This window comes from Nonomuraea sp. NPDC050451 (assembly GCF_044458585.1).
Map to the genome: position 1 here is coordinate 281,271 of NZ_JBITHZ010000005.1, position 57,671 is coordinate 338,941.

Below are 57,671 nucleotides of genomic sequence, written 5' to 3' on the forward strand. Positions count from 1 at the left end.
CATCGCGGCCACCTCCACCATCGAGAAGCCCTCGAAGTAGACCAGCGTGAGCAGCCGGCGCTGCTGCTCGGGCAGCCGCTCCAGCGCGTCGCGCACGTCCAGCGATTCCACGTGAAGCGGCGGCACGCCCAGTTCGTCGGGGTTCGGGAGGGCCAGGTCGAGGCGGCTCCTGCGTACGTGATCCGCCAGGGCGTTGCGCGCGATCGTGAGCAGCCACGCCGCCGCGTTCTCCCCCCGCCAGCCGAGCAGTGCCCTGGTCGCCTTGATGAACGTCTCCTGCGCCAGGTCCTCGGCGAGATGCGGATCGCGGGTCCTGCGCAGGAGGAACCCGCACACGAGCGGCCAGTGCTCGCGGTACAGCTCCTCGATGATGTCGCCCCCCGAACGGTTTCGATTGTCACGTCACATACAGACGCCACCGCGGCGGGAATGGTCACACGGCCGGCCGGTAAATGTGCCGAAAGCATGACATCGCAGCCTCCTGCCGCCATCGGCGCGGGGTGAAGGGGTAGCGGCCCAGCAGGGCGGTAAACGAAGTTAGCGACTTTGGTCGCTACCAGGACCTGCCTTGGACCGATGCCCCACTGGGCAAGGCGTCTCTAGCGTCGTGGCCATGACACAGACGCTGGGATCCAGGCGAGTGCACGAGATCGACGCGGTCCGAGGGTTCGCGCTGGCGGGCATTCTGGTGGCCAACATCGGATTCTTCTCCGACCCGGGCTACGCCGTGAGCATCGGCACGATGCCGATCACGGACGGGCCGGTCGCATGGTTCGTCAGCACGCTGGTGCTGACGAAGTTCTACATCCTGTTCTCGTTCCTGTTCGGCTACTCCTTCACGCTCATGTCGCGTGACGGCGTGAGCGTGAAAGCCAGGATGGCACGGCGGTGCCTGGGGCTGTTCGCGATCGGGGTGGCCCACGGGTTTCTGCTGTGGGTCGGCGACATCCTCACCCTGTACGCCACGCTGGGGCTGATCCTGCTGGCCATGCGCGGCATCTCGGCCAGGAGGGCCGTTGTCGTCGGCTGCTGGATCATCGGGGTCATGTCGGTGCTCTGGCTGGTGCTGGCCGGGCTCACCCTGCTGGACCCGGCGGGCGGCACGGCGCCGGTGGTGGACGCGGCGGCCGGGGCGCGGGCGGAGGAGCTGGTCAGGAGCGGGCCGCTGGGCGTGCTGACGTTCCAGGCCCAGACGTATCCCTGGCTGGCCGCGATGGTGTGGATCGGGCAGGGGCCGATGGCGATGGCGCTGTTCCTGTTCGGCATGGCGGCGGGCAAGTCGCGGGTGTTCGAGAGTCCGGAGCGCTGGGCCCACCTTGTGCCGCGGATCCAGTGGGTCGGCTTCGGCGCCGGGCTGCCCACCGCGGGCTTCTTCACCTGGGCGCAGACCCGGGGGGACGCGCTCGAACTGGTCTCGCTGGCCGTGAACAACGTGACCTCGGTGCTGCTGACCGCCGCCTACGTGGTCACCTTCCTTCAGGTGATCAGGCGCTTCCCCGCCGTCGGCCGCGCGCTGGCCCCGGCGGGACGGGCGGCGGCCTCGAATTACATCGGGCAGTCGGTGCTGTGCTGCCTGGTGTTCACCGGCTACGGGCTGGCGCTGGCAGGCAGGCTGTCGCCGCTCGCCGTGATGGGCGTCGCGGCAGTGATCTACGCGGTGCTGCTCGCCCTCAGCGCGTGGTGGCTACGCGGCCACCGGTACGGCCCGGTCGAGTATGTGCTGCGCTGGCTCACTCGATGGACCAGGCCACGGGATGACGCGGCTCGTACAGCGACAGATCCGATCCGCTCGGCAACCTGACCGACACCGGCATCCCCCACCAACCTCCATCAACTTCATAAGGGGATCGCCCGCTTCCACTCCCGGGCCGAGCCTGTGAACCTGCCCGGCCTGAGACACCACGGAGGACACCATGACGACCACGCCGAGTGACCCGGCCACCGCGCTGCCCGGCCGCCCGCCCATCGTCGACCTGGCCACCTGGCAGGCTGCCCGTGACGAGCTTCTGGTCCGCGAGAAGGCCCACACCCGCGAGGGCGACGCCATCGCCGCGGCCCGCCGCCGGCTGCCGATGGTGGAGTTCGACGGGACGGTCGAGGTCGTCGGACCCGATGGCCTGGTCCCGTTCCTGGACCTGTTCCAGGGCCGCGACGAGCTCGTGGTCTACAAGCACATGTGGTACGACGGCGCGCCGCACCAGGGGCAATGCGAGGGCTGCACCACCGCGGCCTGGCACCTCAAGGACGCCGTCTACCTCAACGCCCGCGGCGTCTCGTTCGCCATCCTGACCACGGGCCGGTGGGACGAGGTGGCCTCCTACGTCGAGTTCATGGGGTACACCCAACCCTGGTACTCGGTACGCGACGTGGAGGAGCCGGTCGGCGGCAGCATGGGTTACCTCACCTGCTTCCTGCGCGACGGCGACCGCGTGTTCCTCACCTACTCCACGACGGGCCGGGGCAACGAAACGGTCAACGTGGCCCTCGGCCTGCTCGACATGACGCCCTACGGCCGCGGCGAGGCATGGGAGGACAAGCCCGAGGGCCGGCCCGAAGGGCGCCACGCGTGCTGGTACTGGCGCTCGGACGCGGACGGGAACGCCATGTGGGGCCCGACCAGCCGCCCCGTGCCGCAGTGGACCCGCCCCGGCGCGACCCCCGTGCAGACCCTCGGCCGGCACGGCCACCACCACTGACCGGTGCCGGGCGGAACCTCCGGACGATGCGAGGTTCCGCCCGCGCGCTCGGTCGGTGGGCGGTTCACCCGAAGGGGATGGACGCCTGGTAGTGGGCCGACGCCGGGTACGCAGGCCGGTTCGTCCGTGACGCGCGCAGGATCTGGGACCTGGCCGTGGCGATCGTCAAGCGCCACGACCAGGCCGAGGGCTTTGTCCTGCTCCACCGCTGGGTGGTGCAACGGTCCTGCACCGAGTTCCGGCGCCTCGTCCTACGGGACCCTCCCAGCCACGATCTGAACCGCCGCCCCCTGGCAGCTCAGCAACCGCCTCACCTGCTGACCCTCTGCACGCCTCCCGACCCTATACAGCGGGCATGACGACGAACGAGAAACCCGTGCTCGTTGTGCGGTTGAGGGGGAGGTCGCACTTGATCCGGCGCTCGACCTCCCCCCTGCTGATCCCGAGCCCCCGGGCGATCAGCCGCTCCGGGCGGACGGGCACCGGATCGAGGAAACTGACGTCCACCCGGTACGACCACGCCGCCTCGACGGCCGATGACTCCAGCCGCCAGGCGCCACGCCAATCGAGGGTGAACCGGTTGCGGCGTGCGACCGCGGGGTCCAAGAGCGCGTGAGCGACGAGCGCCTGATCGTTGTTCTCGAAGGCGCGGAGCCTGGCCGGATCCAGTGATCGGACCGGCACCCGCTCATGGACTGCGATCTTCGAAGTCCGATCGCAGCCGACACAACGGACGAGCAGCCACACATCAAGCAGCTTGCCGTTGGCGTTGATCCGGAACCTGCCCTCGCCGACGGTGGCCGCTTCCGCCCGGCAGTCCATGCAACGCATGGCGAGCAGCGGCAGCCGAGTCCTCCGCACGGTCCAGGGCAGCACGAAATGATCTCTATGGGATTGTGAAGACATGATCTCTCTAAGACCTGACACAAAACGCTGATCAGCCAGGGCGGCTCAGAGATTGAGAGCAGCCCGGCGAGACCGACCACGAGGTCGGTGAGAAAGCGCAGAAGAAGATGTCAGGCAGCGAGAGCAGGCGGCGTCACGCGACAGTCCCCACGACGAATCCGATAGTGCTGGCGGCACACTATTGGTTCACCGGCCGGCGCTGCAATCGAATTTGCCTCCTGCCGATCATAGGCGCCGAGGATGGCGGCGCGACGGCACCGGCCGGGGCGGAGCGGGCGGCAGCCACCATCTTGGCGGGGTCGGCGGAAGGCGAACACCGCGGCCTCACCACCGTCGGGCGCCAGATACTGCACGGTCGGCAACTCGGCGGCAGGAAGCCGTACCGCCGGCCGTGCTGGCGATCGGACGGATCCGCTTGTACGCGGCGACGAGACGACAACGTGCGCGGGCTCGTGTTCGTAGCCGGGTTCGGCTGAGGCGGCGGTGCTCGCCGCGACCCAGCGGCATGGCTCTGCGCCCGAACCGGGCAGAGGAGGATCACAAGGGGCGGTCAGAGCGGCGGCGGGCCGCTGCTCTCCCGCACGATGAGCTCGGGCTCGTTCCAGGTCGGCAGGGACAGGACGGCCTCCGGCTGCAGCCTGCGGAGCAGCAGGCCGAAACACGCGCGGCCGAGGCCCTCGAAGTCGAGCCGTACGGTGGTGAGCGCGGGGTGGAGGTAGGCCGACGCCGGGGAGTCGTCGAAGCCGACCACGCTGAGGTCACCGGGAATGTCCCGTCCGGCCTCGCGCGCGGCCCGCATGACGCCCAGTGCGAGGTCGTCGTTGCCGCAGAGGATGGCCGTCACCGAGCGGTCCGCCAGCAGCGAGCGCACCGCGAGGTATCCGGAGCGTGGAGTCCAGCCGCCCTGCAGGGGATCGGGCAAAGGTCGTCCGGTCGCCCGCAGCGCGTCCTGCCATCCACGGGTCCGCTGCGGAAGCGAACTGGTGGAGGACGGGATGGCCACGTAGTGGACGGTCTTGTGCCCCAGGCTCAGCAGGTGGCGTGTCGCGTGCGCCGCCGCGGCCCGGTCGTCCAGCCAGACCTGCCACGGGTCGCCGCCCGAGCCGTTGTCGGGGCGTTCGACGGCGGCTGTCACCGGCACGTCCGGCGGCAGCTCGCGCAGCGCCCGCACGCCGGGGTCGTCGTAGGCGATCACCATGACGGGCTCCTGGGGCCGGTTGAGGCGCAGGGCGATGTCCGCCGTGCTCGCGCCCGGCTCCAGCACGCTGATGCCCACCGAGAAGCCGGCCGCCCTTGCCGCCTCCTCCATGCCGCGCAGCGTGGCGGCCGCGCCGAACAGGGCGGTGTCCGAGGTCAGCACGGTGACCCAGCTCACCGGGCCGCCGGCCAACGTCCGGGCGAGGCGGTTGGGGCGGTAGCCGAGCTCGGCGATGACCTGCATCACCTTGGCCCGGGTCGACTCGCTCACGCGGGTCTTGCCGTTGATGACGCGGGAGACGGTCTGCTGGGATACGCCGGCCACCCGGGCGACGTCCCAGATGCTCGCAGAGCGGCCGGGAGGAGTGTCGTTCGGTGGCATGTGACCGGTAACCCCCATGGTCCAGAGCCTACTTGATCGCGGCGTTCCCCTCATCGTTGATTCTCTTCGCCGTCACTCCCCTGGCCTTACCTCGCCGCCATGAAGACGTCGTTGAGCGCGGTGATGCCGGGCCAGACGGCGCCCGCCCGTGCGACGGCCTTGTGATGGCGTCCCCAGGGCAGCCACTTCACCAGTTCCCATGCCTCCTTGGGGTGTTTCGTGTCTGCATAGATCGGCTTCCCTTGCCGGCAGGTCGGCGCTGCCGAGCCTGGCGTTCGGCAGCGCCGTGTCGAACGCGCGCCGCATCGTGCTATCAGTACGAGCGGGACGAGGTCGGCGAGGCCTCCCGGGGCCGACATGGTGTTCGAGTGAACCCGTTCCACGCCCCGCCGGCCGGGCCGATGAAGTACGACAGCTGTTTTGCCGCCTGGCTGAGCAGGCCGGGTTACGGGCACGGCCGCACATGCGGCGGGCTGCGGTGGACCGCAGGGTGGTCCAAGAGCGACATATACATGGAATATCCAATGATTGGAGTTTCCATGTAAATTGGGCGCCATGGATGACACGCGGCTGACCCGCGACCTCATCGCCTATCTGTTCGCCCTGCGTGACCAGGTGCAGGCCGAGCTGAAGGTCCTGCTTCGCGAACTGGAGCTCACCGACACCCAGGCCTACGCGTTGTGGCAGCTCAGCGACGAAGACGAGCCGATGACCGCGCGCCGCCTCGCTGACCGGCTGAACTGCGACGCCTCGACCGCCACCTCTTTGATCGACCGGCTGGAGAGGCACGGCCTGGTCCGGCGGACGCCACATCCCGGCGACCGCCGCGCGAAGATCCTCCAGCTCACGCCCCGGGGATGCGAGCTACGTGACCGCGTCGTGCAGTACACCGAAAAGCGGTCGCCGTTCGCCCGGCTCGATCACGACAGCCAGCTCCGCCTGCACGCGCTGCTCGGCGAGGCGGCCGGGACGCGGGCCGTCGGGACCGCTCCATGAGGACGGCCGTCATCACCGGAGGCGCGGGCGGCCTGGGCCTGGTGACCGCGCGCCACCTCTCCCGCGCCGGCATGGACGTGGTCCTTGTCGGCAGGAACGCCGCCCGCACCGCCGCCGCGGCCGCAGACTTGGCCGCCCGCTCCTACACAGCCGACCTGTCGCAATGGACACAGGTCCGCGACTTGGCCGGCACGCTGGCCAAGTCCGAGGGTCCGATCTCCGTGCTGGTCAACAACGCCGGAGCGGCGTTCCCCCGCTACCAGGAGACGATCGACGGCGTCGAGCGCACGTACGCCATCAACCACCATGCGCCGTTCCTGCTGACGCACGCGCTCCTCACGGCGGGCACGCTCGCCGGCGACGCCCGGATCATCAATGTGTCCAGCTTCGTAGAGAAACGCGGCCGGCTGGACACGGCCGACCCGGACGTCTCCGGCGCGTCGTGGCGCGACCGTTTCTACTCGCAGATCCACGTGTACGCGACGGCCAAGCTGCTCGGCCTCCTGGCGACCGCCGACCTCGCCCGCCGCCTGCCCGCAGGCATGCGGGTCTACAACGCCAACCCGGGCATGGTGAAGGGCACCCGCATGAACGCCGATGCCGGTGGGTTGATGCGGCTGACGGCCCCGCTGTTCAGGCCGTTCTCCATCACGCCGGAGGAGGGCGTGCGGACCGGGGTGTGGCTGGCCACCGCCGACCCGGCGCCGGAGCCGAGCGGGGGCTTCTTCACCGACTCCGCCCCGGCGACGCCTTCACGCTCGGCCACGGACACCGCCCTCGCCCGTGTCATCTACGACCGGACCGCCGCCCTGCTGGGTATTTGATCTCAGCGCTGCGTCAATCGACTAGGGCCTGTAAGGAGTTGAGATCAGGGGGATCTGCCTGCATGGCGGTCCGCAGCCCTGCTTCGCTATGGCGCGTGGAGAACCGACAAGGAATGGTCCTCGATCGAGCCTCGCTTGCCTCTGGGTGAGCAAGGCCATGGTGATGTGGCGGTTTCGTACCGGCAGCCCTGTGGCGGGACCTGCCCACCGCCGAGTACGAGCCGTCTATGGCGGGTTCCGGTCGTGGGCGGGGAGCGGCGTGTTCGAGCGGCTGATGCAGGCGACGGTCGCCGAGACGTGTCCCGGGGGCATGCCGAGCTCGACCTGGTCAACGTGGACTCCACCACGGCCCGCACCCACCACCACTCGCCGGGATGATCCTGGACGGCGAGCTGGCCGCAGCGATGGAAGGGGCCACCGAGCAGAAGGGGGCTGAGCCAAAACCTCCATGACGGTGACCCCGGCTAAGACGGAGACGGGGACGGACGCCTGCGGATACGACGCCGGTATAGGTTCCGGCTGACAGCGGCCAGGCTGGGCCGCTCGCGAGGCGGGCTGACCAGCAAGGGGGATCGCAACCATCACCAGTACGATCACGACGATCGACGAAGGCTTCACCGCCACACGCGTCGCCTGGCCCAGGGCTCCACCATGAAGCCGACCCGACGCACCCCCAGGAGGGTGTCATCCGCATCGAGGATCGCGCAGTTACGCGAATCGGACGGAGACGACGGCGGACAGGAGATGGCCGCTGCGGCGAGCACGCCAACCCCCCGTCCGCCGCCGCCGCCGCCGCCGCCGCCGCCGCCGCCGACCAGCTTCGCGCCCAGGGCGTGCTTGTCAAGGGCGAGGATGTCGCCCGGCTCAGTTTTAGGCCTACCGCGGCGGCCGCCAGCTCCCCGCGTGGCGGGTCGGGCGCCGCCCCGACGACCTGCTGGACGGACCCGAGGCGGCCGACGTCCTGGAGATCGAATACGCGACCACCCGCCGGAGCCGTCCCCGGGTCGTGTCACGCGGGGCGCGAGGTCCGCCCTCCCAGCGGGCGCTCGCCGCTTGAGCGCCACCGGCCGCCGCCGGACCGAGCGCGAGGAGCTCGCCCGCGCCCGGCATCACCGTGTCTCGTGAGGCACTACGCAGTCGAAGGACGGCTGCCCGCGACGGATGCGGTTTGCGGAGTGCCACACTGGCGGCGGAGCGTGCTCGGCGCCCGGCGCGCCAACTCCAGCAAGCACCAAGGAAGGTAAATAGCTGGCGCGAGCTCGTGGCGGAGGCGCTGAGTGAGAGCCGACGGCTGAGCCGCCGGCTCGCTGGGCGAGTGGTTATCAGTACCAGTCGTCGTCGTACCAGTGATGACGGCGACGCCAGCGGTAGCGATAGCGGTAGCGACGGCGGCGCCGTCGGCGCCAGGGCGGCTGATGGCTCTGGAAGCCAGTCATCGAGAGCTCTGTGAAAGCCATAACTCCTCCCCCGTTGGACTGGCCGACAGTTACATAATTCAGACGCTAGCATCCGAATCCCGACAAATCACCACACATCCCGGACACTCAAAGAAATTTGACGGATAAAAGCAGTCGAGAAAGGCATTGCCGCACGCCTGTTAAATAGGCCGGAAAATCAGTAAACCCCCTAGAGGAGGCAACACAGCCGCCAAAGGTGCTCCTTGGGACTGGTTCCAAGGAGACTGTTGCATAGGCATGGCCTGCCGTTCCCTCACCTCCGCCAACAAGACCCCGGCACCAAACCCATTTGCCGGTAAGCAGCAGCGGCATTTGACGGTCAGTTTGGACAGCGCTTAGGGACCGGAAATATCGGTGAGAAATAGCAGCGCCAAGCCGCCATCATCATTACCTCTGTGATCAAGCCGGCCGGCCGTCAGGCCGCGCCAGGGGTCGGGGTCGTCGAGGGCGTCGTCGACGATCCGAGCCAGCTCCGGTCGAGTTCGGCGAGCGGCTGGACGCGGCGCTGGCCGCCCGCACCATCGACGCACTGCCCCGCTCATCACCGATCTGGTCGCGGTCCCGTCAATCAACTGCCGCTTGCTGAACAACGACGGCCGCCCCGCCCGCTTCGGCGCCGGCAGCAGCGGCTCCAGCGCCACCCACTGCGCATCGGTCAGGTCGAACCGCCTCGTCACCGCTGAAGTGGCCACGAGGTCTCCGGCTATTCGGTTTGTCTTGGTCGACCAACCACCTACCGGAGACCTCTCTCGTTGTCGATCTACGACACGCTCCGCCCCGCCGGGTCAACACCGACCCACGGCGGACTTTGATACACACCCTAGAGCCCTACCTCGGCCATGCCTCTACCAGGACCGCCCAGCTCTACACCCTGCTCGCCGACGTCGATGTCCGCGCCGCCTGACGCCGCCGCGACCGCGCCGGCCATCGCCGGCACGAGGGCGGCGATGGCACAGGACTTGGATCATGCCCGCCCGGCGTCGCTTGCGACCGGCTCGGCGGCGGCTGCGTTGGGCAGGAACAGCGTCCCGAGCGCCAGGCCGATCAGCACGGCGACGATCGGCGCGCCGGTCCACAGCTCGGGCACGGCAGGCAGGCCACCCCCTGTGGCCGAGGCGACCCCGATGTACAGCGACCAGGTGGCGAAGGCCGACAGCCCGGCGAAGGCCCAGTAGGCGGCGCGCCGCTCACCCGACGGCCGCAGCCGGCGGATCAGCAGGTCGCTCACGAGCCCGGCGACCACGAGCGACAGCAGGATCGGCAGGTTGCGGAAGCCCGTCTGGGCTGCCGGCATGAGCGCCATGACCGTGTACATGACGGTCACCGAGCCGAACGGCAACCGCCAGCGGCGCAGCAGGAACAGCACCGGGCTGAGTATGACGACGTTGGTGACGACCATCGCGACGGCCACTCGATCGGCGGGCGGGGCGACAGGTCTGGGACCGGCGCCCTGCGGCGCGGCGCCGGAGTCCTGCGCCATGGACAACGCCTGGACGATTGCCTGGGGCCGGTACTTCAAGGCGTCGCCGTACGACAGGAACAGCAACACCAGCGTGGTGGCGAACGCGAGCCCGAGCAGCGCAGGCAGCAGGCGGCCGAGCGAGGGCCGGGCGCCGACATCGGGGGCGCTCCACGCCGAGCGCAGCGGTGTCGTGATGATGAGCATCATCGTCACGACGAGGCCGAGGTGTGACGGGCTGAAAAAGATGTCGATGGTCGTCTCGATGCCGAGGACAGTGCGCCACATCATGTCGACGAATCCGAAGGCGGCGAATGCGGGAATCGCTACCAGCCCGGCGAGATAGCCGGTGGGGACGGCCGCCAGTCCCTGCCGGCCGGCGCGCACGTTGCTCCACACCTGCCAGATGATCCAGCCGGAGACCACGACGAAGCCGGAATAGAACACCGCGTGCCACGGGGTGAAGAACGTCTCCAGCTCCGCCAGGTTGCCGTGCGCCCAGGCGTCGATCATCAGCCCGATCCCGAACCAGATCCCGAGCAGCGCCGTCACCAGGTCTGTCCTGGGGGACACCCATCCGCGGTGCTCCCCCGTGTCCGCCATGAAACGCCGGATGCCGGCGGCGTCAGATGCCACTTCGTGATCCCTTTCCGTCGATCAAATCGATTCATTCAGCCGCTGGTGAGGCGGATGAGGTCTCTGCGGGTTGTGCGGGCCTCGGTCCGCTGAGCGCAGCCCTGAGCTGCGCCGATCAGGCTGTTTCTGCGCTGAGGGTCTGTGCCACGGGCCGTCGGGCCGCCAGGCGTGCGGGCAGGGCGGTGAGTGCCGCTGTTGCCAGGAGAGTCGCGAGTACGGCGCCGAGCACCCAGGAGGAGGGGGGTGCCGCCGAATTCCTGGCGGCGAAGAGCGAGAGCAGGCCGCTGCCCAGAGGGACGCCGGCGAGGGCGCCGGGCAGGCTGGGCAGGAGCTGGGCGGCGGACAGGCCCGCGGAGATCTGTCCGGGGGTGGCGCCGAGGGTGCGGGCGATGGCCATGTTCGCCTGGGCCTCTATGGCTGTGGTCCAGGTGAAGGTGATGGTGTTCACGATGGCGAGTGCGATCAGCAGGATGGTGACGGCGAGCATCAGTTGGCGGTCGTGTTCGCCTCGCAGGTTGGGCAGGGCGGAGGAGCCGTTCAGGCCGTAGCCTCTCTCCGGCTGGGCGTAGAGGGTCAGCAGGGCGACCATCGTGATCACTGTGGTGGCGGTGGAGCACGCCTGCAGCACGGCGCGGCCCGGCCTGCGGGCGGTCAGGCGCAGCCCGAGCAGCAGCGGGGTGGGCAGCAGCGCGGACAACGCGGTCAGCCAGGGTCGGTGACGGGGCTGGTGGGCGGTGGCGGACAAGGCCGTGACGGTCGCGGTGCGCAGGGCCCGCAGTGTGGGGCGCAGGGTGGACAGCGCCGCCACCGCGACGGCGAGGACGGTCGTCGCGGCGATGGTGGCGCCGGTCGGTCCGGCGACGTCGCCGATCCGGCTGGCGGTGGGGCTGGCGATGGCCGGCTCGGCCAGGCGGGCGAGCGCCAGCCCCACCGCGTCGCCGACCAGCGCCAGCGCCAGGTACTCGGTGAGCAGGACGGCGGCGATCAGCCCCGGGGTGGCGCCGACCGCCTTGAGCAGCCCCGCCCGGCGCGTCTGCTCGACGGCGCGTCCCGCGGCCAGCGCCGCCACTCCCGTGATGGCCAGGAAGCTGAGCAGCCAGCTGCCGACGACCAGGATCGGCTGGCTGTTCCTGAGGATGACCAGGTCCTGTTGCGCAGTGAACTGCCAGGAGTGGAGGTTGACCCTGAAGGTGGGCACGCGGCGGGCATCGATGAAGGCCTCGGTGGCGGCGGGGTCGCGCAGCTTGAGATCCGTGGCCAAGGTCACCGGGAGATCGTGGGACGAAGCCAGTGCCCGGGCATCGGATCGGGTCATCCAGGCCAGGCCGCTGTAGTCGCTGGGGCCGCCGCCCGGGCCGATCTGCGCCGCCCACGGGTAGATGGAGGTGGCCGCGGTGACGGCGATCCCGACGACGGGATAGGACCGGCCGGCGATGGTGACGCGGTCGCCGACGCCGACGCCCAGCGCGGTGGCGAAACCGCGTTCGAGGACCGTGCCGCCGGAGCGTACCCAATGGCCCGAGGTCACCAGCGGCCGGTTGACCGCGCCGGGCGTCTCGGCGAAGCCCTGCACCACCACAGGGGACGAGAGGGAATCGCGCGTGGCCAGGTTGGCGTAGACGATGCGATAGGGGCCGTGGTGGGCCGCCACTTCGGGCTCGTTCGCCAGCGAGGCCAGGGCGGAGGTCGCGGCGGGGCCCGTCTCGCCGGACAGTGCCACCACGTCCGGCCCGGCGGTGGCCGCGCGGGTCTGCTCATACAGCGCGTCGCTCACGCCGGGCAGGGACAGCCCCAGCGCCAGGGTGGCGGTCGCGGCGGTCACCGCCAGCACGAGCATCGCCGCCTGAACCTGGTGCCGGCGCACATCGGCCAGGACCAGGCGGACGACGAGCACGATACGTCCCACGCCGTTCAGCCCTCCAACCCGATCAGGTCGCCCAGCCGCCCCGTGCCGGTCCCGGCCAGCCGGGTGTCGTCGACGAACATGCCATCACGCATCGAGACCAACCGGTCCGCGGTGGCCGCCACCCGCTCGTCATGCGTGACGATCACGAGAGTCTGGCCCGCCGAACGCAGCTCCTCGAAGATCCTCAGCACCTCGAGGGTCGCCGCGGTGTCGAGATTGCCCGTCGGCTCATCGGCCAGCACGAGCAGCGGGTCGTTGGCCAGCGCACGGGCGACGGCCACCCGCTGACGCTGCCCGCCCGACAACTGCGAAGGCAGATGCCGCGCACGGTCGGAAAGGCCGACCCGTTCCAGCAGCAGGCTCCCACGCCGCCTGGCCTCGCGCCGCGAACGCCCCGCCAGCAGCACCGGCAACTCCACGTTCTCGGCCGCCGACAACTCCTCCACCAGATGGAAAGCCTGAAAGACGAACCCCACCGACCGGCGCCGCAGCCGCGCCAGAGCCCGCTCACTCAGCGCGTCGATACGCCGCCCGGCCAGCCACACCTCCCCGCCAGTGGGCCGCTCCAGGCCACCCAGCAGGTGCAGCAGAGTCGATTTCCCGCAGCCACTGGGCCCCATCACCGCCAGCATCTGCCCCTGCGGCACCTCCAGATCGACCTCATCGACCGCGCGAACCCGGCTCTGCCCCTGACCATGATGCTTGACCAGGCCACGGGTCTGGATCACGGCGCTCTCCACGTACTCCCCCCTTCAGACCAGGCCACGTCACAGGCCGCCAGCCAGCGCAGGTCCGCCTGCAGCCGCAACACGACCCCTTCCAGCAACAGAGCGGCGCCCGAGCCCACCGGCTCGGCCAGCACCGCCTGCTGCGCCTCACGCAACCGGCGCAGCAACTCACGACGCTGCGCCGCCACCAGCTCCACCGGGTCGGCCAGCCGGCCCGCGGCGGCCGCGACAAGCTTGAGATGAAACTCCGCCAGATCCGGCTTCGGCCAGCCCACCTCGGCCAGCCAGGCGGCCACCCGCTGCTGCCCGGCCGGCGTCAGCGCATACACCTTGCGCTCCGGCCGCTCAGGCAGGCCATCGGCCCGCTCACAGACCACCAGCCCCGCCTTTTCCAGCCGGGCCAACGTCACATAGATCTGACCACGATTCATCGACTCACCCAGCGGCCCGAGACTCTGCCGCAGCCGGGCGTGCAGGTGGTACCCGTGCGACGGCTCCTTGGCGAGCATCGCCAGCACTGCGTCCTGCATGTCACCCCCTAACGGTTGGCCAATAGATAGCGGTTACCCATAGGTGGTGTCAAAACGCCGCATCTGGCGAGCTCCTGGACCCGTGCGCCGCCAAAGGGAAAAGCAGAGGTAGTGGACCCGCGTGAGAGGCTCCATGGGCCTCATGAGGTGGCCGCCGACTCGGTGCCGGGTCGGGTGAGGACCTCGGGCTGGTGGCCGGCCGGGTGGGTGCCGGAGGCGCGGATGGCGCCGGCACTGCTGTCGGTCGCCTGCGCCGGGTCGGCGTTCGCCGCCTCCGGCAGTTGGTCGCTGCCCGCAGATGTGGATCCCGCCGACCGGCACGTGGCCTCGATCGGCGGGATCCAGAACTTCGCGTCCGGCTTCGCCGCGATCATCAGGTTCGCGGTGCCGCGGTGGCGCTGCCGGACGCCTTACCTACGCGGTGATCCCGCGGAGGGTCGAGCCGATCAGTTGAAGCAGTCCTGCTTCTTCAGGGCGATGCCGTACTCCGTGACCTTGCCGTGCAGGACGGTGAAGGAGTAGTAGGCCTTGTTGTTGCCCGGCACCGTGGTCACCCAGAGGCCGTGCATGTCCTGCTTGATGTGCGGATAGGCCTTGTCCAGCTGCGACTTGGCCGTCCCGATCGCCACGCCTTCGGGGGTCTTGGCGGCCTTGGGCGCGAAGAAGGCGGCCACGCCCACCTTTGGCGAGATGTACAGGCCGACGGCGTTCTTGCCGGTCGGATACTTCTTCAGGTCCCAGCCCGAGCAGCCGTCGGCGCCGCCGTCGATCTTCTTGGTGACGCTGCCGGTCGCCCTGGCCTGCTTGAGCGACATGCCGAGCTTCAGCCCGCCGAAACCGTTCGGACCAAGAACCGGCTTGGTCTGGGCGAGGGCGGGGGTGGCGCCGAGCGTCAGGGTGGCGGCCACGGCGATCATGAGCTTCTTCATCATGGTTGGTATGACGATCACAAGGCGCCCCGGGTTCTGAGTAGACCCTACTCATGCGCGTCCCACGAGGTCACTTCATTCTGGCCGCATGCGCTTACTCACAGTGTTATTCCTGATCGCGCTCAGCCTGGTGGTGGTCAACACGCCCGCCGCTCAGGCCAGTACGGGCGTCACGCTCCGGCTCACGATCAACAAGATCCACCAGATCGAGAGCCCCGACAACGGCACGGGCAACTACTTCCCCGAGATCCGCATCGGGAACGGCGACCTGCAGCGCAGGGACGCGGTGGAGGACGACGACTTCGATCCCAGCGCGTTCGACCCTCCGTGGATCTTCACCCAGGACGTGCAGGTCCCGGACGACACCACCAAGGTGCCGATCCTCATCCGCCTCTGGGACGAGGACGGCGGCCTCAACGGCGGCGACGACAAGCTGGACATCAGCCCGCAGAACCAGGACGACGACCTCGAGCTCCAGTACGACATCGGCACCGACACCTGGACCGACCCCGGCGACCTGCTCACGCCGGGCCAGACCTACGTGGAGGGCGACGGCGACCCCAACTTCCCCAACGCGCACGACGGCAAGCGGGCGGGGATCGGCTTCAAGATCGAGCGGACCAGCGGCCCGCTGCCCGACGTCGACGGCGACGGCATCCCCGACGTCATCGAGCGCTTCGGCATCCGCAACCCCGACGACTCGATGAAGTACGACCTCAAGCAGATGGGCGCCAACCCCTGCCGCAAGACGGTCATCGTGTGGATCGACTGGATGACCGGCGACGCCCAGCACAGCCACAGGCCCAAGGACGCCGCGCTCCAGGAGCTCAGGCGCGCCTTCGAGGACGGCCCGGTCAGGGCCACCCAGCCCTGCCCCTACGGCGTCCCGCTGGACGACGGGGTGGACTTCATCCCCATGGTCGGCACGGGCATTCCGGAACAGGCCGTGATGACGGAGAAGGACACCGCCTTCGCCAACGCCAGGACGGCCAACCTGCCCAAGGAGCTGGCGCCGTACGCGCACTACACGATCTTCGCCCACGACCTCACCGCCGGCAGCATGGTCTCCGGCCAGTGCTGCGACCCCAAGCGCGGCAACCGCGACTTCATCGTCACGCTCGGCGAGTGGCGTACGTGGTGCGTCGACGGGGGCCCGAACGGCACGGTGGACTCCGCCGTGGTGGGGGACGACTTCCCCAAGGGCAACCTGATCGGCGTCGGCCCCGACCACACCTGCAACAGCAAGATCAAGAAGGGTTCCGACGACATCCAGCTGATGAAGGTGGGCAGCGGTCCGGACGTCGTCTTCTCCGGTACGGCCCGCGACCAGGCCGGCACGCTGATGCACGAGCTGGGACACGCGCTCGGGCTCTCCCACGGCGGCGACACCCGGACCAACTACAAGCCCAACTACCTCAGCATCATGAACTACGCCTACGAGCCGGCCGGCATCCCGACGGGCCTGGACCCGGCGCCCCGCCGCCTGGACTACTCCAAGGGCAAGATGCCGCAGCTCGACCGCGATCACCTCGACGAGAGCAAGGCCATCGGCCCCGGCGACGACTACACCCGCTGGAAGATCCCTGGCCAGCCGGAGCAGTACGGCCCGGTCGACCCGATCGTCGACTGGCTGGACTGGAACGTGAACGGGACGGAGGACCCGCCCACGATCGCGGCCGACATCAACTCCGAGGACGACGTGTGCGTCCTGGCGGGTACCAACAACACGATCGACTCCACCAGGATGGGCGACGACGTCCAGTTCAGCGACGCGATCATCCAGGGGCCCGACAACAAGTGCCAGTCGACGCCGAAGGCGGGCAGCGACGACAAGAGCCGCGACCCGATCCTCACCGACTACGACGACTGGGGACACCTGAAGCTCGACGTCTCCAAGCCCGGCGCGGGCGTGGAGTCCGGCCGTGAGATCGACTTCGTGACCGCGGCCAGGATCGAGGCCGGTTTCCAGGACTTCTACACGCCCGACCTGGCCACCACCAAGACCGTCGACAAGGAGTCGGCCGAGCCCGGCGACACCCTCACCTACACGGTCAAGGTGGACAACGTCGGCAAGGGCGGGGCGGAGTCCGTCAAGCTCACCGACACGCTGCCCGACGGCACCTCCGTCACCCGCGACCTGCCCGACCTGGCCGCCGGGGCGAGCCGCAGCGAGACCTTCACCTATGCGATCCCGTGCGCGGCCGACGACGCCGCCACGGTCACCAACTCCGCCACCGTCGAGGGCAAGAACGCGGCAGGTGGCGCGGAGGAGGACACTTCCGACAACACCGGCAAGGCCTCGACCGCGGTCAAGGCGCCGAAGCTCACCCTGACGGCGAGCGCGACGCCCACCGCCGGCGCGGCCGAGGCGGTGACGACCACGCTGACGGTGAAGAACACCGGAGGCGCGAGCGCCACCGGCGCCAAGCTCACCTACAAGCTGCCGCCCGAGGTGTACTACAGCACGGCCCTCGACAAGGGCATGGGCCCCAAGCCGAGTGCGGTCGACGGCGGCACGCTGACCTGGAACCTGGGCACGCTGGCGGCCGGTTCGACCACGACCGTGGCCTTCAGCAGCCGTTCCAGCCTGCTCGTGGTGGGCGGGACCGTCCTGACCGGGCAGTCCCAGGTCTCCTACGGCAACGCCAACGGCTGCTCCTACACCCCGGCCACGGCAACCTCCACCAGCACCGTGACCGAGACCGCGCCGAGCAGGGACCCGCGCCCGCAGGGCATCTGGCTGGCCTTCCCCTCGATGCGGACATCGGAGCTGCTGGCCAGGGTCCAGGCCACCGACACCCGCTTCGACGGGATCGACGGCTCGACGCCCGACGGCCTGCTGTCCCAGCAGGAGGTGGCGGCCGGGTTCACGCTGCCGCTGCTGCCGCCGCGCAACCTCCGCGCCCAGCTGCTGACCACGTACTTCAACCTGGGCAGCCGGCGGATCAACGCGGCGACGGCCGTTCGCACGGTCACGATCGAGCGGCTGCACCTGCACACCGTCGGCGAGGCCGCCAAGCACGGGCAGAAGACCCTCGCCGACCCCAGTCTCATCGGGCTCACGGACGCGATGGTGGCCCTCGTCGAGATCAACACGGGGATCGCCGAGCGATACTGACCCTTATGGAGTTTCAAGAGGTGGTACGGCGGCGCCGCATGGTCCGGAACTACGACCCGGACCGTGCGGTGCCCGCCGCTGTGGTCGACCGGATCCTCGGCAACGCGCTGCACGCGCCCTCTGCCGGGTTCAGCCAGGGCTGGGCGTTCCTGGTGCTGGAGGATCCGGCCGACCGCGAGCGGTTCTGGGAGGCGTCCACCGACGACTCCGAGTGGGGGGTGGGGCTGCGGCGGGCGCCGCTGCTCATCGTCGCCCTGTCGCACAAGCAGGCCTACCTCGACCGGTACGCCGAGCGCGACAAGGGCTGGGAGGACAGGGACGAGTCCCGCTGGCCGGTGCCGTACTGGGACATCGACACCGGGTTCGCCTCGCTGCTGATGCTCCTGACCGCTGTCGACGAGGGGCTGGGCGCCTGCTTCTTCGGGATCCCGCCGGGCGAGCGGACGACGGCGTTCAAGGAGGCCTTCGGGGTGCCCGAGGCGTACACGCCGATCGGGGTGATCAGCATGGGATACCGGGCGCAGGACAAGCGCTCGCCGTCGCTGAAGCGCGGCAGGAGGCCGCTGGAGGAGGTCGTGCACCGCGGCTCGTGGAGCGGTCGGCGCTAGGAACCGGCGCGCCCGCCGTCGCGTCGACGGGCAACGCCTCCGTCAAGGTGAGGGACGTGCAGAAGGCGATGGAGGCCTTGGTGAAGTCAGGCCACGTGGTGGGCGCCATCGGCGAGGTGTACGTGAACGGCGGACGGGCCGGGAAGGGGTCGGCCGGGTCCCGCCCGCTCGACGGCAAGGGCGGCGCGATCCCCTCCACCGCGCGCGACGTCAGCGCTTTCCAACGCGCGTTCGTTCAGGGCAAGCTGCTGCCGGACTCCCTGAGCAAAGTGATCATCGACCCGGCGCCCGTCAACCAAGCCCTCATATCGGTGAGCCCTAGCGAACCCCGCTGTTGGCGAAGCGCTCGGTCAGTTCCTTCGCCCTGCGGTGATCGTACGGTGCGCAGAGCCGTTCGGCCGTCCTCATGGCCTGTTCCGCGGCTTTCCTCGCGGCCTTCCCCCGTCCCCCGTGGGCCAGGACGAGGGCGCGGGCCCAGCCGATGCGGGCCGCGGCGCCGGGGTGGCGGGACTGGAACCCGGCCAGGTGCCGGTCGAGCCGACGCGCCGTGGCGGCGTCCGGGGGCAGGGACACGAGCAGTTCGGCCAGGCCGGACCAGCACTCCAGCATGCCGCGCCGGCCCGCCGGCAGGCGGGCGGCCAGTTCCAGCACCGTGGTCAGCGCCTGCCCCGGGCCGATCCGCCCGAGGCGGGCCGCGGCCGTGAGCAGGCGCATCTCCTGGATCACCGGCATGACGGTGCCGTCACGCAGGCCGAGTCGCTGCTCGTGGGAGCGGCGGCGGTCGGTCGAGGCGCGGGCCGCCGCCAGCACCTGCCCGATCCGCTCCGCGCTCGTCCCGTCGATCCGCAGCAGCGCCTCGGCCTGGCCGATCAGGCACCAGTGGCGGCCGATGTCGTCGCCGCCCACCCGCCTGGCCGCCTGCTCCGCCGTGTCGGCGAACAGCTCCGCCGCCTGCTCGAAGTCGCCGCGCCACAGGGCCGTCTCGGCGAGCATCCCCGCGCAGTTCTCCGCCACCCGGGGGTCGACCGTCCTGGCCCGGCACTCGGCGAACGAGGCGCGCGACGCCTCGAAGTCCCCGGCCGCGAGCAGATCCAGGCCCCTGGCCAGGCGGGCGCGGCTCGCCGGCTCGGTCGGGTGGTCGAGGTCGCTCAGCGATCGATCGGCGAGGGCGCCGTAGCGGGTGGCCAGGCGATGTCGTCCGGCGAGGCGGGCGATGGTGGCGAAGTTCGCGTACGCCTCCGCGCGCAGGGCCGGGTCCGGCGTCCGGTCGGCGGCGTTGAGCTGGCGTAACGAGGCGGCCAGCATGGTGAGCAGGTCCTGCTGGTGGTAGGCCAGCCGCGCCAGGAACGTCAGCGCCTGCGCCGCCTCGGCCTGTGTCGAGGCGCCTGGGCGACGGATCGGCAGGGCGCGGTGGAGGAGCTGGCGGGCGGCGGCCGTCAGGGCGGCGGCGGCGAGGCCGGGGCGGGACGTCGGGAGCGGCTCGCCTATCGTGTCGAGCGCTGCCCTGGCCAGGCGGGTGGACTCGCGCTCCCTGGCCAGCTGGTGCTCGCTCACGCCCGCCATCCGCAACCACCGCGCCCGAAGATAAGGGGCCTCGCGCGTACGGGCGAGGTGCCGCAGGACGACGGCGCCGGACTCCTCGTACAGACGTAGCCGCAGGCACAACACCCAGTAGCGGTCGAGGAAGCCGGGCCGGCCGGACACCGCCCAGGCCAGCCGGATGTTGTCCATCTCCACCCCCAGCACGCGCGTGACCTCGGTGTTGGAGGCGTCCTGCAGGGCGGCGGCGTACCGGTCGAGCAGGTAGCCGAAGTGGGCGGCGTGCCGTTCCCGCACCGCGCGGCGCTCCCGGGGGTTCAGGTGACCGGCGGCGAACTGCCGGATGAGGGGGTGCAGGACATAGCGGCCGGACGGGGTGAGCTGGATCATGCTGTGATCCACCAGGTGGACCAGCACGCGCGGCGTGGTCCTGGCCACCTCCAGCGCGGCACGCAGCGTGCAGCCGCCGCTGAACACCGACAACGCCGCCAGCGCCGCTCGCCCGGCCGGGTCGAGCAGCCGCCAGGAGGTCTCGAAGACCGTACGCATGCAGGCGTGCCGCGGCCGGGCGGCCGGCCCGTCGGCGGACAGCAGGCCGGCGTCCACGCCGAGACGCTGGGCCAGTTCGGCGAGCGGCACCGCGCGCAGCAGGCCGGCCGCCAGCTCGATGGCCAGGGGCAGGCCGCCGATGGCGGCGCAGATCGCGGCGACGGGGACGGCGTGCGGGCCGGGGTCGAACGCCGGTTGCGCCCGTACGGCCCTGGACGCGAACAACGCCTCAGCCTCCGGGCCCGGCAGGCCCGCCACCTCGAACGTCACCTGTCCGGGCACGTCCAGGCGGCGTCTGCTGGTCGCGAGGATCCTCACCCCCGAAGCGGTGCGGATGATCCGGGCGATCACCGGGTCGATGGCCGGCAGGTGTTCGAGGTTGTCCAGCACGAGGAGCTGCTCGCGGCCGGACAGGGCTGCCAGCAGCAGGTCAAGGGCAGGGCGCTGCGGGGAGAGGTCCACGCCGAGACGTCGCGCGAGCGTCGTGACGACCGCCTCCGGGTCTACCCCGGCGAAGGACACGAACGCGCACGACGACGCGGCGGCGGCGATGGCCAGGCGGGTCTTGCCGACGCCGCCGGGGCCGAGCAGGGTCACGAGGCGTTCGCGGGCCAGCAGCGCGCGCAGTTCGCGGATCTCCGTCTCCCGGCCGACGAGGTCGGTGCGGGGTACGGGCGGTGCGGCGCGGAACTTCCGGCCGACGACCGCTGTCTCCGGCGGTCGTACCGGGGTGACGAGCTGCCGGCGGACGGCCGCCGTCTCCGGCGCGGGCTCCACGCCCAGCTCCTCAGCCAGGCGCCGCCGCAGGCCGTCGTAGCAGGCCAGCGCCGCGCCCCGGTTCCCGCTCCGGGCCAGCGCCGTGATCAGCAGCCGGTGTGCCTCCTCGTCGTACGGATCCAGCCCGGCGACCAGCCGCGCCAGCCGTACGAACTGGTCGGGCGGCGCGGAGCCGGCCCGCAGCAGTAGTTCGCGCAGCAGCAGCCGGGTCCGCCCGCGCTCCGACTCCAGCCAGCCGCCGAACGCCGGGGCGTCGCAGAACCACACGCCGTCCATGAAGTCGCCGCGCCACAACCGCAGCGCCTCGGCCACGGTCGGCGTCTGGGCCAAGCGCCCGTGATCGACGAAGCAGCCGTCGCCGGCGCGGAAGCGTACGTGCTCGCGGGTGATGTCCAGCCACCCGCCCACCTCCTTGCGCAGCTCCGACAGCGCCAGGCGCAGACTGCCCCGGGCGTTGGCGTCGGGCCGCTCGCCCCACAACAACGCGGCCAGCTCCGAGCGCGGCCGCGGTCCCGGTGTGGCGGCGAGGTAGCAGAACAGGGCGCGCGTCTTGGCGGCGCGGATGCCCACCGGCCGCCCTCCGACGGCCAGCTCCGGCGGGCCGAGCAGCAGCAGGGTCAGCGACTCTCCCATAGACCCAGCACAGTAGGCGCGTCCCGGCCGCGCGGCTGTGTCGAAAGGCGTACATGGAACGTGCTCTGCGTCACTGACCTGGACGCTCACGATGCGCTCACGCTGCCTGCCCCACTCTGATGCCGCGTTCCGCGACAGGAGCGGAGCGCACGTCACAGCGTAGGAGAAAACAGGATGCGCACTCAGAAACTGATCCCCGCGCTCGCCCTGGCGACGGTCCTGGCCGTGCCGGCGGCGCTGGCCGCGGCCCCGGCCGCCGGCGCCACGGCCAGGGCCGCGACCTGCCGGGTGGAACTGGACTACCTCGACTCGAACTACGTGGACGAGTCCGACGGCGTAGACGAGATCCGTATCAACCTGGGCGGGATCATGTATCCCGCCGGCAACACCTGGGTCAGCATGTGGGCCGGCGCCCGCGCCTATACGGCTTCCTTCGGCAGCCCGAGCGCCACGATCAGCTCCGCCGGGTCGGCGCTCTTCAGCGTGCGCGAGGTCACCCCGCCGTGGGTCTCCAGCGGCACCAGCCTCGGTTCGATCAGGGCCGAGGGCTCGGTCTGCGCCACGCTCTCGACGGGGCAGACGGTCGGCCTGACGAAGACCATCACCGGCACGAACGACACCTTCTACTCCTACTACATCAGGCTCGTGATGACCGGCCTGTAGCCTCCCACGACGTCCCGAGCCGGGGCCCTCACCCTCGACTAGGTCGCAGCCGGGACGACGGAGGTTGTCATCCCGTTCAAGGCGAGCTTGAGGATCGGTGCGATGGTGCCGCCGAAGCCGGCTCTGGCCTGCGCGGCCCCCGCAGATCGCAGATCCGTGCCCGGGCACGCTCGGTAGTTGGCGAAGCTGACCACGTGGAGGTCCGGCAGCACCAGCCAGGCGTAGGCCTGGTCCGGTTCGGCGTGGGGGTTCTGGAGTACGAGCCCGGACCCGTTGAGCGGCTCGTACGGTCCCGTCAGGCTCGGGGCGGCGAAGCCGTAGAGCCCCGTGGGCGCCGAGTCGGCCGGGTGGAAGGTGTGGCGCTGGGTGGAGAAGAACAGGTAGTACCGCGACTGGTGGACGATGACGTGGGGCCGTTCGAGCTCGTGGTTGACGCCCTCGGCCACGACGAGAGGGGGCAGCAGGGACCAGGCGCCGTCCCGCGTCTCGGCCAGGGCGATCGCGCCGCTGAACCGGTCGTCTTCCGCGACGGACGCGGCGATGAGCAGGTGGTCGCGCCCGTCGGCCGGGTCGCGGAACCAGCCGGGATCGCGAAATGCCCGGATGTGTCCCGGCGCCCCGGCGATCTCCTCGGCCGGCAGGTAGATGCGGCCGTCCGAGCGGAGGAGCTCACGGTGCTCGGCGCCGGGGTCCAGCAGGATCCGGCGGCCGTCGGCGACCAAGGCGGGGCGGGCCTCGACGACGCGCTGCCGGAACGTCGGAGGCGTTTCTCCCCGCCGCCCGGCGGCCGTGTAGAACACCGACACGGTGTCGTCAGGGCGGCGGACCGCCGACCCCGACCATTCGCGGCTGCCCGGCGAGGCGCCGTCGGCGAACGCGTGTCCCAGGTCCGCCCAGCTGTCGCCGTCCTTGGCGAGCAGACGGATGCGGGCCTGGTCGTGGCGCTCCTCGGGGTGGCCGACGATCGGAGCCGACAGCGCCATCCACAGCTCCTGGCCGCTGATCACGCAGGTCGAGCCGTCTTCCTCCTGGACGGGCCACAGGTCCCACAGGTCATGGTCCGGCAGGATACGAGGCATGGCCGCGGGGTCGATGACGGGTGCCGTGGTCGCGGTCGCGTCCACGAGCAGGTCCAGGTGCCGCCGTGTCCAGCGCGCCGGTCGGCCGGCGCTCATGCGGCTCCCTGCCCACGACGGTGACTGTCGGTGCATCTCGGCTGCGTGCCGGGATGCGGCGCAGCGTTCAGTCGCCCTTGTACGGGCATGCGTACAACCTTCCTTTCATCCGCGCTTCATCGACGTGCGGAGGCGCGCCCTTCCAGACGGCGCCCATGCCGATGCGGTGCCCGGGGGTGTCGGGTTCATCGCCGTCAGCCCTTCAAGGAGCCCTGGAGCAGGGCCTTGACGAAGTGCCGCTGGAAGATGAGGAAGATCACCAGCGTGGGGGTCAGGATCAGCAGCGACCCGGCGCACAGCAGTGGGATGTCGGTGCCCCACTGCCCCTGGAAGGCGCCCAGGGCACCGGACATGGTGCGCTTGGTCGGGTCGTCGACCAGGACGATGGCCAGCAGGAACTGGTTCCAGGTCCACAGGAACAGCAGGATGCCCAGGGACGAGATCGCCGGCATGGCCAGGGGGACGTGGATGCGCCGGAACAACTGCCAGACGTTGGCCCCGTCCATCCGCGCGCTCTCCGACAGCTCGCCGGGCATGTTGACGAAGTGCGCGCGCATCCAGAACACGGAGAACGGCATGAACAGGCCGATGAGCGGCAGGATGATCGCCCAGCGCGTGTTGAGGAGTCCCATGTCGCGGATCTGGTAGTACAGCGGCGTGATGATGCCCTCGAACGGGAGGGTCAGGCCGAGCACGAACAGCAGGAAGATCACCCGGCCGCCGATGACGCGCAGGTGACCGATGGCGAAGCCGGCCATCGTCGCCAGGACGATGGAGATCGGGACCACGCCCAGCACGATGAGGACGCTCGACTTCAGCAGCTCGCCCATGTTCGCGGCCTGGAAGGCGGCGAGGAAGTTGCCCCACTGCGGATCGGCCGGCCAGGCCAGCCCGGCCGGATAGGTGCCCGAGGGGTGCAGGGCGGTGACGAACAGGCTGAGGAACGGCAGGATGGTGATCGCCATCATGGCGATGAGCAGCAGCCTGCCGGTCCAGGACTCCCGCCACGAGGTGATCATCGGTTGCCCTCCTTGGTGAACCACTGGATGGGAAGGGCGCAGGCGATCACGAGGACCATGAGCACCATGGCCAGGGCCGAGGCCATGCCGACCTCGCGTTCGGAGAAGGCCAGGTAGTAGATCTGCAGGCCGGGCACCATGGTCGTGTTGCCGGGGCCGCCCTGGGTGGAGATGTAGATGATGTCGAAGCTGGCCAGGGCCGCGATCACGGTCACGGTGACGCAGACCGCGATCTCCTGCCGCAGGCTGGGGACGGTGATCGAGACGAATTCCCGCCACGGTCCGGCGCCGTCCAGCCGGGCGGCCTCGTACAGCGCCGGGTCGATCTTGCTCATGCCGGCCAGGAGCAGCAGCGTGCACAGGCCGAGGAGCACCCATGCGCCGATCATCCCGACCGCCGGCAGAGCGGTGGAGAAGTCGCCCAGCCAGGCCCGGGTGACCCCGCCGAGGCCGACGAGCGAGAGCAGTTGGTTGATCACTCCGGTGGAGGCCAGCAGCCAGCTCCAGGCGATGCCGGCGGCCACCAGCGGGATGACCTGCGGCAGGAAGAGAACGGTCCGCGCCACGAGCGCGAGCCGGCTTTCGGCGATGCGCCGGATCGTGGCGGCGATCGCCAGGCCCAGCACGACCGGGATCGCGCTGAAGAAGACGATGAGCTTGACGGCGTTGATCAGCGAGTCGTACAGGTCCGGGTCGGTGAAGACCTTCCCGAAGTTGGCCAGTCCCACCCAGGTGGACGGGCCGATGCCGTCCCACTCGTACAGCGAGTACTGGAACGTCAGGGCGATCGGGCGCAGGACGAAGACCGCGTAGAAAGCGAACGCCGGCGCGATGAACAGCCAGCCGACCAGGCCGCGCGCGTCGCGCAGCTTGGTCGCGGCCGGCCGCCGGTGCGCGGATCGGGCGCCGGCAGAACTCGTCACCACCTGCTTCAGTTCCCTTCGAGCTGGCCGGCGTAGTCGGCCTGGACCGTCTTCAGCAGTTCCTGCGGTTTCTGCTGCCCGGCCACCAGCTTCTGCAGCTGAGGTGTCCAGCTCTTGGCGTAGATGGCGCCGGTGGCGTTGGCGATGAAGTCCATCGCGCCGTTGTCCTTGGAGATGTCCGCTCCGGCCGCCAGCGTGGCGGCGGTGACCTTGTCCGCGGCCACCTCAGGCATGTACGCGTCGGCGGGACCCATCGGACGCGATCCGCCGACCTCGACGCCGACCTCGCGGGCCCGCTTGTCGGTGGCCACCCAGTTGAGGAAGAAGGCGGCGCAGCCGGCGTTCTTGGCGTTCGCGGCGATCCCGAAGGTGAGGGGCGCCGACATCGCGGCCCGCTTGCCGCCCTGCTGCGCCGGCGGCATCAGGGAGAACCCGGCGTTGCCCGGCATCTGCTTGTCGAGGTTGCCCGACTCCCAGTCGCCGTTGAACATGAACAGGCCCTGGCTGTCGATGAAGCGGCTCATCATCGTCGCGTAGTCGACCGCGTTGACGTCCTTCTGGAAATATCCTGCCTTGATCCACCGCTCCAGGTGCTGAGCGGCCTGCAGGTTCGACGGGGTGTTGATCGTGGCGCCGGGCTTCTGGAAGATCCAGTCGTTGATCGGGGCGGCCGGGCCGTAGGAGGCCATGAGGTCCTGCAGCGGGAACGCCAGGCCGCCGGTGGCCCCGCCGTTGAACTGCACGATGGGTGTGATGCCCGCGCTCTTGGCCTTGGCCAGCACCGCGTCGAGCTCGGCCAGTGTGGCGGGCGGCGCGGACATCCCGATCTGCGCGGCGAGCTTCTTGTTGTAGAAGAGGCCGGTCATGCTGAAGTTGAGGCCCAGGGCGTACAGTGAGCCCTCGCCGCGCGGGCGCCCGCCCGGGCCGAGGCGCAGCTGCTCGAGCTGGGAAGCCGGCCACTTGTCCCAGCCGAACGTCTTCGCGTAGCCGTCGAGGTTCTTCAGCAGGTTGTCCTTGACCAGCTCGGAGACCTGGGGAAGGCGCATCAGGTCGGGCGGGTTGTCCGCCAGCACGCGGGGGGCGTTCTGCGTGATCACCGCGAACTGGTCCTCGCGGATGTTCCACGTGACGTTCGGGTGCTGCTTGGTGAACTCGGTGGTCAGCGCCTTGGGGAGCGGGAAACCGGTCTCGAAGTAGCCGTTCATCGTGATCGGCGCAGTGCCGCAGGTGGGCGCCGCGGACGGGGGCGACGCGCTGGTGGCCGCGGGCTGCGGACTGTTGCTGCCAGGAGCCGCGCAGGCGGCGGCCAGCGTCCCCATGGCGATCACCAGCGCGGCCCCGGACCTGCCGGAGCGACCTCGACGAGCCATGTGCATCTCCTCTGTTGCCTGGGACAATCGGCACAGGCTGATGTCCCGACTCCGTTGCTAAATCGGGTTAGCGCCCGTTAGTCTCACGTTGCGTGTCGCACGATGTCAACCCCCCGTAACCCACTCTTGACGATCGGAGGTCCTGGGTGAGCCCACGACGGGTCACCTTGGCGGATGTGGCCAAGGCTGCCGGTGTCTCCCGCACGACCGCATCACTCGTCCTGTCCGGCCGCGGCCGTGAGCTGCGCATCTCTCAGGACGTCGAGCAGCGGGTGCTGAAAGCGGCCGACGAGTTGCAGTACCGGCCCAACATCGTCTCCGTGGGCCTGCGCACGGGCACCACCAGGACGATCGGCTTCGTCTCCGACACCATCGCCACCTCGCGGCTGGCCGGTGACATGATCAAGGGAGCGCTCGAGGCCGCCCGTGACCGCGGGTTCATGCTGTTCATCGGTGAGACCGAGGGCGACGCCGAGCTCGAAAGCCTCCTGCTGCAGGCCATGCATGACCGCCAGGTGGACGGGCTCATCCTGGCCTCGATGTTCACCAGGACCATCAAGGTGCCCAAGACCATCACGGCCGCGCCCGCCGTGCTGCTCAACGCGCTGCCCAAGCAGCCCACTCCCCTGCCCGCCGTCCTTCCCGACGAGGTCGAGGCCGGCCGCCGCGCCGCCCGCATCCTGCTCGAGGCCGGCCACCGCGACGGCATCTACCTGATCGGCGCCGGTCCGGGCCTGCGCGACGTGCCCGCGGAAAGCGTCGCGGCGGTGGAACGGCTCGTCGGCATCCGCGAAGCGCTCGGCGAGATGGGAGTCAAGGTGGCGGGCGCTCGTACCTGCCCCGACTGGCAGCCTGAATACGGCCTCGCCGCGACGCGCGACCTCCTGCGCACCGCTCAGCCACGCGCGCTGATCTGCTTCAACGACCGGATCGCCATGGGCGCCTACCAGGCACTCGACGATTTCGGGCTCAAGGTGCCCGCCGACGTCTCCGTCGTCTCCTTCGACGACCATCCCATCGCCTCATGGATGCGGCCCAAGCTGACCACCGTGGCACTGCCCCACTACGAGCTGGGACGCAAGGCCGTCGACGTGCTTTTTGCCGAGATCGACCGCGACCGCACGGACGCCGACCGGGTGGGCGAGGTGCACCGGGTACCGATGCCTGTCCGCAGCCGCGAGTCCGTCGCGCCGTCATCCCTCGGCTGACCGCCGCCAAGGAGGCAGGGCGGGCGTTGACACCCCAACGCGATCGAAACTAAGTTGGCCGAGAAAAGTGATCGATCACTTTTTGGTCGTCCAAGGGAGTGTTCATGCCTGCGTCTTCGTCCCCGGTTCGCGTCGCCGTCGTCGGCGCCGGGGGCATCGCGAGAATCAGCCACCTTCCCGCCCTGGCCGCGGCGGGCGACGCGGTACAGGTCGTGGCCGTGTGCGACGTCGACTCCGCCCGCGCGAACGAGCTGGCCGAAGCCCACGGCATCCCGGGGCGCTACACGGACCTGGCGGACATGCTGGCGCGGGAGAGTCCTGATCTGGTCGTCGTCGCGACACCGCCGGTAGCGCATCGGGAGGCGGTGATCGCCGGCCTGGACGCCGGCGCGTGGGTCTGGTGCGAGAAGCCGCCGACGTTGTCGCTGGCCGAGTACGACGAGATCACCGCCCACGAGAAGGACGGCGGCCCGTACGCCAGTTACGTCTTCCAGCACCGCTTCGGCAGCGCGGCGCAACGGCTGCGCCGGCACATCCGCGACGGCGAGCTGGGGGCGCCGCTCGTCGCCGTGTGCAACACCCTGTGGTACCGCGGCCACGACTACTTCGAGGTGCCGTGGCGTGGCAAGTGGGAGACCGAGGGCGGCGGCCCGACCATGGGCCACGGCATCCACCAGATGGATCTCCTGCTCAGCCTGCTCGGCGACTGGCACGAGGTGCACGCCGTGGCGGCGACGCTCGGCCGCCGGGTCGAGACCGAGGACGTGTCGTTCGCGATCGTCCGGTTCGCCTCCGGCGCCGTCGGCTCGATCGTGAACAGCGTCCTGTCTCCCCGCGAGACGAGCTACCTGCGCTTCGACTTCCCCGACGCCACCGTCGAGGTCGAGCACCTCTACGGCTACGACAACTCCCACTGGCGCTGGACCGCCGCGCCGCACGTCACCGACCAGGACAGGATCGCCGGCTGGTCACCGGCCGAGAACACCGGCAGCTCCCACCGCGCCCAGCTCGCCGCGCTGCTGACCGCCATGACGGCCGGCGAACGGCCCCCGGCGAGCGGCGCCGACGGCAGGCGCGTCATGGAGCTGATCACGGCCATGTACCAGTCGGCCATCACGGGGCGTCCCGTCACCCGGGCCGAGCTCGACGGGACGAACCCCTTCTACCACTCCCTCAACGGCGGCGACCTGCCGACCACCCTCAGCCGCCTGCACTCCAAGGAGATCCGCCATGCCTGAAACGAAGCTCAGCGTCCGCGACGAGGACCGGTCCCTGATCGTCACCGCCGGCGACGTGGACATCGCACAGTACGTCTACCAGCCGGACGCCCCCGACGCCGAGGCGCCCAAGCCGTACCTCCACCCCATCCGCAGCCTCACCGGCGCCCCCATGTCGGTCTACCGCCCGTGGGACCACCGCTGGCACAAGGGCCTGCAGATGACCTGGGCCCACCTGTCCGGTCAGAACTTCTGGGGCGGCCCCACGTTCTCGGTGGAGAAGGGCTACCACTGGCGCGACAATCTCGGCCACATGCACCACGTCGACTTCACCGGCGTCTCAGCCGACGGGGAGCGGGTGGCGATCGACGAGACCCTGCACTGGGTCTCGTCAGCGGGCGAGCACTGGATCACCGAGCAGCGCCACCTGGCCTTCCACGGCGTGGACGCCGGGCGCGGCATCTGGGCGCTGGACTTCTCGACGAAGCTGCTCAACGTCCGCGGCGCCGTTCTGGAGTTCGGCAGCCCCACCACCCACGGCCGCCCGCTGGCCGGGTACGCGGGCTTCTTCTGGCGTGGCCCCCGGTCCTGGACGGGCGGGACGATCATCGCCGCCGGTGGGAAGGGCGGCGAGGAGATGATGGGCGCCGAGGCGCCCTGGCTCGCCATCACCGGCCGGCACGACGAGATCGACGGCGGCGGCACCGTATTGGCCGTCGCCGGCCACTCCAGCGCTCCGGTGCCGATCAAGTGGTTCGTCCGCAAGGAGGCGTTCGCCGTGATCAGCCCCTCCCCCTCCTTCGACGAGGAGATCGCACTGGCCGACGGCGACACTCTCGAACTGACGCACCGCTACGTCTTCGTCGACCGCGTCTGCGAGCGCGCCGAACTCGACGACCTCGGCGCGGAGTTCGCCCTCGACTGATCAGCCGAGAACGACCGTGGTCAGGGCGCGCGGCAGGAGCGTGACCGCCCCGCCCTCCACGGGGATGGATCCGAGTGACTCGTCCTCGTTGGTCAGGTAGGCCGCGACCTCGCCGCCCACTCCCTCCCAGGTGACGGGGGCCATGCCGGTGTTGAGGACCTCGACGACGCGGGAGCCGTCGGGGTTGCGGAACGCCGACACCTTCAGGGCAGGCTTCGTGACAGCCGCATCGAGTCTGACCGCGCCCGGCCTGACGAACCGGCTGTAGGCGGCCAGCGCCCAGAGCCGCTTGGAGACCCGGTAGCTCTTGGCCGCCTCGTCGATCAGCAGCAACGCCCTGGTGGTTCCCGTGGAAGCGCCCAGCCAGTACAGATAGCCGGAGACGCCGCCGAGAGTCAGCGCGTCGTGTACGGCCAGGGCGATCGTGAAGCCGTCGGAGCCGCTGCCGTCGTACCAGTTCTCGTTCCAGCAGGTGCCGTTGGGATGCCACTCCGACATCCACGTCGGCCGTTCCGTCGGCAGCGGGGAGTCCACGGGGGTGGCGTAGCTGTGCCCGCTGTGGACCTTCACCCAGCGACGGGCCTCGGCGTCGGCCTCGATCGCGGCCGTGTACGCCCTGGCCTCCGTCCAGCCGACCGACTCGCAGCACACCAGCCGCACGCCCGAGGCGATGGGGCCGAGCACCTTGACGAACTGAGCGGCCTCCTCAGGGCTGAAGCGCATGGAGGCGTGCGGGGCCGTCCAGTCGGGCTCGTTCGCGAACCCCAGGTCGGTGATCTGGATGCCTTCCCGCGCGTAGAACCTCGTGTACTGCACCAGGTAATCCGCGTAGGCCTGGTGCCACTCCGGCTTCAGCCGGCCGCCGTTCCTGTCCTCGCCGGTGTCCTTCATGTAGCCGGGCGCGCTCCAGGGGACGGCGAAGAAGCGCCGCACGCCGTACTCCTGCGCGGCCTTGGCCATCCACACCTGGCTGTTGTCGTCGCCGTCCCACACGTACGCGGGCGGCGCGTCCGGGCCGCCGGGGTCTGCGGGCTGGATCGACACCATCTGGTCGTACGGGCTGTCCGCCGGGCCCGAGCCGATGCCGAGGCGCAGGATGCTCAGCCCGGCTCCCTTGTCGCGGCTGAACCACAGGTCGAGGATCTCCCGCTGCTTGTCCTCCGGGAGAGCCCTGATCAGTTCGTTCCGCCGGAACGCCGTGGAGACCCCGAACCCGTCGATGGTCTGATGCCGGACTCGATCGTCGATCGCGATCGCCGGTGGATCGACTGACCGGGGCTCGTTCATCACTGGAACTCCGAGCATGTGACTGCGCCAACCTGGTTGGCAACCATCCTGCCCGAACCCTTGATCCGGCGCCTTGACGGCTTGCCCGTTCGCCGCTCGCCTCGCGCTGGACTCCGCGGTCACGACGCATATTAGTGATCGATCACTTTCACGTCAACGCTAGGCTGTCCCGCAAGGAGCGAGGAAAGGGGGTCCCTTGGGCGAGTCCGAGACGCCGCGCGTCACGATCCACGAGGTGGCCCGGCGTGCAGGCGTTTCTCACCAGACGGTTTCCCGATACTTCCGCCACAACGAAGGCCTGAAGCCGGAGACCCGCAGGAAGATCGACCTGGTCGTCCAGGAGCTCAACTACCGGCCCAACCTGGTCGCGCGTTCCATGCGCACGCGGCGCACCAACCGGCTGGCGATCGCCCTCCCCGCCTCCACCTATCTGTGGCCCGTACGCCTGCTCAGCGCCGCCTCCACGACCGCGCGCGCGGAAGGCTTCCAACTGGAGGTCGTCAGCATGGAGGGCGACCCCCGCGCCAGGGCGGAGCGAATCCTGGAACTCGCGGGCTCGGGACAGGTCGAGGGCATCCTGTCCTTGACGCCCCTCGAGATCGGCCCCGCGGCGTCGCCGGTCCCCATCGTCGTCACGGGTGACTACGACGACAACCTTCGCAGCGTCAACGAACTCGCGGACGCCTCTCCCATCCGTGAGATCATCGAATACCTCGCATCACTGGGTCACAAGATCTTCTTCCACATCGCGGGCACGCAGAGTTTCGCCTCCGCCCGCAATCGCAAACTGCTCTACGAGCAGACGATCAAGCACCACGGGCTCACGTCGTACGGCATCGCCCTCGGGGACTGGAGCCCCCAGTCCGGCTACGACGCCGTCCGGGGCCTGCCCGAAAAAAGCGGCGTGACCGCCATCGTCGCCGCGAACGACCATGTGGCCATGGGGGCCGTACGAGGTGCGCTCTCGCGAGGCTGGCGCGTTCCCGATGACGTCAGCGTGTTCGGCTGGGACGACGAGGAATTGGGGCGCTTCGCCACACCCTCGCTCTCCACGGTGGCCGTCGATCGCGAAGTCCAGGGGCGGGAAGCCATGGCCAAGCTCATCGCGGAAGTCCGGGGCCGGCCGACGCCGGAATCCCCCTCGCGATCGATCAATCGGGTGATCGTGCGCGAGACGGTGGGTCCACCGCCGTCCGCCTGAGACTGCTCGCGGACGCCCTTCGCCACCGACCTGCTGCGCCACGGCGTCGTCGTACAGGGACCGGCGCCCGGGCGGCGCCGAGCGTCACAGGAGGGCTTCGGCGGTGATGGGGAGTTCGCGGATGCGGCGGCCGGTGGCGTGGAAGACGGCGTTCGCGATGGCGGGCGCCACGCCGACGATCACGACCTCGCCCAGGCCTTTGACGCCGATGGGGTCGGCGGTGCGGTCGTCGCCGCCCAGGTAGATGGCGTTGACGTCGGGGACGTCGGCGTTGACGGGAACGAGGTAGTCGGCCAGGTTCGCGTTGACGATGCGGCCGTCGCGGGGGTCGGTGACGGTGTGTTCCAGCAGGGCCATGCCGATGCCGCCGACCATGCCGCCGATCGCCTGGCTTTCGGCGAGCTTGGGGTTGATGATGCGGCCCGCGTCGTACACGCCGAGCACCCGCCGGATGCGTACCAGGCCGAGGCGTTCGTCCACGGCGACCTGGGCGAACACCGCGCCGTAGGCGTGCGTGGAGAACCGCTCGACCTCGTCGCCAGGGGCGTAGCCGCCGCGTGCCTCCAGGTGGGGCCGGTTGGTGCGGGCCAGCAACTGCCGGTAGGTCTCGCCGCGTCCGGGGTCGTCGCGCAGGTGCAGGCGGCCGTTCTGGACGACGACGTCGTCGGCGGAGGCGCCGTGCAGAGGCGAGCCGGAATCCTCGACGGCGAGCCGGACGGCCTGCCGGCGGAGCTTGTCGCAGGTGTCCTGGACGGCGGAGCCGACGCTGGCCATGGTCATGGAGCCTCCGTGAGGCGGGGCCGGCGGCATGGTCGAGTCGCCGAGCTGGAACCGCACGCCGGCGATCGGGAGGCCGAGCGCGTCGGCGGCGACCTGGGTCATCGAGGTGTAGGTGCCCGGCCCCATGTCGGAGGTCGCGCACTGGACGATCGCGGTGCCGTCGGCCTGGAGTCTGGCCAGAGCCTGGGCCGGGGCGCGCTGGGTGTGATAGGTGGCCACGGCGACGCCGGTGCCGAGCAGCCAGTTCCCGTCGCGGGCCGAGCGCGGCTTGCGGTCGCGTTCGTCCCAGCCGACGGTACGGGAGCCGACGCGGAAACATTCGCGCAGCCGCCGGGTGGAGAACGGCACCCCGGTGCCCGGATCCCGGTCGGGTTCGTTGCGCAGGCGCAGCTCGATCGGGTCCATGCCCAGGTCGTGGGCGAGCTCGTCCATCGCGCATTCGATGGCGAACGCGGCGGTGGCCGACCCGGGGCCGCGCATGTAGGTGGGGGTGTTGATGTCCAGCGGTATCGACCGGTACGTCTGCCGGACGTGGGGCGTGGCGTACAGCATCTGCCCCAGGCCGGTCAGCGCCTCACGGTAGTCCTCGTAGGCGGAGGTCTCGGCGCGGATGTCGTGCACGGCCGCGGTGAGCCGACCGCCCTGATCGGCACCGAGGGTGAGCTTGTACTCGGTGACGGGGCGATGACCCGTCCCGGTGTACAGCTGCTTGCGCGTCAGCACGACCTTCACCGGGCGCCGCACCTCGCGGGCGGCCAGCGCGGCGATGGTGACGTGCGGCCAGGCCCGCAGCGCGCTGCCGAAAGCGCCGCCGACGAACGGCGAGATGACCCGGACCGACTGCTCCGGGATGCCGAACACGCCGGCGAGGTCTGCCTGGGTGTTGAGGACGATCTGGGTCTTGTCCCACAGGGTGAGCCGGTCGCCGTCCCAGCGCGCGATGGTGGCGTGCGGCTCCATCGGATTGTGGTGCTCACGGTTGAGCCGGTAGGTCCGTTCCAGTCGGGTGTGCGCCTGCGGCAGCGCCTGGTCGACGTTGCCCCGCTGGTAGTTTTCGGGCTGGTTGGGCGAGCCGGCCGGGGTGTCCAGGTCGGTCGCGGGCCGCTCGCCGTCGTAGCCGACCCGCACCAGGCTCGCCGCGTGCTGGGCGATCTCCAGGGTTTCGGCCACCACGACCGCGACCGGCTGGCCGAAGAAGCGGACCCGGTCGTCCTGGAAGACCCGCAGGCGCTCACCCCGGGCCGGGTCGGGTATGCCGTGGAAGGGCCGGTAGGGCAGTTTGGGCGCGTTCAGGTGGCTGATCGCCGTGAGCACGCCGGGCTGGGCCAGGGCTGCTCGGGTGTCGACCGCGGTGATCCGTCCCCGGCCGACGGTGCTGGTGACGATCACGCCGTGCACGACGCCGGGAACGTCGTGCTCGGCCGCGTACGTGGCCTGGCCGGTCACCTTCAGCCGTCCGTCCACCCTCGACACCGGCGTGCCCGCCGCGGGCCGTGTCATCGCGTGCCTCCCACAGTGCGCAGTTGACGTTCGACGGTGCGTTTGAGCAGTTCCGCCTTGAAGCCGTTGTGGCGGAGCGGACGGGCGCCGTCCGCGGCGACCTCGGCCGCCTGCGCCCACAGCCGCTCCGAAGGACGGGCACCGGCCAGCCGCCGCTCCACCGCCGTCAGCCGCCACGGCACCGTCCCCACTCCGCCGGCGGCGACCCGGGCGTCGCGGATGACTCCGCCGCCGATGTCCAGGACGACCGCCGCGGAGGTGAGCGCGAACTCGTACGACTGCCGGTCGCGGACCTTCAGGTAGCCCGATCGCAGGGATCGTGGATGCGGCGGGATCTCCACCGCGGTGATCAGCTCGCCGGGTCGCAGGTCGTGCTCGCGGTCGGGTGTGTCGCCCGGCCGCAGCAGGAACTCGGTCAAGGGAAGGCTGCGTTCGCCGTCCGGGCCCAGCAGGTGCACGATCGCGTCCAGCGCTGTCAGCGCCACGGCCAGATCGGACGGATGGGTCGCCACACACCCATCCGACGTGCCCAGGATCGCGTGCGAGCGGTTGTAGCCCTCCAGGGCGGCGCACCCGGATCCGCGTTGCCGCTTGTTGCAGGCGGCACTGACGTCGCGGAAGTAGCCGCAGCGGGTTCGCTGCAGGAGGTTGCCACCGATGGTGGCCATGTTCCGCAGCTGCGCCGACGCGCTCAGCTCCAGCGCCTGCTCCACCACCGGGTAGGCGGTGCGCACCCGTGGATGCGCGGCGACGTCGGACATCCGCGCCAGCGAGCCGATCCGCAGCCCGCCGCGCGCGGTGGCCTGCACGTCGCGCAGCGGCAGGCCGCTGATGTCCACCAGCGTGCCGGGACGTTCCACCGTCTCGCGCATCAGGTCGACCAGCGTCGTGCCGCCGGCGATGTAGCGGCCGCCGCGCGCTCCGGCGGCGAGCGCGGCGCGGGTGTCGGCGGGCTTGGTGTAGGCGAAGGGGTACATGTCAGCTCCTGCCCCTGCGCGCGGCCTGCGCGACCGCGTTGACGATCTTGACGTAGCAGCCGCAGCGGCAGATGTTGCCGCTCATCCACTCCCGGATCTCCTCGCGGGAGCCGGTGTGGCCCTCGCGGATGCAGGCGACGCCGGACATGATCTGGCCTGGGGTGCAGTAGCCGCACTGGAAGGCGTCCTGTTCGATGAACGCCCGCTGCAACGGGTGCAGCTCGTCGTCGTCGGAGGCCAGGCCCTCGATCGTGGTGACCTCGGCGCCCTGGCACCGTACGGCCAGTGTCAGGCACGCGTTGACCCGCCGGCCGTCCACCAGCACCGTGCACGCGCCGCACGCGCCCTGGTCGCAGCCCTTCTTGGTGCCCGTCAGGGCGAGCCGCTCGCGCAGCAGATCCAGCAGCGACGTCCGGTGGTCCACCGTCACCTGGTGGCGCCGCCCGTTGACCGTCACCGACAGCGCGCTGCTGTGGCCGCCGGCCGCCACGGCCCGCCCGATCGACGCGCCGGCCGGATCCGCGGCGATCACGGACGGAAGGGCGCCGGCCACCACACCGCCGGCAGCTGTCGCCGACAGGAAGCCCCGCCGGGACAACGGCGACGACGCCTGCTCATCGCGGTGGACTTCGCCAGGGACCTGGTCAGACATGAACTCACTTCTCCTTCGATCAGCGCCGGAAAGGGCAGGAGCCGGCACGGGCGCCGCCGCCGCAAGGTGCGGATCCGCGCCGGTGCGGGATCAGCGCGGAGACAAAGCCCTTCGCCGCAGGTGCCGGTTCACGGCTGCAGGAGGGTTTTGATGGCGCGGCGTTCGTCCATCGCCTTGTATCCCTCGGCCGCCTGCTCCAGGGGCAGGGTGAGGTCGAAGACCTTGCCCGGGTTGATCTTCCGGTTCCAGATCAGGTCGATCAGCTCGGGCAGGTACTCCCGGACCGGGGCTGGGCCGCCGTGCAGGTGAACCTGGGAGAAGAACAGTTCGTCACCGGCGAGGGCGACGTCGTGGTTGACGCCGACGAAACCGACGTGGCCGCCGGGCCGGGTGGAGCGGACGGCCTGGAGCATCGATTCCTGGGTGCCGACCGCCTCGACGACCGAGTGCGCGCCGAGGCCGCCGGTCAGCTCCTTGATCTTCTCGACGCCCTCGTCGCCGCGCTCGGTGACGATGTCGGTGGCGCCGAATTCCAGGGCGAGCTTCTGCCGCGCGTCGTGGCGGCTCATCGCGATCACCCGTTCCGCACCGAGCTGCTTGGCGGCCAGGACGGCGAGCAGGCCGACCGCGCCGTCCCCTACGACCGCGACCGTCTTGCCGGGTCCGGCCTGGGCGGCCACCGCACCGAACCAGCCGGTGCCCAGCACGTCGGAGGCGGCGAGGAGGCCAGGGATGAGATCGGCGTCGGGCATGCCCGGGGTGGCGACGAGCGTGCCGTCGGCGTTCGGGATCAGGGCACGCTCGGCCTGTGTGCCGACCGCGTTCATGAACACCCGGTGAACGCAGGAGGACGGGTAACCGGAGCGGCAGATCTCGCAGGTGCCGTCGGAGGAGACGAACGAGCCGACGACGAACTGGCCGGGCTTGACGTTCTTCACCTCGCTGCCGACCTCCTCGACGACACCCACGTACTCATGGCCCATGGGAGTCGGGCTCTCGATCGGATCGATGCCGCGGTAGGGCCACAGATCCGACCCGCAGACGCAGGCCGCGGACAGCCGGATGATCGCGTCGGTCGGGGCGAGGATCTTGGGGTCCTCACGCTGCTCCACCCGGACGTCGCCGGGGGCGTGCATCACTACTCCACGCATATCAGGTACTCCTCTGGTGGGTGTTCTCTCAGCGGCCTACCTGTCTCTATCAGCAATAGATCCGCTACTTTCGGCGACCATACGCCCCGGCAGCCGCAGTTCCCCCGGGCCGGGGCAGGTCGCGACTACCAGTAAAAGCGCTGGTCAGACAGGGAGGAAGGCACTGGCGAAAGGTGTAATGGCAGGGCACCCCAGCGTTACGGAAGGCGGCCTAGCCTGGGGAGGGTGAACAACCGCAGCCAGGTCCGCGAGTTCCTGACCTCCCGGCGGGCCAAGATCAGCCCGCAACAGGCCGGGCTGCCCTCCTACGGCACCCGCCGGGTCCCCGGACTGCGCCGTGCCGAGGTCGCCCAGCTGGCCGGAGTGAGCGTGGAGTACTACTCCCGCCTGGAACGCGGCGACCTGTCAGGGGTCTCCGACCACGTCCTGGACGCCCTGGCCCGGGCGCTGCGGCTGAACGACGCCGAACGGACCCACCTGGAGGATCTTGCCCGCGCTGCGGGCCCCGGCCCGCGACGGCGCCGACGCCCTGCCCCCGACCAGGTACGGCCCTCGGTGCAGCGGCTCCTGGACGCCATGACCGGCGCCCCGGCCTTCGTCATGAACGGCCGCGGCGACGTCCTGGCGTACAACGTCCTCGGCCGCGCCCTGTACGCGCCCATGATCGAGGCCGCCCGTGGCGCCATCCCCAACCATGCCCGGTTCATCTTCCTCGACCCCCGCTCCCACCAGTTCTGGGGCGATTGGGACCGCGCCGCCCACGACACCGTCGCTCTCCTGCAAGCCCAGGCCGGCCGGGACCCCTACGACAAGGACCTCACCGACCTCATCGGCGAACTGTCCACCCGCAGTGACGACTTCCGCACCCGCTGGGCCCGGCACGACGTCCGCCAGCACCACCAGGGCGCCAAACCCTTCCACCACCCCGTCGTCGGAGACCTCCACCTCACCTACGAGTCCCTGGATCTGACCGCTGACGGCCTCACCCTGGTGGCCTACGGCACCGAACCCGGCAGCGACTCCGAAGACAAACTCCGCCTCCTCGCCAGCTGGGCCACCACACCCGACCACGACACTGCCCCCCACACGCCGGACGCAGCCGACACACCCGGCGGCGTCTCATAAGCCCCAGAGGCCCCGTACCGTGGTCTCCCGGTGTGGTCCCCTCCAAGGCGTTGGTGTCCACGACGGCGGTCGTGTCGAGGCTGACCGTCATGCTGCCCAGGAAGGCTGTCACCAGGACCGCGGCGATCCGCAGGGTGTAGCTGCGGATCTTGCCGTTGCTCTGGAGCGGATGTGATCGATAACGCACGGGTCCGTCCAGCGCTCCTTCTTCAGAGGACTGGTGTGGTGCAGCGGAGCGTATATGACCCCGTCACCGCCTGACGAGCCACGCTGAAACTTTCAGCGAGCCTTGACATTCCGGCAGGCGCACCCGTACATCGTGTGTGTTACCGATAACGCATCTCATGCGACTGCCCCTCCCCTCGACGTGCGCCGACATCGGATCGGCAGAGAGAGTTGCACGATGCCAAGACGTAGACCCTTATTGACCGCCTTAGCGGTCGTGGCGCTTGTCGTCCTGGTGGCCACAAGCGGCCCGGCGCTGAGCGCCAGTCTCGGCTCGACCACGGTCAGCGCCTTTGCGGCCTCTGCGGGATGCGGCAAGGCGCCAGGGCTGGCAAGTGGTACGCGTTCAATTCAGACCAGCGGCAAGAATCGCAGCTACATTCTGAAGATCCCCGACAACTACGACGTGAACCACCCCTACCGGCTGGTCTTCGGGTTCCACTGGCTGGGTGGCACCGCTACCGATGTGGCAACAGGCCAGACCGTGCAGCGGGACGTCTGGGCCTACTACGGGCTCCTGCGCCTGGCGAACAACAGCACGATCTTCGTCGCGCCCCAGGGCTTCAACAACGGCTGGGGCAATTCCAACGGTGAGGATCTGACCTTCGTCGACGACATGGTCAGGCAGATCGAGGGAGCTCTCTGCGTCGACACCACGCAGCTGTTCGCCACGGGTTTCAGCTACGGCGGCGCCATGTCGTACGCACTCGCGTGCGCCCGGGCGAACGTCTTCCGCGCGGTCGCGGTCCAGTCCGGCGGCCAGCTCAGCGGGTGCAGCGGCGGCACCCAGCCCATCGCCTACATGGGGATCCACGGCATCAGGGACAACGTGCTCAACATCTCCGGCGGACGGTCCCTTCGTGACCGGTTCGTCAGGAACAACGGCTGCACCACCCAGAGCCCTCCCGAGCCGGCGCAGGGCAGTCTGACTCACAGAATCACCACCTACTCCGGGTGCTCGGCGGGCCATCCGGTCGTATGGGCCGCGTTCGACGAAGGTCACATCGCCGCGCCGCAGGACAATGCCGGCGGCGACAGCGGATCGAGGACCTGGGTCCCGGCAGAGGTGTGGAAGTTCTTCACCCAGTTCCAGAGCGGCCCGTCGCCGACACCGACTCCGGTCCCTGGGGCGTGTTCGGCGACGATCGAGACGGTCAACAGCTGGGAGGGCGGCTTCCAGTCGACGGTGACGGTCCGTGCGGGCAGTGCGCCGGTCGACGGCTGGACCGTGAAGTGGACCTGGCCCGGTGGGCAGAGCGTCAGCAGCCTGTGGAACGGCACGCAGAGCGTCTCCGGCTCCGCCGTGACGGTCCGTAACGCCTCCTACAACGGCTCCATCGCCGCGGGCGCGTCCGCCACCTTCGGCTTCACCGCCAACGGCACCGCGGCCACTCCCACCGCCACCTGCACCAGCCCCTGACCTCGTTCGTCCGGCAATCCGCTCGTCATCTTCAGGAGGGTCCTTGCGTAAGGTGGGAATTCTTCTCGCCGCCGGCATTCTCGTAGGCGGTCTGATCGCCCTGGAAGAGCAGGCCGGCGCCCTGGACAACGGGGTCGCCCGCACACCCCCCATGGGCTGGAACAGCTGGAACACCTTCGGCTGCGACATCAACGAGACGCTGATCAAGCAGATGGCCGACGCCATCGTCAGCTCCGGCCTGCGCGACCTCGGCTACAAGTACGTCGTGGTCGACGACTGCTGGTTCAACCCCACCCGCGACTCCGCGGGGAACCTGCAGGGCAATCCGTCGCGGTTCCCCGGCGGGATGAAGGCCCTCGGCGACTACCTGCACGCCAAGGGGCTGAAATTCGGCATCTACCAGGTGCCCGTGGACAAGACCTGCGCCCAGTACTTCGGCGGCTACCCGGGCGCCACCGGAAGCCAGGGACACGAGGTCCAGGACGCCAGGCAGTTCGCCGCCTGGGGCGTGGACTACCTGAAGTACGACTGGTGCTCACCCAACGGCACCATCGACGACCAGGTCCGTACGTTCGCGAAAATGCGTGACGCGCTGGCGGCGACCGGGCGGCCGATCGTCTACAGCATCAACCCGAACAGCATCCACGCCAAAACCGGGCCCCAGCGCAACTGGGGCGATGTCGCCAACATGTGGCGGACGACCGAGGACATCACCAACAAGTGGAACACCGGCCAGACGAACGGATACCCGATGGGCATCCAGAACATCGTCAACGTCACCGTCCCGCTCGCGTCGTACGCCAAGCCGGGCGCGTTCAACGACCCCGACATGATGGAGATCGGCCGGGGCGGCATGACCGACACCGAGATGCGCAGCCACTTCGCTCTCTGGTCGATCATGGCCTCGCCCCTCATCGCCGGGAACGACCTGCGCACCATGGACTCGGCGACGACGACCATCCTGAAGAACCAGAACCTGATCGCCATCAACCAGGACCCGCTCGGCCTGCAGGCACGTGAGGTCAGCAACGACGGAACCCGGCGCGTGCTGGCCAAGAAGCTCAGCAACGGCGACGTCGCGGTCGCGCTGTTCAACCAGGGCGGCAGTACGACCACGATCAGCACCACCGCGTCCGCGATCGGCCTGGCGGGCGATTCGTTCACCCTGCGCGACGCGTGGACGAACACCGTCAGCGGCAGCACCGGCGCCATCTCGGCCGGCGTGCCGTCGCACGGCACCGCCGTGTACCGGGTCAGCGGCGGCACCCCGTCGTCGCCGACGCCCACGCCGAGCGGTTGCACGGCGACGTACCGGCTGGTCAACGAGTGGGGCACCGGCTTCCAGAGCGAGGTGACCGTCAGCAACAACGGGTCGTCCGCGCTCAATGGCTGGACGGTGCAGATGACGCTGGCCGGTGGACAGACCGTCACCAGCCTGTGGAACGGCGTGAACACCGGCACCAGCGGCGCGGTCACCGTCAAGAACGCCTCCTACAACGGCACCATCGCCGGCAACGGGGCGACGACGTTCGGCTTCACCGCCAACGGCGACGGCTCGACCGCCCCCACCGGCGTCACCTGCACGACTCCGTAGCCGAGCACCGGGTGGCCGTTGCTCCACGCCACCTTGCCGCGCACTCCGGTGGCCCGCCAGAGACGACCGATTATCGCGATCCGATCTCCGGCACCGCAGGCAACGATCACGTGTCCAGATCCAGCTCGGCCGCCCAGCTCATCGATTCATCATGCGGAGGGTTCCAGCTGCTCGCGGACGAACTGCAGCGTCAGTTCGTGCAGCCGGGTGCGGTGGGGAACGGTGCTCCATCCGTGGTCGGCTCCGGGGACGACTTCCAGTTCGGCGTTGCCGCCGTAGTGGTCGAGATAGCGGCGGGCGTAGGCGACAGGGGCGATGTCGTCCTTGTCGCCATGGATGATGCGCACCGGCCCGGCATAACCGCAGGACCGGCCATAGACGTCGAGCCCGGCGATGTCGTCGACGAGGGCGGGGCTCATGCGGTGGCCGTCGGCGTCGAAATAGCCCTTCTCCCTGATCTCGGCGGCGATGTCGCGGCCCTTGAGCTGGCCCGAGCCCACTTCGAAGGGGGCTACGGCGGCCGGAGACCACAGGCACGCAGCCCGGATTCCCGGTTCTTCGGCGGCGACGACGCCCGCGACGACGCCGCCCATGCTCATCCCGACCAGGGCCACACGCTCGGGATCGGCGAAGTCGAAGCCACGGACGGCCTGCACCACCGACCGGGTTTCGGCTATTTCGCTGGTGATGGTGACGTCGAAGAAATCGCCGTCGCTTTCCCCGTGCCCGGACAGGTCGAACCGGACCGACGCGATACCGATGCCCTCCAGCAGCCGTGCCATGAGGACGAAGGAACGGTTCTCCATGCGGTTGTTGGAGAACCCGTGGACGAACACCACCGTGGGCCGACGGGCCGTGGCGTCGTCCTCGGGGATGTGCACGCTGGAGCGCAGGGTCAGCCCTCGGTGCTGGAAGTCGTGGTGGTGGATCATCAGGCCGCCTTTCCGGATGCGCATGCGAAAACGTGACGCCTCGGGTCGGTGGGCAGGTGAACGGCGGCGGTGGTGTTCGGGGGCACCACCACCACGACCAGGGTCACCTGCCCACCGCTACGTCTCCAGCTGACCTCGCCCGGCCGTAAGGGGCGATGAGACCGGCGTGGGCATGGTTGAGGCGGTGCCGAAGGCGGCCCTGACCTGCTCGGCCAGTTCCCGGTAGCGCGCGGCGCCGTCGGCGCGGCCGAGCAGCTCGGCGGTCTCGCCGGCCAGTGCCGCGATCTGGTCCACCCGGACGCTCATGCTCGGTGCGCTGGTAGATCGTCCAGGGCACCACCACCGCCTGAGTTCGATCTCGTCGCCTCGCTGGAGAGTCATGTCATCCCTTGATGGCGCCGGCGGTCATGCCGGCGACGATCTTGCGGTTGAAGAAGATGAAGAGGAGCAACGGTGGGATCGTGATGAGCACGATGTCCATGAAGAGCAGGTTCCACTGGGTGTTGTACTGGCTCTGGAAGTTGTAGAGGGTGACCTGCACGGTGGCGTTGTCGTCGCCGGGGGTGAAGTACAGCGGGTTGACGAAGTCGTTGAAGACGGCCACCGAGCTGGTCAGGACCACGGTGATGGTGACCGGCCGCAGCAGCGGGAAGATCACCCGGAAGAAGAGCGTGAGGCCGCTGCAGCCGTCGATCATGGCGGCCTCGTCCAGCTCGCGCGGGATGGCCGCGATGAACGCCCGGAACAGCAGCACCGCGTACGACAGCCCGAACGCCACCTCCACCAGGATCAGCCCCGGCAGGGTCTTGAACAGTCCCAATGCCTGCAGCAGCCAGATCGTGGGCACGATCGCCGGTGGGATGATCAGTCCGGTCAGCACCAGGAAGTCGGCCACCTTGCCGACCTTCCCCGCCCGGCGTTGCAACACGAACGCGGCCATCGCGGCGAACATCACGATCAGTGCGACTGAGGCGACGGTGAGGGTTATGGAGTTCACGTACGCGCGCAGCAGCACGTAGTCGCGCGCCTCGATCACGTCCACGAAGTTCTGCACGATCGGCCAGTTGGCCGGCCAGGCGAAGTCCAGGTCGGTGGCCTGCGTCTCGTCCTTGACCGCGGTCAGCAGCATGAGCGCGAACGGGATGAGGAAGATCACCCCGGCCAGCACCAGCGCGACGGCCTCGGCGCTGAGCCTCCTCAGTGCGGTCATGCGGCCACCTGCCTTTTGCCGAGGAAGTAGTTGAGCGGGACGACGATGGCGGTGACGACGACGAACAGCAGCACGTTGCCGGCGGTGGACAGGCCGAAGAAGCCGGCCTGGTACTGCTTGTAGATGATCGAGGCGATGGTGTCGCTGGTGAAGCCGGGTCCGCCGCGGGTCATCGTCCAGATGAGGTCGAAGGAGCGCAGGCCGCCGATGAACGACAGGATGATGACGGAGTACGTGGCGGGCCAGGACAGCGGCAGGGTGACGTGGCGGAAGCGGTGCCAGGCCCCTCCGCCGTCGACGGCCACGGCCTGGTAGTAGTCGCGGGGGATGGACAGGATGCCGGCGATGTAGATGACGGTGGCGATGCCGACGCCCTTCCACACATCCACCAGGGCGACCGACAGCAGCGCGGTGTTGGCGTCGCCGAGCCAGTCGGGGCCGTCGATGCCGATCACGGCCAGGGCCTTGTTGACCAGGCCGGTGTCCGGTCTGAGCAGGGCGCTGAAGGTGATGCCGACGGCGACCGTGGAGACCAGGACGGGGAAGAACACCACCGAGCGCAGGAAGCCGCGCAGCCGCAGCTTGCTGGTGAGCAGCACGCCGAGGAGCAGGCCGAGGACGACCTTGAGGCCGCTGGTGACGATGGCGTAGAAGAGGGTGTTGGTGAAGCCGATGCGCAGGTTCTGCTCGGACAGGAAGTCGCGGAAGTTGTCCAGGCCGACGAAGGTGCTGTCGAACAGGGTCCAGCGGGTCAGCGCGAAGTAGAAGGCCATCACCGTCGGCACCAGGAAGATCACCAGGTAGACGACGGCGGCCGGCAGGTACAGCGCGTACGGGTAGGCCGCGTTTCGTCGGGGCTGGGACGCTCGGGCGTGACCCGGCCCGGGTGCGACGCCGGGCCCCGTGCGGGGCCCGGCGTGCTGCTTGGTCACCACCCGGTCAGCCCCAACTGCTGGGCCTGCTTCTCCACATCCTTGTCGTACTGGACGGCGCCCTCCGCCGGTGCGGTCAGCCCGGAGCCGACGGCGACGGTGATCTGCTCCAGCGACGGGCCCTTCACGGGAGACAGGAACTCCAGTGCCGGCGAGGTGGAGCCCTTGTCGATGTAGGCCTGCACATCCTTGGCGACCTGGATGGCGTCGTCAGGCAGCTTGGCGCCCTTCACCCGGTACGGTCCCGTCGGTTGCACCACCTTGCTGATGGCCTCGGCGGCGGCGGGCGAAGCGACGAAGGCCGCGAACTTCTTGGCCTCCTCCAGGTGCTTGGTGTTCTTCGGGATGTAGATGGCCGGTGGCTCCCACACGGTGGCGCCGTTCTTGGCGGCGTCGGTGCCGGGGATGCCGAAGAAGCCGATGTCCGTCGCGGCCTGCGGGCTCGTCGCCAGCACCGGCGGCAGGATCGCGGTGAGCATCGGATAGTGCGCGCCTTTGCCTTCGGCCAGCATCTTCAGGCCCTGATCCAGGGTGGCCGAGCCGAAGCCCTTGTTGAGGTAGCCCTTGGCGTGCACCTCGGCCAGGTGCTGGAAGCTCGCGAGCGCGGCCGGGGTGGTGGCGAACTTGGCCTTGTTGGCCGTGTAGTCCTGGGCGAAGGCCGGCACGGCGGCCTGAACGTTGTAGAAGTCGGCAAGGACGAACAGCTGCGAGGTCCAGGTGTCCTTGAACGTCGAGATCACCGGCGCGATCCCGGCCGCCTTGATCTTGTCGTTGTTGGCCATGAACTCCGCCCAGGTCGTGGGCACCTTCAGGCCGAGCTTGTCATAGACCTTGCGGTTGTAGAGGATGCCGCCGCCGGACGCGGCGGTGGCCGGCACGCCGTACACGTGGTCGCCTTGGGTCACCACCCGCAGATAGTCCGGCTGGACGTTCGCCAGTACCGGGTCCCCGGTGAGATCGACCAGGGTCTGGGCCGGGTTGAGCGCCTGGAGCAGCGACCCGGAGTTGTACCAGAACACGTCCGTCATCTCGCCGGTCGACAGGCGCGTCTTGACGATGTTGTCGCCCTCGCTGCCGCCCGGCTGGTTCTCGATCTTGATCTTGATCTTGGGGTTGGCCTGCATGAAGGCATCGGCCAGCGCCTTCGACGCGTCCACGGTCGACTGGTCGCTGCCCGTCATGAAGGTCAGGGTGACGGTGCCGTCGGCGGCGGGCTCCGAGCCGGAACCGCAGGAGGTCAGAGCCGCCAGCGCCAGGACGGCCGCAGCCGTCGTGAGCGTGCGGTGGGAGGTCTTCACACAACCCTCCAGGGTTATTGAATCGTTTTAAGCGACTCCCCGATGCGGTTAACGTAGGCGTTACGTGATGGAGTGTCAAGACACCTTTTGGGTAACGGTACCCGGCTTTTCCGCAGCTTAGATCGTTGAAACTGGCGCTTATTCGGTAACGGTTCTCATGCCGGAGCGCAGCGTGAAGGAATCGGTGTTCCGTGCACCTGCTATCGCACGGCTGCGAGCGCCCGCGGGAAGCCGGGTGACATGGTGGCGGTGGTCGATGAGGGCGAGCTCCCGCAAAGCGGTGCTCGATCGGCCGACACCAAGCTCAGCTGCCGGACCCTCCCGGCGCGGCCGTGGAGCCGCGGACGACCAGGCTCGGCGTAACCGAGAAGCGCACCGGTGTCATGCGGCCTTCGATGCGTTCCAGCAGGAGCTTGCCCGCGGCGCGGCCCATCTCGGCGCCGTCCTGGTCGACGCTCGTCAGCGCGATGTTGGGCAGAGCGGCCAGGTGGATGTTGTCATAGCCGGCTACCGAGACGTCCGCCGGGACGGACAGGCCGGCCTCGTGGAGCGCGGCGAGCGCGCCGAGCGCCGCCTGGTCGGCTCCGGCGAAGATCGCCGTCGGCTGGGTCGAACGGCTCAGCAGCTCGCGAGCCCCCTCGTAGCCGCCTTTCTCGTGATAGAAGCTGGTGGCGATGGCGATCTCGTCGGCGTACCCGTGCTCGCGCATGACGCGTTCGTAGGTCGCCGACCGGATGTTGTGCAGCAGGTCGGCCGGCCGCGCCTGGCTGTCGTCCTGGTGCGTGATGTGCGCGATGCGGCGGTGCCCCAGCTCGATGAGGTGCTTCACGACAAGCTCGGCGCCCGCTTCGTCGTCGTCGAACACCGAGTCGTAGTACGACGAGCGCTCGTGCCGGGCGAGCACCACGGTCGGCTTCTCCTTGGCCACTTCCTCCAGGCGTGCTTTCGAGGCGAGCGGGGCGACCATGATGATGCCGTCCACCTGGCGGTCCACGAGGGCGTCGACCGCCCGAATCTCGACTTTGCGGGTGGCGCCACCCTGGATCATGAACGCCTGGTAGTCGGTGTTCTCCAGATATTCGGTGAGGCCGTCGAGGATGTCGGCGAAGAAGGGGTTCCTGATGTGCGGCAGGACCAGTCCGATGGTGAAGGTGCGCCCGCGCATGCCGCGCGCCACCGCCTGCGGCCGATAGCCGAGCTCTTCGATGGCCGTCTTGACCCGGTCTTTCATGGCCGGGCTGACACCATAGGCGTTGCGTATCACCTTGGACACCGCTGTGACGGAGACCTGGGCGTGAGTCGCCACATCGGCGATCGTCACCCGTCGTCGACCAGGCGCGGCCATGGAACTCCATTTCCCGAGACGTGGTCCGATTGTACGAGCTCAGAGCATTGCTCCAGGGGGGTGTCGGCCGGGCCCACCCTGGCCTGCCCGATGCGGGTCGGACCGAGATCTGTCGTCACGGACCTCCTGTATCCTCGGTGCATGCCCACCGACTCGCCAGCACCGATGGGCCAGGAACTGTCGCAGTCCTACCGCGGGCTGCTGACCGAACGCATCGCCCGGCAGTTGGAGCGCGACATTCGCTCCGGGAAGATTCAGGTGGGGGCCAAACTACCCTCCGAGCGCGAACTCGCTGCCCAGTTCGGCGCGAGCCGTAACGTCGTCCGCGAGGTGCTGCGCCGGCTGGAGGCGCAAGAGCTGATCGAGGTCGCCCCAGGACGAGGATCGTTCGTCAGCGAGCGCTCCCCTGTGCAGGCCCGCCACTACGACGCGCTCTACCGGGCGGAGAGGCCCACGGTCCGGCAGCTGATCGAGGCCCGCATCCCCCTGGAGGTCGAGATCGTCGGGTTGGCCACCGAGCGTGCCACCGAGGCGCAGCTCGCGGCGATCGGGCGGGCCAACGACGCGTTGCTCAAGGCGACCGATGTCGTCGACCAGGCCCACGCCGACCTCGACTTCCATGACGCGATCGCGCAGGCGTGCGGCAACCCGGTGCTGCGGATCATGCTGTCGTCGCTCAGCGGCATGATGTTCGAGATGATGCTCCGATCGCACTCCGACCCGGCCATCGCCGAGCCGGGCGTTCCGCATCACCCCGAGATCTTCGAGGCGATCGTGGCCCGCGACGTCGACCGGGCCCGCCGCTACATGCTCGAGCACCTCACCCTGGGCCTTCGCACCTACGGGCAGGACCTCGACGTCAGCGTGGACGTGATGGCCAGGCAGCACATCGAGACACTGCTGAGCCAGACCAAGGGCCGCGGCTGACCACCTCCTGCACGGCCTCCGAGGCTGGACCCCACTCGCCGTACCTTCGGCAAGATCGCGGCCGGGATGGCAGTCACCATGGGAGGGGCAGCACTCGGAGGCTGCTCAGCCGGCGGCGGTAAGCCCTCCCCCGACACGCCGCTACGCATCATGGCGATCAACCACGTCTGGTCGCAGGCGATCAGGAAGCATCTGGCGGAGTTCGAGGAGCGGATCGGCCGCCGCGTGTCGATGTCGCTGCTCACCTCGGACCAGCTCGCCAACAGCTACAACGTCAAGCTCAACGCCTCGGCCACCGACATCGACGTCATGATGGTCCGGGCGCTGCAGGAGCAGTTGCTCTTCGCGCACAACGGCTGGCTGGCCGACCTCACCGGCCTGGTGGGCGATGCGGCCTACAACTGGGCCGACTTCCTGCAGGCGCCGCGCGAGCGCTCCGTCACCGCCCGCAAGGTGCTGAGCGTGCCGGTGGTCACCGAGCGCCCGGTCCTGTACTACCGCAAGGACCTGGTCAAGGCGCCTGCGACGCTCGACGAACTCATGGAGACGGCCCTGCGGCTCGCCGACCGGCAGCGCAACTTCTTCGGGTACGTCGGCCGCGGACAGCGCAGCGGCGCCGTGACCATGTGGTCGAGCTTCCTCTACTCCTTCGGCGGACCAACTTCCTCGACCCGAAGATCTCGACCGTCCAGGACACCGTCGGCTTCGCGCCGTTCCCAGCAGCCCCCGCGGGTGCACGCCCCTTCAACATCCCGTCCTGGAGCCTGGGCATCAGCGCATTCTCGCGGCTCCGTGACGAGGCCTGGCAGTTCCTCCGCTGGGCGACCAGCCCGGAGATGGTCAGGCGGCTGCAGGCGGGCGGGATACCGGGAGCCCGGCAGTCGGCGTGGTCGGACCCGGCCACCCTTGCCTCGTTCCCACCCGACCTCGCCAAGAGCATGCAGGCGCAGGCGCAGATCGGGGTGGGGCTCGACCGCCCCGACGTCCTGCAGGTCGGCCGCGCCCGGGACATCATCGGCCGGCCGCTCGTGGCCGGCATCCTCGGGCAGCCGGTGGCGCCGGTCTCGCGCGAGGCCGACGCCGAGTTCGCCGACTTCCTCGTCCGCGACAACCGCCACAGGGAGGCCTGATGTCCGCCACCCGGACCGCCCCGGCGATCAGCCGCCCCGCCGATCGCGGCAAGCCACGCTCGTTCGAGCAGGCGAACAAGCGCCTGAAGTGGACGATGCTCGCCCCGGCGCTCGCGTTCGTCGGGCTGATGATCGTCTTTCCGCTGGCCTTCACGCTCAACCTCAGCCTCACCGACTCGCGCCGGTTCTGGCCGGCCGTCCAGCGCACCGCCCTGTTCACGGTCGGCGCCGTACTGATCGAGACCGTGCTGGGCCTCGCCCTGGCCATGCTCATGCGCAAGCCGTTCCGCGGCATCCGCTGGGTCCGCACCGTGCTCGTCATCCCCCTGCTGACCACCCCCGTGGCGGTCGGGATCCTCTGGCTGCTCATCCTCGACCCCACCAACGGCATCGCCAACCACCTGCTCACCTCCGTCGGGATCCCGCCGCAGGAGTTCCTCGGCTCGGTGACCCAGTCGCTGCCGCTCCTCATGCTCATCGACGTGTGGCAGTGGACGCCCATGATGACGCTGCTCCTGCTCGCCGGGCTGTCCACCCTGCCGGAGGAGCCCGAGGAGGCCGCCCACGTGGACGGGGCCGGCATGTGGCAGCGCTTCCGGTACGTCGTCCTGCCGATGCTCGTTCCGACGCTGGCGACCGCCGTCGTCCTGCGCTCCATCGACGCGCTCAAGACCTTCGACATCCTGTACGCCACCAAGGGACCGGGCGGTGGATCGTCCTTCGAGGTCGAGACCCTCAACGTCTACGCCTACGGCCTGACCTTCGACTACCAGGAATACGGCCTTGCCTCCGCTGTCCTGGTCCTGTTCACCCTCGCCATCATCGGCGTCGTGGCCCTGCTCCGGCGCCGCCCCGGAAGGGGGTCCGCATGAGATCCAACCGCGTACTGTCCTGGCTGCGCGGCGCCGCCATCACGATCGTGTGCCTCGGCTTCGTCCTGCCGATCGTCTGGATGTTCGCCGCCGCGTTCAAGACGAACGTGCAGGTCACCGACCCGAGCGTGGGCCTGATCTTCTCCCCCACCCTGGACAACTTCCGCAACGTCCTCGCCGACGGCGAAGTCCTCCAGTCGCTGCGCAACTCCCTGATCGTCGGAGTCGTGTCCACCGTGCTTTCGGCGATCATCGCCGTACCCGCCGCGTGGGCGGTGGGACGGTTCAGGATGCACCGCACGGGATCCCTCGTCCTCGTGGCCCGCATCGTCCCGGCGATCTCCTGCTCGTCCCCTGGTACTACCTGTTCGCCCAGGCCGGGCTGGTGGGCAGCTACACCGTGCTGATCCTCAGCCACATGTTCGTCTCCGTGCCGCTGATCCTGTGGATCATGATCGGGTTCTTCGAAGGGCTGCCGATCGAGCTCGAGGAGGCCGCCCGCACCGACGGGCTGAGCGTCTTCGGCGCCTTCTGGCGCATCGCGCTCCCCCTGGCCGCGCCCGGCACCACGACCGCGTCGGTGCTGGCGTTCGTGGCGAGCTGGAACAACTTCATGTTCGCCCTGATCTTCTCCGACGAGACCACCCAGACCGCGCCGGTGACGCTGTTCAACTTCATCTCCTACGCCAGCACCGACTGGGGCGGCCTCATGGCCGCCGCCACGCTCATGACGGTGCCGGTCGTCATCGTCGCCGTCCTCGGCCAGAAGGGCTGACCGCCGGCGCCACCAAGGGCTGAACCCATCCCCGAAAGGTTGTTCATGAAGATCGTCGACGCCGGAGTGGTCCTGACCAGCCCGGGCCGCAACTTCGTCACGTTGAAGGTGGAGACCGACGAAGGCGTCACCGGTCTGGGTGACGCGACCCTCAACGGTCGCGAGCTCGCCGTGGTCGGCTACCTGCGGGATCATGTCGTCCCGCTGCTGCTGGGGACGGACCCCCACCGCATCGAGGACACCTGGCAGTCCCTCTACCGGGGGGCGTACTGGCGCCGCGGACCGGTGACCATGGCGGCGATCGCCGCCGTCGACGTCGCCCTCTGGGACATCAAGGCGAAGGTCGCGGGGCTGCCGCTGTATCAGCTGCTGGGCGGCGCGAGCCGCGAGCGGGTCCGGACCTACGGACACGCGAGCGGGCGGGACATCCCCGAGCTCTTCGACTCGATCCGCGCCCGGCTGGCCGAGGGGTACCCGGCGGTCCGCGTGCAGACGGGCGTCCCGGGACTCGAGCGCGTGTACGGCGTCCGCCACGACGCCCACCACCGTCTCACCCCGATCCAGGCGGCCCGGCTCGGCAAGGACCTGGAACCGTACGACCTGTTCTGGCTGGAGGACTGCACGCCCGCCGAGAACCAGGACGGGCTCCGCCTCGTCCGTCGGCACACGACCACACCGCTGGCGATCGGCGAGGTCTTCAACACCGTCTTCGACTACCAGACGCTGGTGGGTGAGCAGCTGATCGACTACGTGCGCTCCGCCGTCACCCACTTCGGCGGCGTGTCCCCGCTGGAGAAGCTGTTCGACTTCGCCGCGCAGCACCAGATCAAGAGCGCCATCCACGGGCCCGAGGACATCTCCCCCGTCGGCATGGCCGCCGCCATCCACCTCGATCTCGCGATCCACAACTTCGGCATCCAGGAGTACGCCGGACACACCGAGCTGACCAATGAGGTGTTTCCCCACGCCTACACCTTCACCGACGGGTACCTGCACCCAGGAGAGGCTCCCGGCCTCGGCGTCGATCTCGATGAGGAGCTGGCGTCCGCGCACCCCTACGACCCGGCGTACCTGCCGATCAACCGGCTGCAGGACGGCACGATCCACGACTTGTGAGACGGGCGGCTCCGGCGGCGCCTATGAAGATCCCACAAACGTTTTAAGCGCCTTTGGCAGGCCAGAGGCGCTCCACCGCCCCGGATGGCCGGGCAACCCCGCTCCGTCACTGGGTTGGCGGATGTAGGAGACCCGGAGGCTGCGGCTCACCCTTGCCACCGGCCTCTCTCGCGGGCGGCCTGCCCGGGCGACGTGCAGACGGCCTTCCAGGTCCAGGCCGCGACGAGTGAGGACAGTCTCCGGCGCGGCCGGCTGATCCGGGATTCCGCCGCCCAGTCCGGCGTCCGCGATGCCGGCCAGGCGTTGAGTTCACGCCAGAAGGTCAGCGGCGCGTCCGCGTCTGGGACGCCGGCAAGAAGCCGTCGGAGTGGAGCAAGCCCTCCTCCTGGGAGATGGGTCTGCTCCAGCACACTGGCTGGGGGGCGGCGCGCTGGATCGAGTACCCGAGCCGCACGGAGGCGCGGCCCATGCAGATCTTCGCCCGTCAGTTCGCTGTCGAGCGCAGAAAGCGTGTGGCCGGGCCCGTCTCCCTCTCTCCGGCGTGGGCCTGCACCTGCCGACCGTGAACGGCCGGGCTGCCTTGACGTCTCCGATCACGGGCGCGGGAAGTGCCGGCCGAGGCAGGCGGCACGCTGACGGCGAACGGCAGGGCGCGGGCACCCCCGCGGTGGGCGCTGGTGGGGCCGCGTCCGGAAGCCCGTCCTCACAGATCCTCAACAGATTCTCAACCCATCGCGCCCTACCTTCATCAGCGCAATGCCCGATCGACAGCGGAAAGGAGAAGGTTCATGGCTTCGGCCACCAGGAGGCTCATCGCCCCTGCTGATGATCGAACCCAGCTCGCCGGCGCGCCGGCATCCTCCGCCGCCTGCCAGTTCACCCTTCTGGGGCCGGCGACTCCTGGGACGTTGCAAGGATCCCCGTGGACGGAGCGAAGTCGCGTTCCAGATGGCTCCTGCAGACTTTCGTCCCCTTTTTACGCAGTGGAAGGGTTCACGCGATGGAAGGCCGCCGGCCGCAGGTCATGATCACGACGATGGCCGCCACGGTGGGCGAGCGGAAGTGGCGGGCCCGGCTCCTATGGCTGTCCATGGTGCTCGCGCCGGTCGTGGTGTCGGTGGCCGCCAACCAGGTGCTCAACGACGGCGTGTGGAGCGGCCCTTGGCTCGCCGGCACCATCGTGGCGGCGGTGGTGGCCGGGCTGATCGTCGAACGGGCCGGGCGCGTGCTCGCCCCCGCCGCCGGGACCGTCACCGAGACCATGCGGGAGCTCGCCCGGCTGGTCCACGACCGGTGGAGCGATGAGGTGGTGACGCGTTCCCTGGGCGATCCGCCCATCCCGGTCTCCTGGCACATGACCCGCCGAACCAAGCTCATGGATCACCCGCACCTGATCGCCGACCGTGAGCCGGCGATGTCGGGCCGATCGGACGACATCGCCGCGCTCGCCGTCGCCTTCCGCGCGCTGCGCCGACGCCGCCTGGTCATCACCGGAGGTCGGGGCACAGGCAAGACCACCCTGGCCATCCAATTGATGCTGGAGCTGATCCGCACGCGTGCCGACGACGACCCGGTCCCGGTGCTCCTGCCCGTCGCCGACTGGGACATCGAGGCTTATCCCCGGTTCCAGGACTGGGTGGCCCAGCGCGTGCGCACCGACTACGCCGCCTTGCGCACGCCGGGCAACCAGCAGGACGGCGCCGACATCCTGGCGGCCCGTGGCTCAATTTTGGCCGTTCTCGACGGCCTCGACGAACTGCCCGAGCCCGCCCACGCCAAGGTGATCGAGAAATTGTCCGACACGCTCATGGAGCGCGATCAGGTGATCATCACGTCGCGTACCACCGAGTACGGCAACGCGGTCACCGCCGCACGGCGCCCGCTCAAGGCCGCCGCCGTCATCGCGCCCAAGGCGTTGCACCCCGACATCGTGGCGAACTACCTGAGCGCCTGTCTGCCCGCGCTTTCTGCGTCCTCGGCGTGGACCAAGGTCTTGCACGCCCTCAGGGAGGGGGCCGCGCCGGCCCTGGCCGATGTCACCTCCACCGCCCTGGGCCTATGGCTGGTCCGGGCCGTCTACATCGACCAGCCGGACGCCGACCCGGCTCCGTTGACTACCGAGTACGCCGACGACGCTCAAGCCCTGCGCGCTCACCTGCTCGACAATGTCCTCGGTGCGCTGCTGAACGCACGCACCACGATTCAGCCCCCAGCATGGGACCCGGCCGGCATCACCGAATGGACGAGCCGGCTGGCACGCCTGCAGGCCGAATCCGGCGGGCATGACCTGGCCTGGTGGCGGCTGACCGACCAGGCGCTGCCCGCCTCCCGAACGCGGCGCGCACTCGCCCGTACCTGGATCGGCTGGTTGAGCGGTCTGGTGTTCGCACTCCCCGCCGGGTTGACCGCCATACTGACCTACGGGCCGGTCTTCGGCTCGGCCTTCGGCATCTGCTTCGGCCTGTCGGCGGTGCAGGCCGCCCGCACTCCCGACTTCGCTCCGCTGCGCGTACGGCAACGGCTGCGGGACTTCACCCGCGGTCTGTTGTCCGACGTGCCGACGATCTTCCTCATCCTGCCGGCCGGCCTCGGCCTGCCGGCGGTGGGGTACAACATGTGGGCGCACGGCTGGAAGATGGGCCTGGCCACCCTGATCTCAGCGCTCGGCGTCGGCTGGGTGAGCCTGCGGGTCTCGCGGCAAGGGGACAATCCCACCCAACCAGACGAGAATCGGCTCCCGCCGTTCACCGCCGCCGTCACCCCGCAATCCACCTGGCGGGTCAACCGAACCCTCGTGGGTTTGCAATTGATGAACGCACTGCTCCTGGGGGCGATCGTCGGCTTCGCAGTCGATTTCATGAACGAGGCGTCCGTCGTCCCGCCTCACCCGTCCGCGGCCGTGGACGCGGGGATGGGCATCGTCTTCGGCATAGCATTCGGCCTGGTGAACAAACGCCAGCACATGTGGCTGATGGCCACCATCGCCCTGGTACACCTTGGGCCATCGGGCCGGCTGCCGTTCCGCTTGATGCGCTTCCTGCACGATCTGCACCACCTGGGCGTCCTGCGGACCGTGGGACCCTTCTACCAGTTCCGTCATGCCGAACTACAAGCTCATCTCGCCGCTACCAAGGCGACTGGTCACTCCTCCTGAAGGTTGAGGATGCCGTGCCGGTCTCTGCGACCCCCCGGAGAGGGTGACTTCCGACACCCTCTCCGAGATCAACCAGGGCTGGTGCGTGGTTGGGCTGTGCGGGAGCGCATGATCAGTGCGGCCACGTAGTACGTGCACGGCCCTGAGCCCACGTTGGCGTAGGCGTGGGTGACGTCAGCGGCGAAGTAGGCCGAGTCTCCCTCGTTCAGGTCGACAGATGCGTCGGCGATGGTCAGCCGCAGGGTGCCGGAAACGACGACGACGTACTCGTGGGAGCCCGGGGCGTAGGCCGGGAATCGGCCCGCGTCACACTCCGGCGGCAGGGTCGTAAGGATCCATTCGAAGTTCACGCCGGGAACGACCGGCGTGAGGATCGTCCGTCGCCACCCTCCCGGCTCGTCGGCGATGTCCTGGTTGGCGGCACGGCGAACGATGACCCGACCACTGTCTGACTGGGCGACGACATCCGCGAGCGGCACGCCGAGGCCGTCCGCTATGCGGGCGAGAACCACGATCGTGGGCGCCTTCTGTCCACGCTCCACCGAGGACAGCATGCTCAGGCTCACGTCGGCTGCTTCGGCCAGTTGCTGAAGGGTCAGGCCCCGATCGTGCCGCAGCGCCTGGATACGTCCACCCAATACCGCCAGATCCACCATTCCGCTATAATAACAACGAATTTCGCTATAGAGAAATGAGCTTGCGTGGCAGTCCCCGAAGCAGTCATCCGCCCCGCCGTTCCCGCAGATCTGGAGGCCGTAGCCGAGATCTTCACGTACTACGTCACCCACACCGTGATCACCTTCGAACAGACGCCACCGACGGTCGCCGAGTGGCAGCGACGACTCGACGACCTGGCCGGCCGGGGCCTGCCCTTCCTGGTCGCCGACCTCAACGGCGACGTGGGCGGGTACGCCTATGCCGGTCCATGGCGCCCCAAACCGGCTTATCGACACACCGTGGAGGACTCGATCTATCTCGCCCCGAATCACACAGGCCGAGGTCTGGGCAGCGCGCTGCTCGACGCGTTGCTGACCCAGTGCGCGCGGGCGGGCATGCGTCAGATGATCGCGGTCATCGCGGACACCGGAAGCGTCGCCTCTGCCGCTTTGCACAAGCGTTTCGGCTTCGAGCCCGCCGGCCGGCTGAGCGGCGTCGGGTACAAGCACGACCGCTGGATCGATACTGCGCTCATGCAGCGGGCCCTGACCCCAGACCACTGAGCCCGCACGCGCCTCCATCGGGGTGAGCGTCGCCTACGTGCGCCCTTGCGGCTCTGCGCGTCATCGGGCTCACCAGTCAGGGATCCCTGTACGGTCGTGCTGACCTGGCTGCTTCATGACACCGGTTGACCGATGGCAATGGCCATGGGCGCCAGCTCGCACGCCGGTCGGCCGGATTCTGGATCGCCACGGTCAGCGGCGGGTGATGGCCACCGGATCGATGCTCGGAACTGGCGCGCTGCCGGCCATGGCCGCCGTTCCCCAGTCTGCCGTGGTTCATCGCCGCATGGATGCCGGCCTGGCCAGTCGGCCTTGCTGTATCCGCCGGCCTTCGCTGCGCTCATCAGCTGGTACGGCCCCACCCGAATCCGACCTCTGACGACCGTCGAGATTGGCGGGAGCGATGGTGTGGCGGTCGGCAGCGAGCGCGCGTACTCGCGGCTGACCGAGGTCCCGACCGGATAAGCGCCACTGTCCA

General features: G+C 69.5%; 50 protein-coding genes and 2 pseudogenes (2 of these 52 cut by a window edge). 23 read left to right on the top strand and 29 right to left on the bottom strand.

What is annotated here, in order from left to right; all coding sequences use genetic code 11:
- Positions 1-372 carry the 5' portion of an RNA polymerase sigma factor gene (locus ACIBI9_RS19815; RefSeq protein WP_397223790.1) on the bottom strand. Its footprint begins 93 nt before the window's first position, so the window shows 372 of its 465 coding nt (coding positions 1-372); its start codon is at positions 370-372; the stop codon falls past the left edge of the window.
- Between the two features lie 241 nt (positions 373-613).
- Between ACIBI9_RS19815 and ACIBI9_RS19820 the strand changes: the two genes are divergently transcribed.
- Positions 614-1,801, top strand: a complete 1,188-nt coding sequence (locus tag ACIBI9_RS19820) for a DUF418 domain-containing protein (protein WP_397223591.1) — start codon at positions 614-616, stop codon at positions 1,799-1,801.
- A gap of 112 nt (positions 1,802-1,913) precedes the next feature.
- Positions 1,914-2,696 (top strand): DUF899 domain-containing protein, encoded by a 783-nt coding sequence (locus tag ACIBI9_RS19825; protein ID WP_397223592.1) that lies wholly within the window; start codon positions 1,914-1,916, stop codon positions 2,694-2,696.
- 342 nt (positions 2,697-3,038) lie between these two features.
- Here the strand turns inward: ACIBI9_RS19825 and ACIBI9_RS19830 are convergent, their stop codons facing one another.
- Positions 3,039-3,572, bottom strand: coding sequence for a DUF1062 domain-containing protein (locus ACIBI9_RS19830; protein ID WP_397223593.1), 534 nt, complete (start codon positions 3,570-3,572; stop codon positions 3,039-3,041).
- A 580-nt stretch (positions 3,573-4,152) separates the two neighbouring features.
- Entirely contained in the window at positions 4,153-5,199 is a 1,047-nt protein-coding gene (locus tag ACIBI9_RS19835; protein WP_397223594.1) for a LacI family DNA-binding transcriptional regulator, read from the bottom strand.
- Between the two features lie 537 nt (positions 5,200-5,736).
- On the opposite strand from ACIBI9_RS19835, the gene ACIBI9_RS19840 reads away from it, so the two are divergent.
- Together ACIBI9_RS19840 and ACIBI9_RS19845 are read left to right on the top strand one after the other, a co-directional pair.
- Positions 5,737-6,177: a MarR family winged helix-turn-helix transcriptional regulator gene (locus ACIBI9_RS19840; RefSeq protein ID WP_397223595.1), complete on the top strand. Its 441-nt coding sequence runs from the start codon at positions 5,737-5,739 to the stop codon at positions 6,175-6,177.
- Positions 6,174-7,001 (top strand): SDR family NAD(P)-dependent oxidoreductase, encoded by an 828-nt coding sequence (locus tag ACIBI9_RS19845; protein WP_397223596.1) that lies wholly within the window; start codon positions 6,174-6,176, stop codon positions 6,999-7,001. Before ACIBI9_RS19840 ends, ACIBI9_RS19845 begins: the two co-directional genes overlap by 4 nt.
- Before the next feature lie 1,792 nt (positions 7,002-8,793).
- Here the strand turns inward: ACIBI9_RS19845 and ACIBI9_RS19850 are convergent.
- The 7 genes from ACIBI9_RS19850 to ACIBI9_RS19880 all read right to left on the bottom strand — a co-directional run bounded on the left by ACIBI9_RS19850 (position 8,794) and on the right by ACIBI9_RS19880 (position 14,649).
- Entirely contained in the window at positions 8,794-9,150 is a 357-nt protein-coding gene (locus tag ACIBI9_RS19850) for a transposase (protein WP_397223597.1), read from the bottom strand.
- A 272-nt stretch (positions 9,151-9,422) separates the two neighbouring features.
- Positions 9,423-10,553 (bottom strand): hypothetical protein, encoded by a 1,131-nt coding sequence (locus ACIBI9_RS19855; protein WP_397223598.1) that lies wholly within the window; start codon positions 10,551-10,553, stop codon positions 9,423-9,425.
- Positions 10,554-10,668: 115 nt separating this feature from the next.
- A complete protein-coding gene (locus tag ACIBI9_RS19860; protein ID WP_397223599.1) occupies positions 10,669-12,459 on the bottom strand; it encodes an FtsX-like permease family protein in 1,791 nt (596 codons plus the stop codon).
- A 5-nt stretch (positions 12,460-12,464) separates the two neighbouring features.
- Positions 12,465-13,187, bottom strand: coding sequence for an ABC transporter ATP-binding protein (locus tag ACIBI9_RS19865; RefSeq protein ID WP_397223600.1), 723 nt, complete (start codon positions 13,185-13,187; stop codon positions 12,465-12,467).
- Positions 13,184-13,717: a PadR family transcriptional regulator gene (locus ACIBI9_RS19870; RefSeq protein ID WP_397223601.1), complete on the bottom strand. Its 534-nt coding sequence runs from the start codon at positions 13,715-13,717 to the stop codon at positions 13,184-13,186. The genes ACIBI9_RS19865 and ACIBI9_RS19870 overlap by 4 nt, the downstream gene beginning before the upstream one ends.
- 140 nt (positions 13,718-13,857) lie before the next feature.
- Entirely contained in the window at positions 13,858-14,091 is a 234-nt protein-coding gene (locus tag ACIBI9_RS19875) for a hypothetical protein (protein ID WP_397223602.1), read from the bottom strand.
- Positions 14,092-14,163: 72 nt separating this feature from the next.
- Entirely contained in the window at positions 14,164-14,649 is a 486-nt protein-coding gene (locus ACIBI9_RS19880) for a hypothetical protein (RefSeq protein ID WP_397223603.1), read from the bottom strand.
- Positions 14,650-14,734: 85 nt separating this feature from the next.
- Between ACIBI9_RS19880 and ACIBI9_RS19885 the strand changes: the two genes are divergently transcribed.
- Positions 14,735-17,764 (top strand): CARDB domain-containing protein, encoded by a 3,030-nt coding sequence (locus tag ACIBI9_RS19885; protein ID WP_397223604.1) that lies wholly within the window; start codon positions 14,735-14,737, stop codon positions 17,762-17,764.
- A gap of 5 nt (positions 17,765-17,769) precedes the next feature.
- Positions 17,770-18,372: a nitroreductase family protein gene (locus ACIBI9_RS19890; RefSeq protein WP_397223605.1), complete on the top strand. Its 603-nt coding sequence runs from the start codon at positions 17,770-17,772 to the stop codon at positions 18,370-18,372.
- A 318-nt stretch (positions 18,373-18,690) separates the two neighbouring features.
- On the opposite strand, the gene ACIBI9_RS19895 is transcribed toward ACIBI9_RS19890, so the two are convergent.
- A complete protein-coding gene (locus tag ACIBI9_RS19895; protein WP_397223606.1) occupies positions 18,691-21,870 on the bottom strand; it encodes an ATP-binding protein in 3,180 nt (1,059 codons plus the stop codon).
- Positions 21,871-22,044: 174 nt separating this feature from the next.
- Between ACIBI9_RS19895 and ACIBI9_RS19900 the strand changes: the two genes are divergently transcribed.
- Positions 22,045-22,533, top strand: a complete 489-nt coding sequence (locus ACIBI9_RS19900) for a hypothetical protein (protein ID WP_397223607.1) — start codon at positions 22,045-22,047, stop codon at positions 22,531-22,533.
- Positions 22,534-22,571: 38 nt separating this feature from the next.
- Here ACIBI9_RS19900 and ACIBI9_RS19905 read toward each other — a convergent pair whose 3' ends face one another.
- The 4 genes from ACIBI9_RS19905 to ACIBI9_RS19920 all read right to left on the bottom strand — a co-directional run bounded on the left by ACIBI9_RS19905 (position 22,572) and on the right by ACIBI9_RS19920 (position 27,020).
- Positions 22,572-23,708, bottom strand: a complete 1,137-nt coding sequence (locus ACIBI9_RS19905) for a glycoside hydrolase family 68 protein (protein WP_397223608.1) — start codon at positions 23,706-23,708, stop codon at positions 22,572-22,574.
- Positions 23,709-23,902: 194 nt separating this feature from the next.
- A complete protein-coding gene (locus ACIBI9_RS19910; protein ID WP_397223609.1) occupies positions 23,903-24,727 on the bottom strand; it encodes a carbohydrate ABC transporter permease in 825 nt (274 codons plus the stop codon).
- Positions 24,724-25,650, bottom strand: a complete 927-nt coding sequence (locus ACIBI9_RS19915) for a carbohydrate ABC transporter permease (protein ID WP_397223610.1) — start codon at positions 25,648-25,650, stop codon at positions 24,724-24,726. The genes ACIBI9_RS19910 and ACIBI9_RS19915 overlap by 4 nt, the downstream gene beginning before the upstream one ends.
- An 8-nt stretch (positions 25,651-25,658) precedes the next feature.
- Entirely contained in the window at positions 25,659-27,020 is a 1,362-nt protein-coding gene (locus tag ACIBI9_RS19920; protein WP_397223611.1) for an ABC transporter substrate-binding protein, read from the bottom strand.
- 146 nt (positions 27,021-27,166) lie between these two features.
- On the opposite strand from ACIBI9_RS19920, the gene ACIBI9_RS19925 reads away from it, so the two are divergent.
- The 3 genes from ACIBI9_RS19925 (at position 27,167) to ACIBI9_RS19935 (ending at position 30,370) form a co-directional block, all read left to right on the top strand.
- Positions 27,167-28,228, top strand: coding sequence for a LacI family DNA-binding transcriptional regulator (locus ACIBI9_RS19925; protein WP_397223612.1), 1,062 nt, complete (start codon positions 27,167-27,169; stop codon positions 28,226-28,228).
- A 104-nt stretch (positions 28,229-28,332) separates the two neighbouring features.
- Positions 28,333-29,466, top strand: a complete 1,134-nt coding sequence (locus ACIBI9_RS19930; RefSeq protein ID WP_397223613.1) for a Gfo/Idh/MocA family protein — start codon at positions 28,333-28,335, stop codon at positions 29,464-29,466.
- Positions 29,459-30,370 carry a PmoA family protein gene (locus ACIBI9_RS19935; protein ID WP_397223614.1) on the top strand — a complete coding sequence of 304 codons (912 nt, stop codon included), beginning with the start codon at positions 29,459-29,461 and terminating at the stop codon, positions 30,368-30,370. Before ACIBI9_RS19930 ends, ACIBI9_RS19935 begins: the two co-directional genes overlap by 8 nt.
- On the opposite strand, the gene ACIBI9_RS19940 is transcribed toward ACIBI9_RS19935, so the two are convergent.
- Positions 30,371-31,657: a glycoside hydrolase gene (locus ACIBI9_RS19940; RefSeq protein WP_397223615.1), complete on the bottom strand. Its 1,287-nt coding sequence runs from the start codon at positions 31,655-31,657 to the stop codon at positions 30,371-30,373.
- 196 nt (positions 31,658-31,853) lie between these two features.
- Between ACIBI9_RS19940 and ACIBI9_RS19945 the strand changes: the two genes are divergently transcribed.
- Complete coding sequence (locus ACIBI9_RS19945) at positions 31,854-32,858, top strand: LacI family DNA-binding transcriptional regulator (protein ID WP_397223616.1); 1,005 nt, start codon at positions 31,854-31,856, stop codon at positions 32,856-32,858.
- Between the two features lie 84 nt (positions 32,859-32,942).
- Here ACIBI9_RS19945 and ACIBI9_RS19950 read toward each other — a convergent pair whose 3' ends face one another.
- The 4 genes from ACIBI9_RS19950 to ACIBI9_RS19965 form a co-directional block, all read right to left on the bottom strand.
- Positions 32,943-35,138 carry a xanthine dehydrogenase family protein molybdopterin-binding subunit gene (locus tag ACIBI9_RS19950; protein WP_397223617.1) on the bottom strand — a complete coding sequence of 732 codons (2,196 nt, stop codon included), beginning with the start codon at positions 35,136-35,138 and terminating at the stop codon, positions 32,943-32,945.
- Positions 35,135-36,115 carry an FAD binding domain-containing protein gene (locus ACIBI9_RS19955; RefSeq protein ID WP_397223618.1) on the bottom strand — a complete coding sequence of 327 codons (981 nt, stop codon included), beginning with the start codon at positions 36,113-36,115 and terminating at the stop codon, positions 35,135-35,137. Before ACIBI9_RS19955 ends, ACIBI9_RS19950 begins: the two co-directional genes overlap by 4 nt.
- 1 nt (position 36,116) lies before the next feature.
- Positions 36,117-36,617, bottom strand: a complete 501-nt coding sequence (locus ACIBI9_RS19960; RefSeq protein WP_397223791.1) for a (2Fe-2S)-binding protein — start codon at positions 36,615-36,617, stop codon at positions 36,117-36,119.
- Positions 36,618-36,895: 278 nt separating this feature from the next.
- A complete protein-coding gene (locus tag ACIBI9_RS19965; protein ID WP_397223619.1) occupies positions 36,896-37,918 on the bottom strand; it encodes a zinc-dependent alcohol dehydrogenase family protein in 1,023 nt (340 codons plus the stop codon).
- A gap of 225 nt (positions 37,919-38,143) precedes the next feature.
- Here ACIBI9_RS19965 and ACIBI9_RS19970 point away from each other — a divergent pair, with 225 nt between their 5' ends.
- From ACIBI9_RS19970 to ACIBI9_RS19980, 3 genes are all read left to right on the top strand, one after another.
- Positions 38,144-39,043 carry a helix-turn-helix transcriptional regulator gene (locus ACIBI9_RS19970; protein ID WP_397223620.1) on the top strand — a complete coding sequence of 300 codons (900 nt, stop codon included), beginning with the start codon at positions 38,144-38,146 and terminating at the stop codon, positions 39,041-39,043.
- Between the two features lie 442 nt (positions 39,044-39,485).
- Positions 39,486-40,688, top strand: a complete 1,203-nt coding sequence (locus tag ACIBI9_RS19975) for a cellulose binding domain-containing protein (RefSeq protein WP_397223621.1) — start codon at positions 39,486-39,488, stop codon at positions 40,686-40,688.
- A gap of 52 nt (positions 40,689-40,740) precedes the next feature.
- A complete protein-coding gene (locus tag ACIBI9_RS19980) occupies positions 40,741-42,282 on the top strand; it encodes a cellulose binding domain-containing protein (protein WP_397223792.1) in 1,542 nt (513 codons plus the stop codon).
- A 149-nt stretch (positions 42,283-42,431) separates the two neighbouring features.
- Here the strand turns inward: ACIBI9_RS19980 and ACIBI9_RS19985 are convergent, their stop codons facing one another.
- The 7 genes from ACIBI9_RS19985 to ACIBI9_RS20015 form a co-directional block, all read right to left on the bottom strand.
- On the bottom strand, positions 42,432-43,238 hold the full coding sequence (locus ACIBI9_RS19985) for an alpha/beta hydrolase family protein (RefSeq protein WP_397223622.1): 807 nt from the start codon (positions 43,236-43,238) through the stop codon (positions 42,432-42,434).
- Positions 43,214-43,321: a hypothetical protein gene (locus tag ACIBI9_RS19990; protein WP_397223623.1), complete on the bottom strand. Its 108-nt coding sequence runs from the start codon at positions 43,319-43,321 to the stop codon at positions 43,214-43,216. Before ACIBI9_RS19990 ends, ACIBI9_RS19985 begins: the two co-directional genes overlap by 25 nt.
- Before the next feature lie 10 nt (positions 43,322-43,331).
- Positions 43,332-43,520 (bottom strand): hypothetical protein, encoded by a 189-nt coding sequence (locus ACIBI9_RS19995; RefSeq protein ID WP_397223624.1) that lies wholly within the window; start codon positions 43,518-43,520, stop codon positions 43,332-43,334.
- Between the two features lie 76 nt (positions 43,521-43,596).
- Positions 43,597-44,424, bottom strand: a complete 828-nt coding sequence (locus tag ACIBI9_RS20000; protein WP_397223625.1) for a carbohydrate ABC transporter permease — start codon at positions 44,422-44,424, stop codon at positions 43,597-43,599.
- Complete coding sequence (locus ACIBI9_RS20005; RefSeq protein WP_397223626.1) at positions 44,421-45,356, bottom strand: carbohydrate ABC transporter permease; 936 nt, start codon at positions 45,354-45,356, stop codon at positions 44,421-44,423. The genes ACIBI9_RS20000 and ACIBI9_RS20005 overlap by 4 nt, the downstream gene beginning before the upstream one ends.
- Positions 45,353-46,654 (bottom strand): ABC transporter substrate-binding protein, encoded by a 1,302-nt coding sequence (locus ACIBI9_RS20010; RefSeq protein WP_397223627.1) that lies wholly within the window; start codon positions 46,652-46,654, stop codon positions 45,353-45,355. Before ACIBI9_RS20010 ends, ACIBI9_RS20005 begins: the two co-directional genes overlap by 4 nt.
- Before the next feature lie 304 nt (positions 46,655-46,958).
- The gene (locus ACIBI9_RS20015; protein WP_397223628.1) at positions 46,959-47,960 is read right to left on the bottom strand and encodes a LacI family DNA-binding transcriptional regulator; all 1,002 of its coding nucleotides are present in this window, start codon (positions 47,958-47,960) and stop codon (positions 46,959-46,961) included.
- Positions 47,961-48,140: 180 nt separating this feature from the next.
- Between ACIBI9_RS20015 and ACIBI9_RS20020 the strand changes: the two genes are divergently transcribed.
- From ACIBI9_RS20020 to ACIBI9_RS20055, 8 genes and pseudogenes are all read left to right on the top strand, one after another.
- Complete coding sequence (locus tag ACIBI9_RS20020; RefSeq protein ID WP_397223629.1) at positions 48,141-48,926, top strand: FadR/GntR family transcriptional regulator; 786 nt, start codon at positions 48,141-48,143, stop codon at positions 48,924-48,926.
- Between the two features lie 231 nt (positions 48,927-49,157).
- Positions 49,158-49,523 (top strand): annotated as a pseudogene (locus ACIBI9_RS20025) (extracellular solute-binding protein); the annotation flags it as partial.
- 29 nt (positions 49,524-49,552) lie between these two features.
- Positions 49,553-50,056 carry an extracellular solute-binding protein gene (locus ACIBI9_RS20030; RefSeq protein WP_397223630.1) on the top strand — a complete coding sequence of 168 codons (504 nt, stop codon included), beginning with the start codon at positions 49,553-49,555 and terminating at the stop codon, positions 50,054-50,056.
- Positions 50,056-50,928, top strand: coding sequence for a carbohydrate ABC transporter permease (locus tag ACIBI9_RS20035; RefSeq protein ID WP_397223631.1), 873 nt, complete (start codon positions 50,056-50,058; stop codon positions 50,926-50,928). The genes ACIBI9_RS20030 and ACIBI9_RS20035 overlap by 1 nt, the downstream gene beginning before the upstream one ends.
- Positions 50,925-51,335 (top strand): hypothetical protein, encoded by a 411-nt coding sequence (locus ACIBI9_RS20040; RefSeq protein WP_397223799.1) that lies wholly within the window; start codon positions 50,925-50,927, stop codon positions 51,333-51,335. The genes ACIBI9_RS20035 and ACIBI9_RS20040 overlap by 4 nt, the downstream gene beginning before the upstream one ends.
- A complete protein-coding gene (locus tag ACIBI9_RS20045; protein ID WP_397223793.1) occupies positions 51,314-51,703 on the top strand; it encodes a carbohydrate ABC transporter permease in 390 nt (129 codons plus the stop codon). The genes ACIBI9_RS20040 and ACIBI9_RS20045 overlap by 22 nt, the downstream gene beginning before the upstream one ends.
- A 45-nt stretch (positions 51,704-51,748) precedes the next feature.
- Positions 51,749-52,819: an enolase C-terminal domain-like protein gene (locus ACIBI9_RS20050; protein WP_397223632.1), complete on the top strand. Its 1,071-nt coding sequence runs from the start codon at positions 51,749-51,751 to the stop codon at positions 52,817-52,819.
- Positions 52,820-53,819: 1,000 nt separating this feature from the next.
- On the top strand, positions 53,820-55,973 hold the full coding sequence (locus tag ACIBI9_RS20055; protein WP_397223633.1) for an NACHT domain-containing protein: 2,154 nt from the start codon (positions 53,820-53,822) through the stop codon (positions 55,971-55,973).
- A 68-nt stretch (positions 55,974-56,041) separates the two neighbouring features.
- On the opposite strand, the gene ACIBI9_RS20060 is transcribed toward ACIBI9_RS20055, so the two are convergent.
- On the bottom strand, positions 56,042-56,629 hold the full coding sequence (locus ACIBI9_RS20060) for a helix-turn-helix domain-containing protein (protein WP_397223634.1): 588 nt from the start codon (positions 56,627-56,629) through the stop codon (positions 56,042-56,044).
- Positions 56,630-56,674: 45 nt separating this feature from the next.
- Between ACIBI9_RS20060 and ACIBI9_RS20065 the strand changes: the two genes are divergently transcribed.
- Positions 56,675-57,193, top strand: a complete 519-nt coding sequence (locus ACIBI9_RS20065; protein WP_397223635.1) for a GNAT family N-acetyltransferase — start codon at positions 56,675-56,677, stop codon at positions 57,191-57,193.
- 113 nt (positions 57,194-57,306) lie between these two features.
- Here ACIBI9_RS20065 and ACIBI9_RS20070 read toward each other — a convergent pair.
- Positions 57,307-57,671 (bottom strand): annotated as a pseudogene (locus tag ACIBI9_RS20070) (hypothetical protein) (its annotated part continues 82 nt past the right edge of the window); the annotation flags it as partial.

Excerpts from the sequence above, each read along its gene's own strand:
- ACIBI9_RS19820 (WP_397223591.1), top strand. The coding sequence starts at position 614 with ATGACACAGACGCTGGGATCCAGGCGAGTGCACGAGATCGACGCGGTC.
- ACIBI9_RS19825 (WP_397223592.1), top strand. The coding sequence starts at position 1,914 with ATGACGACCACGCCGAGTGACCCGGCCACCGCGCTGCCCGGCCGCCCG.
- ACIBI9_RS19835 (WP_397223594.1), bottom strand. The coding sequence starts at position 5,199 with ATGGGGGTTACCGGTCACATGCCACCGAACGACACTCCTCCCGGCCGC.
- ACIBI9_RS19840 (WP_397223595.1), top strand. The coding sequence starts at position 5,737 with ATGGATGACACGCGGCTGACCCGCGACCTCATCGCCTATCTGTTCGCC.
- ACIBI9_RS19845 (WP_397223596.1), top strand. The coding sequence starts at position 6,174 with ATGAGGACGGCCGTCATCACCGGAGGCGCGGGCGGCCTGGGCCTGGTG.
- ACIBI9_RS19870 (WP_397223601.1), bottom strand. The coding sequence starts at position 13,717 with ATGCAGGACGCAGTGCTGGCGATGCTCGCCAAGGAGCCGTCGCACGGG.
- ACIBI9_RS19875 (WP_397223602.1), bottom strand. The coding sequence starts at position 14,091 with ATGATCGCGGCGAAGCCGGACGCGAAGTTCTGGATCCCGCCGATCGAG.
- ACIBI9_RS19880 (WP_397223603.1), bottom strand. The coding sequence starts at position 14,649 with ATGATGAAGAAGCTCATGATCGCCGTGGCCGCCACCCTGACGCTCGGC.
- ACIBI9_RS19885 (WP_397223604.1), top strand. The coding sequence starts at position 14,735 with ATGCGCTTACTCACAGTGTTATTCCTGATCGCGCTCAGCCTGGTGGTG.
- ACIBI9_RS19890 (WP_397223605.1), top strand. The coding sequence starts at position 17,770 with ATGGAGTTTCAAGAGGTGGTACGGCGGCGCCGCATGGTCCGGAACTAC.
- ACIBI9_RS19895 (WP_397223606.1), bottom strand. The coding sequence starts at position 21,870 with ATGGGAGAGTCGCTGACCCTGCTGCTGCTCGGCCCGCCGGAGCTGGCC.
- ACIBI9_RS19900 (WP_397223607.1), top strand. The coding sequence starts at position 22,045 with ATGCGCACTCAGAAACTGATCCCCGCGCTCGCCCTGGCGACGGTCCTG.
- ACIBI9_RS19905 (WP_397223608.1), bottom strand. The coding sequence starts at position 23,708 with ATGAGCGCCGGCCGACCGGCGCGCTGGACACGGCGGCACCTGGACCTG.
- ACIBI9_RS19910 (WP_397223609.1), bottom strand. The coding sequence starts at position 24,727 with ATGATCACCTCGTGGCGGGAGTCCTGGACCGGCAGGCTGCTGCTCATC.
- ACIBI9_RS19920 (WP_397223611.1), bottom strand. The coding sequence starts at position 27,020 with ATGGCTCGTCGAGGTCGCTCCGGCAGGTCCGGGGCCGCGCTGGTGATC.
- ACIBI9_RS19930 (WP_397223613.1), top strand. The coding sequence starts at position 28,333 with ATGCCTGCGTCTTCGTCCCCGGTTCGCGTCGCCGTCGTCGGCGCCGGG.
- ACIBI9_RS19935 (WP_397223614.1), top strand. The coding sequence starts at position 29,459 with ATGCCTGAAACGAAGCTCAGCGTCCGCGACGAGGACCGGTCCCTGATC.
- ACIBI9_RS19940 (WP_397223615.1), bottom strand. The coding sequence starts at position 31,657 with ATGAACGAGCCCCGGTCAGTCGATCCACCGGCGATCGCGATCGACGAT.
- ACIBI9_RS19950 (WP_397223617.1), bottom strand. The coding sequence starts at position 35,138 with ATGACACGGCCCGCGGCGGGCACGCCGGTGTCGAGGGTGGACGGACGG.
- ACIBI9_RS19955 (WP_397223618.1), bottom strand. The coding sequence starts at position 36,115 with ATGTACCCCTTCGCCTACACCAAGCCCGCCGACACCCGCGCCGCGCTC.
- ACIBI9_RS19965 (WP_397223619.1), bottom strand. The coding sequence starts at position 37,918 with ATGCGTGGAGTAGTGATGCACGCCCCCGGCGACGTCCGGGTGGAGCAG.
- ACIBI9_RS19985 (WP_397223622.1), bottom strand. The coding sequence starts at position 43,238 with ATGCGCATCCGGAAAGGCGGCCTGATGATCCACCACCACGACTTCCAG.
- ACIBI9_RS19995 (WP_397223624.1), bottom strand. The coding sequence starts at position 43,520 with ATGAGCGTCCGGGTGGACCAGATCGCGGCACTGGCCGGCGAGACCGCC.
- ACIBI9_RS20000 (WP_397223625.1), bottom strand. The coding sequence starts at position 44,424 with ATGACCGCACTGAGGAGGCTCAGCGCCGAGGCCGTCGCGCTGGTGCTG.
- ACIBI9_RS20020 (WP_397223629.1), top strand. The coding sequence starts at position 48,141 with ATGCCCACCGACTCGCCAGCACCGATGGGCCAGGAACTGTCGCAGTCC.
- ACIBI9_RS20035 (WP_397223631.1), top strand. The coding sequence starts at position 50,056 with ATGTCCGCCACCCGGACCGCCCCGGCGATCAGCCGCCCCGCCGATCGC.
- ACIBI9_RS20040 (WP_397223799.1), top strand. The coding sequence starts at position 50,925 with ATGAGATCCAACCGCGTACTGTCCTGGCTGCGCGGCGCCGCCATCACG.
- ACIBI9_RS20050 (WP_397223632.1), top strand. The coding sequence starts at position 51,749 with ATGAAGATCGTCGACGCCGGAGTGGTCCTGACCAGCCCGGGCCGCAAC.
- ACIBI9_RS20055 (WP_397223633.1), top strand. The coding sequence starts at position 53,820 with ATGGAAGGCCGCCGGCCGCAGGTCATGATCACGACGATGGCCGCCACG.
- ACIBI9_RS20060 (WP_397223634.1), bottom strand. The coding sequence starts at position 56,629 with ATGGTGGATCTGGCGGTATTGGGTGGACGTATCCAGGCGCTGCGGCAC.